The organism is Streptomyces sp. CNZ287, assembly GCF_007827615.1.
This window is the reverse complement of sequence record NZ_VISV01000008.1, coordinates 225789-283333: the sequence shown is the minus strand read 5'-3', so window position 1 is coordinate 283333 and position 57545 is coordinate 225789. Positions and strand designations below refer to the sequence as shown.

48 protein-coding genes and 2 pseudogenes (2 of these 50 cut by a window edge) are annotated in these 57545 nt (G+C 74.7%); 21 read left to right on the top strand and 29 right to left on the bottom strand.

The features are described 5' to 3' along the window. Positions 1–904: the 3' portion of a tryptophan--tRNA ligase gene (gene trpS / locus FB457_RS17540; RefSeq protein WP_145782348.1), read on the top strand. It extends 158 nt beyond the left edge of the window; the window shows 904 of its 1062 coding nt (coding positions 159–1062); its start codon lies off the left edge, out of view; it ends in the stop codon at positions 902–904. Here the strand turns inward: trpS and FB457_RS17535 are convergent. Both FB457_RS17535 and FB457_RS17530 read right to left on the bottom strand, forming a co-directional pair. Continuing rightward, on the bottom strand, positions 882–1700 hold the full coding sequence (locus FB457_RS17535) for a DUF4097 family beta strand repeat-containing protein (RefSeq protein WP_145782347.1): 819 nt from the start codon (positions 1698–1700) through the stop codon (positions 882–884). The two genes, trpS and FB457_RS17535, sit on opposite strands and share 23 nt — an antisense overlap. Positions 1701–1786: 86 nt before the next feature. Further along, positions 1787–3535: a histidine kinase gene (locus tag FB457_RS17530; protein ID WP_145782346.1), complete on the bottom strand. Its 1749-nt coding sequence runs from the start codon at positions 3533–3535 to the stop codon at positions 1787–1789. 109 nt (positions 3536–3644) lie between these two features. On the opposite strand from FB457_RS17530, the gene FB457_RS17525 reads away from it, so the two are divergent. Beyond that, positions 3645–4349, top strand: a complete 705-nt coding sequence (locus FB457_RS17525; protein ID WP_145782345.1) for a VTT domain-containing protein — start codon at positions 3645–3647, stop codon at positions 4347–4349. Here FB457_RS17525 and FB457_RS17520 read toward each other — a convergent pair. The 8 genes and pseudogenes from FB457_RS17520 to FB457_RS17485 form a co-directional block, all read right to left on the bottom strand. Beyond that, positions 4292–4942: a response regulator transcription factor gene (locus tag FB457_RS17520; protein ID WP_240662722.1), complete on the bottom strand. Its 651-nt coding sequence runs from the start codon at positions 4940–4942 to the stop codon at positions 4292–4294. The genes FB457_RS17525 and FB457_RS17520 overlap by 58 nt on opposite strands. Positions 4943–5067: 125 nt before the next feature. Further along, complete coding sequence (proC, locus tag FB457_RS17515) at positions 5068–5895, bottom strand: pyrroline-5-carboxylate reductase (protein WP_047017077.1); 828 nt, start codon at positions 5893–5895, stop codon at positions 5068–5070. A gap of 93 nt (positions 5896–5988) precedes the next feature. Beyond that, positions 5989–6583: pseudogene (locus FB457_RS17510) on the bottom strand (ABC transporter permease). After that, positions 6580–7380, bottom strand: coding sequence for an ABC transporter ATP-binding protein (locus FB457_RS17505; protein ID WP_145782343.1), 801 nt, complete (start codon positions 7378–7380; stop codon positions 6580–6582). The pseudogene FB457_RS17510 and the gene FB457_RS17505 overlap by 4 nt, the downstream one beginning before the upstream one ends. 92 nt (positions 7381–7472) lie before the next feature. Then, complete coding sequence (locus FB457_RS17500; protein ID WP_047017075.1) at positions 7473–9605, bottom strand: MMPL family transporter; 2133 nt, start codon at positions 9603–9605, stop codon at positions 7473–7475. Positions 9606–9765: 160 nt separating this feature from the next. Further along, positions 9766–10059, bottom strand: a complete 294-nt coding sequence (locus tag FB457_RS17495) for a hypothetical protein (RefSeq protein ID WP_047017074.1) — start codon at positions 10057–10059, stop codon at positions 9766–9768. Continuing rightward, the gene (locus tag FB457_RS17490; RefSeq protein WP_047017073.1) at positions 10056–10460 is read right to left on the bottom strand and encodes an ArsR/SmtB family transcription factor; all 405 of its coding nucleotides are present in this window, start codon (positions 10458–10460) and stop codon (positions 10056–10058) included. Before FB457_RS17490 ends, FB457_RS17495 begins: the two co-directional genes overlap by 4 nt. Positions 10461–10572: 112 nt before the next feature. Next, complete coding sequence (locus tag FB457_RS17485) at positions 10573–11787, bottom strand: MFS transporter (RefSeq protein ID WP_145782342.1); 1215 nt, start codon at positions 11785–11787, stop codon at positions 10573–10575. 116 nt (positions 11788–11903) lie between these two features. Between FB457_RS17485 and FB457_RS17480 the strand changes: the two genes are divergently transcribed. Further along, positions 11904–12503: a TetR/AcrR family transcriptional regulator gene (locus FB457_RS17480; RefSeq protein ID WP_047017071.1), complete on the top strand. Its 600-nt coding sequence runs from the start codon at positions 11904–11906 to the stop codon at positions 12501–12503. A 50-nt stretch (positions 12504–12553) separates the two neighbouring features. On the opposite strand, the gene FB457_RS17470 is transcribed toward FB457_RS17480, so the two are convergent. Then, positions 12554–13057 carry a hypothetical protein gene (locus FB457_RS17470; protein ID WP_047017070.1) on the bottom strand — a complete coding sequence of 168 codons (504 nt, stop codon included), beginning with the start codon at positions 13055–13057 and terminating at the stop codon, positions 12554–12556. Between the two features lie 119 nt (positions 13058–13176). Further along, complete coding sequence (gene ilvD, locus FB457_RS17465; protein WP_145782341.1) at positions 13177–15030, bottom strand: dihydroxy-acid dehydratase; 1854 nt, start codon at positions 15028–15030, stop codon at positions 13177–13179. Positions 15031–15190: 160 nt separating this feature from the next. On the opposite strand from ilvD, the gene radA reads away from it, so the two are divergent. Both radA and disA read left to right on the top strand, forming a co-directional pair. Continuing rightward, positions 15191–16645, top strand: coding sequence for a DNA repair protein RadA (gene radA, locus FB457_RS17460; protein WP_145782340.1), 1455 nt, complete (start codon positions 15191–15193; stop codon positions 16643–16645). 110 nt (positions 16646–16755) lie between these two features. Continuing rightward, positions 16756–17880 (top strand): DNA integrity scanning diadenylate cyclase DisA, encoded by a 1125-nt coding sequence (gene disA, locus FB457_RS17455; protein WP_047017067.1) that lies wholly within the window; start codon positions 16756–16758, stop codon positions 17878–17880. Positions 17881–18066: 186 nt separating this feature from the next. Here disA and FB457_RS17450 read toward each other — a convergent pair whose 3' ends face one another. Continuing rightward, positions 18067–18939 (bottom strand): hypothetical protein, encoded by an 873-nt coding sequence (locus tag FB457_RS17450; RefSeq protein WP_145782339.1) that lies wholly within the window; start codon positions 18937–18939, stop codon positions 18067–18069. 127 nt (positions 18940–19066) lie between these two features. On the opposite strand from FB457_RS17450, the gene FB457_RS17445 reads away from it, so the two are divergent. Both FB457_RS17445 and FB457_RS17440 read left to right on the top strand, forming a co-directional pair. Next, positions 19067–19645: a phosphatase PAP2 family protein gene (locus FB457_RS17445; RefSeq protein ID WP_047017065.1), complete on the top strand. Its 579-nt coding sequence runs from the start codon at positions 19067–19069 to the stop codon at positions 19643–19645. A gap of 73 nt (positions 19646–19718) precedes the next feature. After that, positions 19719–21590: a BACON domain-containing protein gene (locus FB457_RS17440; RefSeq protein ID WP_047017064.1), complete on the top strand. Its 1872-nt coding sequence runs from the start codon at positions 19719–19721 to the stop codon at positions 21588–21590. An 85-nt stretch (positions 21591–21675) separates the two neighbouring features. Here FB457_RS17440 and FB457_RS17435 read toward each other — a convergent pair whose 3' ends face one another. Continuing rightward, positions 21676–22389, bottom strand: a complete 714-nt coding sequence (locus tag FB457_RS17435; protein ID WP_240662721.1) for a DUF3109 family protein — start codon at positions 22387–22389, stop codon at positions 21676–21678. A 151-nt stretch (positions 22390–22540) separates the two neighbouring features. On the opposite strand from FB457_RS17435, the gene FB457_RS17430 reads away from it, so the two are divergent. The 3 genes from FB457_RS17430 (at position 22541) to FB457_RS17420 (ending at position 25195) form a co-directional block, all read left to right on the top strand. Continuing rightward, on the top strand, positions 22541–23467 hold the full coding sequence (locus FB457_RS17430) for a Ppx/GppA family phosphatase (RefSeq protein WP_078898361.1): 927 nt from the start codon (positions 22541–22543) through the stop codon (positions 23465–23467). A gap of 185 nt (positions 23468–23652) precedes the next feature. After that, complete coding sequence (locus FB457_RS17425; RefSeq protein ID WP_047020180.1) at positions 23653–24459, top strand: sugar phosphate isomerase/epimerase family protein; 807 nt, start codon at positions 23653–23655, stop codon at positions 24457–24459. Positions 24460–24511: 52 nt separating this feature from the next. Then, positions 24512–25195, top strand: a complete 684-nt coding sequence (locus tag FB457_RS17420; protein WP_145782337.1) for a TetR/AcrR family transcriptional regulator — start codon at positions 24512–24514, stop codon at positions 25193–25195. 5 nt (positions 25196–25200) lie between these two features. On the opposite strand, the gene FB457_RS17415 is transcribed toward FB457_RS17420, so the two are convergent. Both FB457_RS17415 and FB457_RS17410 read right to left on the bottom strand, forming a co-directional pair. Further along, the gene (locus FB457_RS17415) at positions 25201–26118 is read right to left on the bottom strand and encodes a phosphoribosylaminoimidazolesuccinocarboxamide synthase (protein ID WP_047017060.1); all 918 of its coding nucleotides are present in this window, start codon (positions 26116–26118) and stop codon (positions 25201–25203) included. A 74-nt stretch (positions 26119–26192) separates the two neighbouring features. Then, positions 26193–27296 carry an alkene reductase gene (locus FB457_RS17410; RefSeq protein ID WP_047017059.1) on the bottom strand — a complete coding sequence of 368 codons (1104 nt, stop codon included), beginning with the start codon at positions 27294–27296 and terminating at the stop codon, positions 26193–26195. Positions 27297–27395: 99 nt separating this feature from the next. Between FB457_RS17410 and FB457_RS17405 the strand changes: the two genes are divergently transcribed. Next, positions 27396–30137, top strand: coding sequence for a helix-turn-helix transcriptional regulator (locus tag FB457_RS17405; protein ID WP_145782336.1), 2742 nt, complete (start codon positions 27396–27398; stop codon positions 30135–30137). 105 nt (positions 30138–30242) lie between these two features. On the opposite strand, the gene FB457_RS36225 is transcribed toward FB457_RS17405, so the two are convergent. The 7 genes from FB457_RS36225 to purD form a co-directional block, all read right to left on the bottom strand. Then, positions 30243–31427: a GNAT family N-acetyltransferase gene (locus FB457_RS36225; protein WP_145782335.1), complete on the bottom strand. Its 1185-nt coding sequence runs from the start codon at positions 31425–31427 to the stop codon at positions 30243–30245. Between the two features lie 55 nt (positions 31428–31482). Further along, positions 31483–31776 carry a hypothetical protein gene (locus FB457_RS17395; RefSeq protein ID WP_145782334.1) on the bottom strand — a complete coding sequence of 98 codons (294 nt, stop codon included), beginning with the start codon at positions 31774–31776 and terminating at the stop codon, positions 31483–31485. A 309-nt stretch (positions 31777–32085) separates the two neighbouring features. Next, positions 32086–32820, bottom strand: a complete 735-nt coding sequence (locus FB457_RS17390) for a hypothetical protein (protein WP_047017057.1) — start codon at positions 32818–32820, stop codon at positions 32086–32088. A gap of 589 nt (positions 32821–33409) precedes the next feature. Further along, the gene (locus FB457_RS17380; RefSeq protein WP_486589047.1) at positions 33410–33850 is read right to left on the bottom strand and encodes a hypothetical protein; all 441 of its coding nucleotides are present in this window, start codon (positions 33848–33850) and stop codon (positions 33410–33412) included. Positions 33851–33957: 107 nt separating this feature from the next. After that, positions 33958–35409: a N,N-dimethylformamidase beta subunit family domain-containing protein gene (locus FB457_RS17375; protein WP_145782333.1), complete on the bottom strand. Its 1452-nt coding sequence runs from the start codon at positions 35407–35409 to the stop codon at positions 33958–33960. A 136-nt stretch (positions 35410–35545) separates the two neighbouring features. Then, entirely contained in the window at positions 35546–37552 is a 2007-nt protein-coding gene (locus FB457_RS17370) for a hypothetical protein (protein WP_145782331.1), read from the bottom strand. A gap of 274 nt (positions 37553–37826) precedes the next feature. Then, a complete protein-coding gene (gene purD, locus FB457_RS17365) occupies positions 37827–39098 on the bottom strand; it encodes a phosphoribosylamine--glycine ligase (protein WP_047017054.1) in 1272 nt (423 codons plus the stop codon). A 270-nt stretch (positions 39099–39368) separates the two neighbouring features. Here purD and FB457_RS17360 point away from each other — a divergent pair, with 270 nt between their 5' ends. Beyond that, positions 39369–40211: an SLATT domain-containing protein gene (locus tag FB457_RS17360; RefSeq protein WP_047017053.1), complete on the top strand. Its 843-nt coding sequence runs from the start codon at positions 39369–39371 to the stop codon at positions 40209–40211. A gap of 120 nt (positions 40212–40331) precedes the next feature. Then, the gene (locus FB457_RS17355; protein ID WP_047017052.1) at positions 40332–41351 is read left to right on the top strand and encodes a M23 family metallopeptidase; all 1020 of its coding nucleotides are present in this window, start codon (positions 40332–40334) and stop codon (positions 41349–41351) included. On the opposite strand, the gene FB457_RS17350 is transcribed toward FB457_RS17355, so the two are convergent. Both FB457_RS17350 and FB457_RS17345 read right to left on the bottom strand, forming a co-directional pair. Then, entirely contained in the window at positions 41344–41994 is a 651-nt protein-coding gene (locus FB457_RS17350; protein WP_047017051.1) for a hypothetical protein, read from the bottom strand. The genes FB457_RS17355 and FB457_RS17350 overlap by 8 nt on opposite strands. 127 nt (positions 41995–42121) lie before the next feature. Further along, positions 42122–42802: a GntR family transcriptional regulator gene (locus tag FB457_RS17345; RefSeq protein WP_047017050.1), complete on the bottom strand. Its 681-nt coding sequence runs from the start codon at positions 42800–42802 to the stop codon at positions 42122–42124. Positions 42803–42991: 189 nt separating this feature from the next. Here FB457_RS17345 and FB457_RS17340 point away from each other — a divergent pair. The 3 genes and pseudogenes from FB457_RS17340 to FB457_RS17325 all read left to right on the top strand — a co-directional run. Continuing rightward, positions 42992–43548, top strand: a pseudogene (locus FB457_RS17340) (MarR family winged helix-turn-helix transcriptional regulator); the annotation flags it as partial. 312 nt (positions 43549–43860) lie between these two features. Next, positions 43861–46686 carry a serine/threonine-protein kinase gene (locus FB457_RS36220; RefSeq protein ID WP_186461997.1) on the top strand — a complete coding sequence of 942 codons (2826 nt, stop codon included), beginning with the start codon at positions 43861–43863 and terminating at the stop codon, positions 46684–46686. 30 nt (positions 46687–46716) lie between these two features. After that, positions 46717–48537 (top strand): protein kinase domain-containing protein, encoded by a 1821-nt coding sequence (locus tag FB457_RS17325; RefSeq protein WP_047017049.1) that lies wholly within the window; start codon positions 46717–46719, stop codon positions 48535–48537. 24 nt (positions 48538–48561) lie between these two features. On the opposite strand, the gene FB457_RS17320 is transcribed toward FB457_RS17325, so the two are convergent. After that, entirely contained in the window at positions 48562–49845 is a 1284-nt protein-coding gene (locus FB457_RS17320; protein WP_145782330.1) for an adenylosuccinate synthase, read from the bottom strand. Between the two features lie 145 nt (positions 49846–49990). Between FB457_RS17320 and FB457_RS17315 the strand changes: the two genes are divergently transcribed. Both FB457_RS17315 and FB457_RS17310 read left to right on the top strand, forming a co-directional pair. After that, positions 49991–51160: a diacylglycerol kinase family protein gene (locus tag FB457_RS17315; protein WP_145782358.1), complete on the top strand. Its 1170-nt coding sequence runs from the start codon at positions 49991–49993 to the stop codon at positions 51158–51160. Between the two features lie 167 nt (positions 51161–51327). After that, a complete protein-coding gene (locus FB457_RS17310; protein WP_101423106.1) occupies positions 51328–51528 on the top strand; it encodes a hypothetical protein in 201 nt (66 codons plus the stop codon). 9 nt (positions 51529–51537) lie between these two features. Here FB457_RS17310 and FB457_RS17305 read toward each other — a convergent pair whose 3' ends face one another. After that, the gene (locus FB457_RS17305) at positions 51538–52098 is read right to left on the bottom strand and encodes a GbsR/MarR family transcriptional regulator (protein WP_047017046.1); all 561 of its coding nucleotides are present in this window, start codon (positions 52096–52098) and stop codon (positions 51538–51540) included. Positions 52099–52191: 93 nt separating this feature from the next. On the opposite strand from FB457_RS17305, the gene FB457_RS17300 reads away from it, so the two are divergent. The 3 genes from FB457_RS17300 (at position 52192) to FB457_RS17290 (ending at position 55698) form a co-directional block, all read left to right on the top strand. Beyond that, entirely contained in the window at positions 52192–53115 is a 924-nt protein-coding gene (locus tag FB457_RS17300) for an ABC transporter ATP-binding protein (RefSeq protein WP_047017045.1), read from the top strand. After that, entirely contained in the window at positions 53115–54800 is a 1686-nt protein-coding gene (locus FB457_RS17295) for an ABC transporter permease (protein WP_047017044.1), read from the top strand. The genes FB457_RS17300 and FB457_RS17295 overlap by 1 nt, the downstream gene beginning before the upstream one ends. Positions 54801–54966: 166 nt before the next feature. Next, the gene (locus FB457_RS17290) at positions 54967–55698 is read left to right on the top strand and encodes a class I SAM-dependent methyltransferase (protein WP_047017043.1); all 732 of its coding nucleotides are present in this window, start codon (positions 54967–54969) and stop codon (positions 55696–55698) included. Here the strand turns inward: FB457_RS17290 and FB457_RS17285 are convergent, their stop codons facing one another. Next, complete coding sequence (locus tag FB457_RS17285; protein WP_047017042.1) at positions 55699–56715, bottom strand: 2-hydroxyacid dehydrogenase; 1017 nt, start codon at positions 56713–56715, stop codon at positions 55699–55701. An 80-nt stretch (positions 56716–56795) separates the two neighbouring features. After that, a protein-coding gene (locus tag FB457_RS17280; RefSeq protein ID WP_047017041.1) for a pyridoxal phosphate-dependent aminotransferase crosses the window boundary here: on the bottom strand, positions 56796–57545 show its 3' portion. 441 nt of this gene lie beyond the right edge of the window; 750 of the gene's 1191 nt are visible here — the last part of the coding sequence; its start codon lies beyond the right edge, outside the window; the stop codon is at positions 56796–56798.

Here is a 57545-nt window from a genome sequence, read left to right as displayed (position 1 = left end):
TGCCATGACCGTGTCGTACGAGCCCGCGCGGCTGCGGCGGCTGAGCCGGCAGGCCGCGCAACTGCTGCTGGCCGCGGGGCTCGATCCCGGCCTGTGCACGGTGTACGTGCAGAGTCACGTGGACGAGCACGTGCGGCTGTCGTACCTGCTGGAGTGCACCGCCGCGGACGGGGAGATGCGGCGGATGATCCAGTACAAGGAGAAGGCCGCGCGGGAGCGGGCCAAGGGCGGGAGCGTGCGGCTGTCGCTGCTGACGTATCCGGTGCTCATGGCCGCCGACATCCTCGCCTTCGACGCCGACGAGGTGCCCGTCGGCGACGACCAGAGGCAGCACGTGGAGCTGGCGCGGGATCTGGCGCAGCGGTTCAACCAGCGGTACGGGCGGGTCTTCAGCGTGCCGCGGGTCACCCGGCCGTCCGTCGCCGCGCGCGTGATGAACCTCCAGGATCCGGCGTCGAAGATGGGCAAGTCCGACGACGGGCCCGCGGCGCGGGCCGGCATCGTGCATCTCCTCGACGAGCCGGACGCCGTGCGGCGGAAGGTCATGCGGGCCGTGACCGACAGCGGTGCCGAGGTGACGTACGACCGGGAGGCGCAGCCGGGGGTGGCGAATCTGCTGGAGATCCTGGCCGGGTGCAGCGGGCGGAAGCCGGCGGAGCTGGCGGGTGAGTACACGTCGTACGGGCAGCTCAAGCGGGATACCGCCGAGGCCGTGGTGGAGGCGCTGCGGCCGGTGCGGGAGCGGCACGCGGAGCTGAGTGCCGATCCCGCGTACGTCGAGGGCGTACTGGCGCGCGGGGCGGAGCGGGCGCGGGGGATGGCGCGGCCGCGGGTGGACGCGGCGTACGACGCCGCCGGGCTGCTGCCCGCCTTCGGCGCCGTCAGCTCGCCGGGCGGATCGTGACGCTGCCGTCGCCGGTGGTGGCCTTGATGCGGTGCGGGCTGGCGGGGTCGCGCGGGACGGTGACGTCGGTGCTGCCGTCGCGTACGTCGGTGCTCACCCGGTACGGCGCCTTCGGCACCTCCAGCGTCAGGCCGCCGTCGCGGGTCTCCGCGGTGACCTGGTCCGGGGTTTCGGTGAAGCCCAGGTGCAGGCTGCCGTCGCCGAGCGCGGCGGTGACGCGGGTGGTGGTGAGGCCGGTGGCGCGGACGGAGCCGTCGCGGGCGTCGAGGTCGACCGGGCCGGCTGCGCCGGCGATGCGTACGGAGCCGTCGCGGGCCTCGATGTTCAGAGGGCCGCCGGCGTCCGCGACCTCCACCGCGCCGTCGCCGCTCCTGATGTCGAGGCGGGTGTCGAAGCCGTTCGCCTCGATGCGGCCGTCGCTGCCGTCGATCTCGACGTCGAGGTTCCGCGGTACCTCGACGCGGTAGCGGGAGTCGCAGCTCACGACGACGCCGCTGCACTTGGTGCGGAAGTGCAGGGTGTCGCCGTCGACGGACCACGTGGTGCCGACGTCGCCGTTCCACTTCTCGGCCTTGAACCAGCGGGTGACGTCGATCTCGCCGTCCTCGCGGTCGACGGGCACCAGCTCCACGGCGGTGTCGTCGGCGTCGATCGTGAGGGTGGTGGCGTCGGCGCCGATACGGAAGGTGCGGTGCTCGGCTTTGCCGTCGCCGACCGCCTGGGTGCAGGCGGTCGCGACGGCGGCGAGGGCCAGTGCGAGCGCGGGGGCGGCGAGGGCTGCGGGCTTCGGCTTCATGTCGTACGACGCTACGGAGGGGCGCGCCCGCGCCCCATCCTGCGGGCCACCGGGCGCGGGTGGGGGTAACCCCCGGGTGGGCGGGGCTACGGATCGGCGTCGACCTTGTCCTTGTGGGAGAGGCGGCCGTCGGTGAAGCAGAGGCGGTAGGACGGATCGAGGGTGAAGGGGGTGGTGCGGTAGAGGACGCAGTCGTCGGTGCCCGGTGGGTCGGCGGGGGCGGCGGCGGGGCGGGTGTTGACGTCGGCCTCGTAGGCGGGGAGGCGTCGCTCGACGGCGTCGCGCGGCTGGCCGATGCGGAACGAGTCGTACGTGCCGGCGTCGAGGACGGAGCGGTACGAGGTGTAGAGGTCGACGCCGAAGAGGAGTGCGCCGAGGACGATCGTGCCGACGACCGGGATCCAGATCGCGTCGAGGATGCCGCGGCGTACGCGGCGGCGCGCGGCGGCCAGTTCGCGCCGGGCGGCGTACTCGCGCGGCGGGGCGGGGGCGGCGCCGGGGGTGAGGGGGAGGCGGGCGGTGACGGAGAATCCGCCGTCCACAGGCTGTGCACGGAGGATGCCGCCGGCGAGGCGGACGCGTTCGTCGAGGCCGACGAGTCCGTAGCCGCCGGGGGTTTCTGAGGCTTTCAGAGCTTTTGCCGTACGCGGGGGCGGCGGGCCGTTGACGACGGTGACCTCGGCGTGGTCGCCGTCGCGGCGGAGCCGGACGGTCACGGGGGCGCCCGGGGCGTGCTTGGCGGCGTTGGTCAGCGCCTCCTGGACGACACGGTGGATCGCCCGGTCGGCGACCGGCGGGAGGGGGGCGGGAGGTTCGCCGTCCGGGGACGGGTCGTGGGAGGCGGTCCGGTCTCCGCCTTCGTCGCGTACGAGCTCCACCTCCATCCCCGACGCGGCCGCCCGCTTGACCAGCTCCTCCACCCTGCCGTCCGCCGGGTGCGCGGGCGCGCCCTCGTCGTCCTCGCGGAGCACGCCGATGACTTCGCGCAGCCGCTCGGTGGCCGCCGCCGCGGCCTCGCGGAGTTCGGCGGCCTCCTTGCGGGCGGGCTCGTCGAGGCCGGGGGAGACCTGGAGGGCCGCGGCCCGTACGGCGATGAGGGTCAGTTCGTGGCCGAGGGAGTCGTGCATGTCGCCGGCGATACGGGAGCGCTCGCGCAGCCGGGTGCGGTCGGCGGTCAGCTCCTGCTCGCGCTCCAGCCGCTCCGCCAGCTCCCAGCCGGTGCTGACGAGCGCGGCGTGCTGGCGCGCGTACCGGCCGAGGAGCCACGGGAGCACCATCGCGAAGAGCACGGTGAGCACGAGCGTCGCCCAGCCGGCGAACGTCGCGTCGGGAACGGCGCGGACGAGGACGAGGCCGGCCGCGGCGACGGCGCAGAAGAGCGCGAGTACCCGGCGCGGGCGGTCGGCGCGGCGGCCGAGGAGGAAGGAGAGGGCGACCTGGGCGAGGACGAACTGGTTGGTGAAGAGCTCGGGCGTCGCGGCCAGCGCGAGGCCGGCGGGGATCGCGGCGGCGAGCAGGGGGCGGGAGCGGCCGACGGCCACCGCGAGGGCGAGGAGGGGGACGGCGGCGATGCGTATCCAGCGCAGGTCGACGCCGGCGGCCTGCTCGGCGCCGGGGAGGCCGGCGGCGTAGACGGCGGGGAGGGTGAGGACGAGCCAGAGGAGCAGGTCCGCGGCGCGTTCGCTGCGCAGGAGGCGGCGGAGGGCGGCGGCCGGGGCGGGGCGGTCGCCGTCCCGGGGGTCCCTCTCCGGGGGGTCGCTTGCGGGGCGGCTCGGGCGGAGGCGGTCGGGCAGCGTGCGACGCGGGGTGCCGGGCAGCCGGTCGGTGCCGGTCATGCGGCCACGGTACGGGGGGCGGGGGCCGCCGGGCACCTGACGAAAGTCATGGGGAGGTCCTGACTTCCGTGCGCGGTGGCGCACGGGCCGCGTTCCTAGCGTGAACCGCATGAATGACGCGATCATCCACGCCGTCGAGGGCGTGGTCAGCACCCCGTGGGTGTACCTGGCGCTCTTCGGCATCGCCGCGCTGGACGGCTTCTTCCCGGTGGTGCCGAGCGAGACGCTGGTGATCACCCTGGGGGTGTTCGCCGCGGCCGGCGGGCAGCCGGACGCGGTCCTGGTGGCCGCGGTGGCGGCGCTGGGGGCGCTGACCGGGGACCACATCTCGTACGCCATCGGGCGGCGGGCCGGGCCGCGGGTCTTCGACCGGCTGCGGCCGGGCAGCCGGGCGCAGCGGGCGTACGAGCGGGTGGGGCGGATGCTGGCGGAGCGGGGCGGGCTGGTGCTCGTCGTGGCGCGCTACATCCCGGGCGGCCGGACGGCGGCCACGCTCACGACGGGGGCGACGGGCTTTCCGCGCCGGACCTTCACGCGCTACGCGGTCGTCGCGGCGGTGACCTGGGCGGCGTACGGGACGACGCTCGGCTACGCCGGCGGCGCGGCCTTCGAGGACGAGCCGCTGCGCGGGGTGGCGCTGGGGCTGGGGCTCGCGTTCGGCATCACGCTGCTGCACGAGGGCGTACGGGCCCTCCGGCTGCGGCGGCGCACGGACGGGGGCACCGGCGGCGGTGCCCGCGCGGCGGACGCCGCGGGTTACGGCGAGCCCTGCGCCGGGGGCCCTGCGTCCTCGCCGACGAGCCCGGCTTCGTAGGCGAGGATCGCGGCCTGGACCCGGTTCCTCAGCTCCAGGCGGGCCAGCACCTGGCTGACGTACGCCTTCACCGTGCCCTCCACCAGGTGCAGGCGGCCGGCTATCTCCGCGTTCGACAGACCGGCGCCGACGAGGGCCAGCACCTCGCGCTCCCGCGGGGTGAGCGCCGCGGCGCGCTCGCGCGCCTCCTTCTCCCGGGTCAGCCGGCCGCCGCTGACCCGCTGGATGACGCGGCGGGCGACGTGCGGCGAGAGGTACGAGGCGCCGCCCGCGGCGGCGCGGACGGCGGCCATCAGCTCGTACGGATCACCGGACTTGAGCAGGAAGCCGGCGGCGCCGCTGTCGAGGGCGCCCGCGATGTACTCGTCCTCGGAGAAGGTCGTGAGCATCACCACCGCCGTCCCGGGCGCGGCCCGGCGCAGCTCGGCGGCGGCGCCCAGGCCGTCGAGCACGGGCATGCGGATGTCGAGCAGCGCGACGTCGGGGCGGTGCCGCCGGGTCAGCTCGACGGCCTCGCGGCCGTCGCCGGCCTCGGCGACGACCTCGATGTCCGCCGCGGCGGCGAGGATGGCCCGCACCCCGCCGCGGACCATGGCCTCATCGTCCGCGAGCAGGACCCGGATCGGCTCCCGCCCGGACAGGTCCGGTCCGGACGCGGCCGGTCCGGACGTGCCCGGTCCGGCAGGCGGGGGCGGCTGCGCTGTCATCTCCGGCTTCCCTACGACCGCTTGGCGTCCGGCGCCGGGCCCGTGCCCAGCTCTCGGCTGCGGTCGCGAGCGGCTTCGATCGCCGCGATCAGCGCGGCCCGTACGCCGTGGTTCTCCAGCTCGCGGATCGCGTTGATCGTCGTGCCCGCGGGGGACGTGACCGCCTCGCGGAGCTTGACCGGGTGCTCGCCGCTGTCGCGCAGCATGACCGCGGCGCCGATCGCGGCCTGCACGATGAGGTCGTGGGCCTTCTCGCGCGGCAGGCCCAGGAGGATCCCGGCGTCGGTCATGGCCTCCACGAGGAAGTAGAAGTACGCCGGTCCCGAGCCGGACAGGGCGGTGGCGGCGTCCTGCTGCGCCTCGGGGACGCGCAGCGTCTTGCCGACGGGCTTGAAGATCTCCTCGGTCCGCGCCAGGTGCTGCTCCACGGCGTGCTTCCCCGCGGAGATGACGCACATCCCCTCGTCCACGAGCACCGGCGTGTTCGGCATGACGCGGACGACCGGGGCGCCCTCCGGCAGCCGCTCCTCGAAGAAGTCCGTGGGGATGCCGGCCGCGGCGGAGACGACGAGCCGGTCCGCCGGCACGTGCGGCGCGAGGTCGTCCAGCAGCGTGCCCATGTCCTGCGGCTTGACGGTGAGGATGAGGGTGTCGGCGCGCTTGGCGGCGTCCCCGTTCGAGACGGGCTCGACACCGTAGCGATGGCGCAGCTCCTCCGCGCGGTCCTGGCGGCGGGCGGTCACGAGCAGGTCGCCGGGCGACCACCCGGCGCGGATCATGCCGGAGAGCAGCGCCTCGCCGATCTTTCCGGCGCCGAGTACGGCGACTTTCTGGGTCATGCGGTCCATCCTCGCACCGCGGCCCGGCACCCCGCGAAGTTATCCACAGCCCGGACGGGTCCGCAGGTCACGTCGCCAGGACATGCCGGCAGGTCACGCCGTACGGCGCCGGAGCGTCACCGCACCGAGGCCGAGCACCAGCACCGCGCTGCCGCCGACGACGGCGACGTCGCGGAGGAAGTCGCCGGTCACCTCCTCGTGGTCCAGGATCTGGTTCATGCCGTTCACGGCGTACGACATCGGCATCGCGTCGGAGATCGCCTCCAGCGTCGAGCAGCGCGACGACGAGCAGCAGCCAGGGCGACCCGGCGAAGCCCAGGTCCAGGACCCAGACGGCGAGCCCCGCGGCGAGCGACGCCTGGACCGCGGCCAGGGTGCCGAAGGCGAGCGCGTAGCCGAGGATCATGTCGCCCTTGCCCAGCGGCATGGCGAGCAGCCGTTCCAGCGTGCCGGAGGTGCGTTCGCGCAGGGTGGCGATGGAGGTCACCAGGAACATGGTGATCAGCGGGAAGATGCCGAGCAGGGAGGCGCCGATGGAGTCGAAGGTGCGCTTGTCGCCGTCGAAGACCCCGTAGAGCAGCGTCATCATGACCAGCGGCACGCCCAGGATGAGGCCGACGGTGCGGCGGTCGTGGCCGAGTTGCCGCAGGACGCGGCGCGCGGTGGCGAGGGTGCGGGTGGCGTTCACGGGGCGCCGTCCCCGCGGTCCCCGTCCCCGTCCGTGCCTTCGCGCCGCTCCCGCTGCTCGGCCGCCGCCACGAGCCGCAGGAACGCCTCCTCCACGGTCTCGCTGCCGACCCGCTCGCGCAGCCCGTCCGGGGTGTCGTCGGCGAGGATCCGGCCCGCGCGCATGAGCATCAGCCGCTGGCAGCGCTCCGCCTCGTCCATCACGTGCGACGAGACGAGCAGCGTGGCGCCGCGCTCCGCGGCGATCTCGTGGAACAGCGCCCACAGGTCGCGCCGGAGTACGGGGTCGAGGCCGACGGTCGGCTCGTCGAGCACCAGCAGTTCCGGGCGGCCGAGGAGCGCGACGGCGAGGGAGACGCGGGCGAGCTGGCCGCCGGAGAGGCGGCCTGCGAGCCGGTCGCCCTCGCCGGTGAGGTCGACGTCGGCGAGGGCGCGGGCGACCTGGGTGCGGCGTTCGGCGCGGGAGGTGCCGGGTTCGAGGATGGCGGCGAAGTAGTCGAGGTTCTGCCGGGCGGTCAGGTCGCGGTAGACGGACGGCTCCTGGGTGACGTAGCCGATGCGGTGGCGCAGGCGGGCGGCGCCGGCCGGCGCGCCGAGCACGTCGAGGGTGCCGGTGACGCGGGCCTGGGTGCCGACGATGGCGCGCATGAGGGTGGTCTTGCCGCACCCGGAGGGGCCGAGGAGGCCGGTGACCTGGCCGCGCGGGACGTCGAAGCCGAGGTCGTGGAGGACGGTGGCCCCGCCGCGGACCACGGACAGCCCGCGGGCGTGGACGGCCCCCGGTCCGATATTCACCATGCGTGGAACATCGTGGGGACCCGGAGCGCTGTCAAGGAGCGCGGGGGCACCCGGCGAGCCGGGTGCCCCTGTCGCCGTACGGACCGGAGCCCTCAGGCCCGTACGCGATCCGCCTCCGGCAGCCCGGCCGCCGTGTCCGCGGCCGCCGGCGGGCGCCGCGTCTCCTGCCGGAAGAGGGCGCCCGGCCACCACGTCCACTTCCCCAGGTCGAGCGCCAGCGCCGGCACCATGACCGTGCGGATCAGGAAGGTGTCCAGCAGCACGCCCACCCCGACCAGCACGCCCAACTGCGCCATCGTCACCAGCGGCAGCCCGGCGAAGACCGAGAACGTGGCGGCCAGCACGATGCCCGCCGACGTGATCACGCCACCGGTCGACGTCAGGCCGGTGAGGACCCCCTTCGCGTGGCCGTGCAGCGCGACCTCCTCCCTCACCCGGGTCATGAGGAAGATGTTGTAGTCGATGCCGAGCGCGGTCAGGAAGACGAAGCCCATCAGCGGGATGGACCAGTCGACCGCGGCGAAGTCGAAGACGTGGTCGAAGAGGAGGTACGACGCCCCCAGCGCGGCCACGTTCGACAGCACGGCGGTGGCGAGCAGGACGAGGGGCGCCACCAGCGCGCGGAGGAGCCCGATCAGCACCAGGAAGACCACCAGCAGCACGATCGGCACGACCACCCGCAGGTCGCGGTCCGCCGCCCGCTGGGTGTCCAGCGCCTCCGCCGTCGTGCCGCCGACGAGGGCGTCCGCACCGTCGACGGCGCCCACGGCGGCGCGCAGGTCGTCGATGGTGTCCTTGGCGGCGTCCGAGTCGGGTTCGTCGTCGAGGGTGACACGCAGGGCGGCCAGGTCGCCGGTGGTGCCGCCGTCCGCGACTCCCGCCACGCCGTCGACCTTCCCGGCCGCGGCCCGTACGGCGTCCTTCGCGTCGGCGTTGGTGACGATGTCGGCCGGGTCGGAGGCGCCGGAGGGGTAGTGCGCGGAGATGCGCTCCTGCGCGACGACCGACTCGGGCTTGTCCTGGAACAGTTCCGACTGCTTCAGACCGAAGTCCATGCCGACGACGCCGAACACGAGCAGGGCGGTCACGCCCAGCGACATCAGCCACGACCAGCGCGGGCGGCGCGCGACCGCGGCGCCGATCCGGGACCACACCGTGCGGTGCCCGTGCACGGGGGTGCCGTGGCGCGGCACGAACGGCCAGAAGACCCACCGGCCGACGATCACCAGCAGCGTCGGCAGCACCGTGACCAGCGCGAGGAACGCGCACACCGCGCCGACCGCGCCGACCAGGCCGAGGGAGCGGGAGGAGCTGATGTCGGCGAAGTACAGGCAGGAGAGGCCGACCGCGATGGTCGCCGCGGAGGCGAGGATCGCGGGGAAGCAGCGGCGCAGCGCCAGTTGCATGGCCTCGTGGCGGTTCTCGTGGCGGTGCAGCTCCTCGCGGTAGCGGGCGATGAGCAGCAGCGCGTAGTCCGTACCGACGCCGAAGACGAGGACCATCAGGATCCCCGCCGCCTGCGGGTCGACGGGCAGGGAGGCGTGCTTGGCGAGGAGGTACGTGGCGGCCTGGGTGAGGACGGCGGCGAAGCCGACGGCCAGCACGGGGAAGAGCCACAGGACGGGGCTGCGATACGTGATCAGCAGGAGGACGGTGACGACGGCCAGGGTAGCCAGCATCAGCGTCGCGTCCAGGGAGTCGAAGACGGCGACGGAGTCGGCGAGGGAGGCCGCCGGGCCGCCCACCTCCACGTCGACGCCCGGCGGGGCGCCGTCGGCGGCCACCTCGCGTACGTCCTCGACGGTGTCGGTGAGGTCGTCCTCGTCGGTGATCGGCACGATGGTCATCAGCGCGCCGCCGTCGTCGGAGGGCATGGGCGGGGTGACGCGCTCGCCCGCGGCGACGTACGGCGCGAAGGCCCTTACGTCCGCCTCCGCCTTCAGCCGGCCGGCGTCCGTCATCGCGCCCTCCGGCACGCTGTAGACGGCGACCGCGGGCATGACCTCGTCCTCGGGATCGCCGCGGAACTTCTCCAGCTCCGTGTTCAGCTCGGCGGACTCGGCGCTGCGCGGCAGAAAGGCGTTGGGGCCGGTGTCCTCGACGTCGCCGAGCTTGCCGGCCAGCGGGCCGAGCGCGACCAAGAGGAGTATCCAGGCGGCCAGTACCAGCCATTTCGTGCGCTGCCCTCCGGGTGCAGCCACGAGCTGCTTGATCCGAGCGGACATGGGATGGTCTCCTTCTGAAAGAGGTGAGTCGGCGCACGACTGACCCGCACCGCGGCCGCTGTGGTTTGCCGACCTGGCCGTGGCGCGGAAGTGTGCCGGGGATTACTTCGTCCTCGTACGGGCCGGAAGTTGCCGCTTCCGGCCCGTACGCATGCCGGTGCTACTCGATCTCGCGCATCATCTTCTCCATCGAGGTGATGGAGCGCCGCGCCTCGGTGAGTTCGTCAATGCTGCGGCGGTGCAGTTCGAGGTTGTCCTCCAGCAACTGCTGGTATTTGATGGCCAGCTGCCGGTACTGCTCCTCGCGGGCGGCGAGCATCTTGGCCCGCCAGGTGGCGGCGATCTGCCAGACCACCACGATCAGCAGCGCGAAGAACCCGGCGGCACCGACCGCGCCGACCACGGCACCGACCGTGTCGCCGCTGTCGGCGAGGTGCACCGTCTGCTCGTTCATGTGGCTTCCTCTTTCACCGTCTCGGGCTTCCCGGTACGGGCCTTGTCCTTCCCGGGGGGCTCGCCTTCCGGCTCGCCGTCACCGTCGCCGAGGGTGCGGGCGACCTCCGCGATCAGCTCGGGGGTCAGCTCGTACCGGAACGAGACCACCTCGTAGAACTTCATCGCCTTGCCGTCCGCTGACAGCTCCAGCGAGCCGGTGATCAGGCCCGCAGCCTCCAGCCGCTGCAGGTGCATGTGCAGCAGCGGGCGGCTCATGCCGATCTCGCGGGCCAGCCGGCTGACGTAGTTCCGGCCCTGGTGCAGCGCGGCGACGATCCGCAGGCGGTGCGGATTGCCGAGCGCGGCGAGGACCTTGAGCAATTCGTCTCCGGACGGGGCCGGAGCGGGCGTCCGTGCCATCTGCGGCCCCTTCGTGCGTCGGTGTGTCAGTCCAAGCTGACAGGTGGCGCAACCACCTGTCAAAGAGTACTGACACATGTCCGGGTCGTCTGGGGGTGACCCCGGGCGGGCCTCAGGGTTTCCCCTGAGTGGCCCGGCGGGAGGCGAGGCCGAACAGGGCGAGTGCCACGAGCTGCGCCGCCGCCGCGCCGGCCGGGAGCGCGCCGCTGCCGTACGCGTCGAGGAGGACGCCGCCGACCGCGCCGCCTGCGGCGACGCCGAGGTAGACGGCGCTGCTGTTGAGCGCGAGGGCCTGGGCGCCGGCCGGTCCCGCGAGGCGCAGCAGCCGGGCGCTGGCGGCCGGCGGGATCCACCAGGCCGCCGCGGACCACAGCAGGAGCAGCGGCACCACCAGCACCAGCGGCGCGGGGCGCAGCCGCCAGCAGGCGACGAGCCCGAGCATCACCAGCGCGAACGCGCCGCAGCCCATCAGCAGCGCGCGCTCCGCGCCCCACCGGTCGGCGGCGGGGCCGCCGAGCTGGCTGCCGGCGATGCCGGCGGCGCCGGCCAGCACGAAGATCACGCCGAGCCCGGTGGGGCCGACGCCCGCGAGGTCGCGGAGGTAGACGGCGAGGTACGTGACCACCATCAGGTTGCCGAGTACGGCGACGGCGGTGGCGGCGAGGCCGAGGAGCAGCGCGGGGCGGGCCAGCGGGGTCAGCCGGTCGGCCAGCCGCAGGGCCTCGCCGCGGGGCGGCTCGGGCAGGGTCGCGTACAGGGCGGCGAGGGAGGCGACGCCCAGGAGGCCGCCGAGGACGAACGCGCCCTGCCAGCCGGCGACCGCGCCGACCCAGGTGCCGAGCGGGACGCCGAGCAGCAGGGACGTGGTCAGCCCGGCGAAGACGGTGCCCATGTAGCGGCCCTGCCGCTCCGGCGGGGCGAGGGCCGCGGCGGCGCCGAGGGCGCCGGGCACCACGATGGCGGCGGCGAGCGCGGCGGCCACCCGCAGGGCCATGAGGACGGGGAAGGAGGCGACGAGCGGCATGGCGAAGTTCGCGGCGGCGAACACCGCGAGGGCGGCGGTGAACAGCGGGCGGCGGGGCCAGGTCGCGGTGAGCACGGAGGCGACGGGGGCGGCGAGCGCGAGCACCAGGGAGAAGACGGTGACGAGCTGCCCGACCGCGGCCTCGGAGACGTCCAGGTCGTCGGCGATGCCGGGGAGCACGCCCGCGACGAGGTAGTCGTCGGTGGAGAATGTGAAGGTCGTCAGCGTGAGCGCGATCAGCCAGCCCGGCAGGGAGCGGCGGAGAGGTGATGCGGCCTTCTGCAGGGTGGGATTCTCGTCCATGCCATTAAGGTAACAGTCGTTACCCTAATGGCGTCCACCGGTTTCCGGGCCCCTGCGCGTACGTGCGCTCCACGGGTGCGTACGCGGGTGTCCTGGCGGCCCGTACCAGGAGTGCCATGCCCAGACCCGCCGACCCGGCCCGCAAGACCGCCCTGCTCGACTCGGTCGTGGACTACCTCGTGGACCACGGCCTCGCCACCCTGTCGATGCGGCCGCTGGCCAAGGAGCTGGGGCAGAGCACGCGGGTGCTCACGCACCACTTCGCCGACAAGGCCGACCTGCTGGCCGCCACGCTGGCGCGGCTGGACGAGCGGCAGCGGGAGTGGCTGGCCGGGCTGCCCGGCGCCGACGGCGAGATGGGCATGGGCGAGGTCGTACGGGCCACGTGGGAATACCACCTGACGCCCGAGCATCTGCCCCTCACCCGGCTCATCCACGAGATCGAGGGGCTCGCCGCCGGGGACCGGCTGGGCGGGGCGACGTCACGGCTGCTGGCGGACCGGGTGGAGTTCGTCGCGGGCTGGTTCCGCGACCGGGGGGTGCCGGCGGAGGCGGCGACGGGCTACGCGACGCTGCTCAACGCGGCCTTCGCGGGGCTGCAGATCGACATGCTGAACACGGGCGACCGGGAGCGGACCACGGCGGCGGCGCACCGGCTGGCGGACCTGGCGGACGGGTGGGTGGCGGCGTCCGCGGGGGCGCGGGAGGGGGCGTAGGCGGCGCGGGGAGGCGTGGGGGGCGTGGGGGGCGTGGGGCCCGGGGCGGGTCAGCGGCGCTTCTTGCGCTTGCGCTTGGCGGGGTTGCCCGTACGGGACGAGCGGCGGCGCGCGTGCTGCTCCAGCCGGTGCTCGTAGTCCTTGCGCAGCATCCCCTCGCCGGGGGCCTCGGCGAAGCTGCGCACCGTGTACGCGAGCAGCACGCCGACGAAGCCTATGACCCGGATCGGCCGCCACGAGCTGTCCGCGGGCCCGGCCTCGTGCGGGCGGCTGAAGCCGCCGAGGGTGCGGGTGAAGGCGAGCGAACTGCAGACCGCGAAGGCGGCGATCATCAGCAGTTGGATGATGCCGCCGCTGTCGGCGAGCTGCAGGCCGTTGTACGACAGCGCCAGCACGAACGCGCCGGCTGCGGCCAGCACCAGGGCCAGGACGGCGACGCCGACGCGGCGGGCCCAGTAGCCGCGCGAGCGGTCGACCCAGGTGGTGCCGAAGAACCGCAGGGTCTCGGGCAGCGGCGCGCCGTCGTGGCTCTCTGACTGCTGGTTGTCGCTCACGCACCCGATTATCGCGGAGCCCTCCGCGGCGTGTCCCGCCCCCCTGGGGACGGGCCGAAGGCCGCCCCTGGGGGAGCCGGGGTAAGGGCGCGGCCGCGCCGCTGCGGGCCGCGCCGGGCTCAGCCCTCCAGCTTGGTGACGTCCCGCACCGCGCCCTTGTCGGCGCTGGTCGCCATCGCCGCGTACGCCCGCAGGGCCGTGGACACCTTGCGCTCGCGGTTCTCCGGCGCGTACCGCCCGCCGAGGGCCGCGCGGCGCTCGGCCAGGGTCTGCTCGTCGACCAGCAGCTCGATGCCGCGGTTCGGGATGTCGATACGGATCAGGTCGCCGTCCTCGACCAGCGCGATCGCGCCGCCCGCCGCCGCCTCGGGCGAGGCGTGGCCGATGGAGAGCCCCGACGTGCCGCCGGAGAAGCGGCCGTCGGTGACCAGCGCGCACGCCTTGCCCAGGCCGCGGCCCTTCAGGAACGACGTCGGGTACAGCATCTCCTGCATGCCGGGGCCGCCCTTGGGGCCCTCGTAGCGGATGACGACGACATCGCCCTCCTTGACCTGCTTGCCGAGGATCTTGTCGCACGCCTCCTCCTGCGACTCGCAGACGACGGCCGGGCCCTCGAAGGTGAGGATCGAGGCGTCGACGCCCGCGGTCTTCACCACGGCGCCGTCCACCGCGATATTGCCCTTGAGCACCGCGAGACCGCCGTCCTTCGAGTACGCGTGCTCCAGCGAGCGGATGCAGCCGCCCTCCGCGTCGGTGTCCAGGGACTCCCAGCGCTCGGACTGCGAGAACGCCGCCGCCGACCGCACGCAGCCGGGCGCCGCGTGCCACAGTTCGACGGCCTCGGGCGACGGGGAGCCGCCGCGGACGTCCCACCGCTTGAGCCAGTCCGCGAGCGAGTCGGAGTGCACCGCGTGCACGTCCTCGTTGAGCAGTCCCGCGCGGTACAGCTCGCCGAGGATGGCGGGGATGCCGCCCGCGCGGTGCACGTCCTCCATGTAGTACGTCCCGCCGGGGGCGACGTTCGGCGCGACCTTGGCCAGGCACGGCACCCGGCGGGAGACGGCGTCGATGTCCGCCAGCCCGTAGTCGAGGCCGGCCTCCTGGGCGGCGGCCAGCAGGTGCAGGATCGTGTTCGTCGAGCCGCCCATGGCGATGTCGAGGGCCATCGCGTTCTCGAAGGCGCTGCGGCTCGCCACGTTCCGCGGGAGGACCGTCTCATCGTCCTGCTCGTAGTAGCGCGTGGTCAGCTCGACGACCGTGCGGCCCGCGGCCTCGTAGAGCGCCTTGCGCGCGGTGTGGGTGGCGAGCACCGATCCGTTGCCCGGGAGGGAGAGGCCCATGGCCTCGGTCAGGCAGTTCATCGAGTTGGCGGTGAACATGCCGGAACAGGAGCCGCAGGTGGGACAGGCGTTCTCCTCGATGCGCAGCACGTCGGCGTCGGAGACGCCGTCGTTCGCCGCGTCCACCATGGCGTCGATCAGGTCGAGCTTGCGGACCGTGCCGTCCACGAGGGTGGCGCGGCCGGCCTCCATGGGGCCGCCGGAGACGAAGACCGTGGGGATGTTCAGCCGCAGGGCGGCCATGAGCATCCCGGGGGTGATCTTGTCGCAGTTGGAGATGCACACCAGGGCGTCGGCGCAGTGCGCCTCCACCATGTACTCCACGGAGTCGGCGATCAGGTCGCGCGAGGGCAGGCTGTAGAGCATCCCGCCGTGGCCCATCGCGATGCCGTCGTCCACCGCGATCGTGTCGAACTCGCGCGGCACCGCGCCGGCGGCCTTGACCGCCTCGGAGACGATGCGGCCGACGGGCGCCAGGTGCGTATGCCCCGGGACGAACTCGGTGAAGCTGTTGGCGACCGCGACGACGGGCTTGCCGATGTCCTCGTTCGCTACGCCCGAGGCGCGCATGAGGGCGCGGGCGCCCGCCATGTTGCGGCCGTGGGTGACGGTACGGGACCTCAGCGCGGGCATGTTTCCCTCCCGGGGAAGCGGTACATCCGAGTCTTCGAGCCTACGCCCCCTGCCCACGGTCCGGACCGTTTGTCCACAGTCCGGACGGGCCGGTCGTACCGCCGCACCCCGCCTGTGGAGAACTCCGGGCGGTGTCAGCGGGTCCCGCTACGTTATCCGCATGGCTTCCCGAAAGAGCGGCGGCAGGGACCGCCCCGCGTACCGCTGCGCCGAGTGCGGCTGGTCCACCGTGAAGTGGCTCGGCCGCTGCCCCGAGTGCCAGGCGTGGGGGACGATCGAGGAGGTCGGCGCGCCCGCGGTCAAGACCACGGCCGCCGGCCGGGTCACGACGCCGGCGCTGCCCATCGCCCAGGTCGACGCCCGCCGCGTCGAGGCCCGCTCCACCGGCGTGCCGGAGCTGGACCGGGTGCTCGGCGGCGGGCTCGTGCCCGGCGCGGTGGTACTGATGGCCGGCGAGCCCGGCGTGGGGAAGTCGACGCTGCTGCTCGACGTCGCGGCGAAGGCCGCGGTCGGCGGCGAGCGCACGCTGTACGTGACGGGAGAGGAGTCCGCCGGCCAGGTCCGGCTGCGGGCCGACCGCATCGGGGCGCTGAGCGACGGGCTGTATCTGGCCGCCGAGACCGACCTCGCCGCCGTCCTCGCCCACCTCGACGAGGTCAGGCCCGCTCTGCTGGTGCTGGACTCCGTGCAGACCGTCGCCTCCGGCGAGATCGACGGCGCCCCCGGCGGCATGGCCCAGGTGCGGGAGGTCGCCGGCGCGCTGATCCGGGCCTCCAAGGAGCGCGGGATGGCCACGATCCTCGTCGGGCACGTGACGAAGGACGGCGCCATCGCGGGCCCCCGCCTGCTGGAGCACCTGGTGGACGTCGTGCTGCACATCGAGGGCGACCGGCACGCCCGGCTGCGGCTGGTCCGCGGCATGAAGAACAGGTACGGCGCGACCGACGAGGTCGGCTGCTTCGAGCTGCACGACGAGGGCATCATCGGCCTCGCCGACCCCAGCGGCCTCTTCCTCACCCGGCGGGACGAGCCCGTGCCCGGGACCTGCCTGACGGTGACCCTGGAGGGCCGCAGGCCGCTGGTCGCGGAGGTGCAGGCGCTCACCGTCGACTCGCAGATCCCCTCCCCCCGGCGCACCACGTCAGGGCTCGAGACCTCCCGGGTCTCGATGATGCTGGCCGTGCTGGAGCAGCGCGGCGACATCCGCGCCCTCTCCAAGCGGGACATCTACAGCGCCACCGTCGGCGGGGTGAAGCTCTCCGAGCCGGCCGCCGACCTGGCCGTCGCGCTCGCGCTGGCCAGCGCCGCCAGCGACACCCCGCTGCCGAAGAACCTGGTCGCGATCGGCGAGGTGGGGCTCGCCGGCGAGGTGCGGCGGGTGACCGGGGTGGCCAGGCGGCTGGCGGAGGCGGCCCGGCTGGGGTTCACGCAGGCGCTCGTACCGGCGGATCCGGGCAAGGTCCCCGCAGGCATGAAAGTCAGGGAAGTCGCGGACATAGGGGACGCGTTGCGCGCGCTGCCCGCCGGCCGGCGGCGCACCGGCGGCGGGTCCCGGGAGCCGGCCGGAGGGAGGGAGCCGAGGGAGTCCCGGCAGCCCGAGGAGGCGCGCCGGTAGACTTTGCCCCGGTCTCTTCCGTGCGGGGGAGCGCAGGGGGCTCGTGCGTGCGCCGCCCGGCGCACGCGTAGAGCACCGAAACGACGACCGGAGGATTCCGGAGGGTTCCAGTGGCAGCAGGCGACCGGGCGGGCGCCCCGGGCAGAGCCGGCGGCAGTTCCGGCTCCGATGCCGCGGTGAGGGCCGCGCTGAGCGCGGTCGCGCCCGGCACGGCGCTGCGCGACGGCCTGGAGCGGGTCCTCCGCGGCAACACCGGCGGGCTCATCGTGCTGGGCACGGACAAGATCATCGAGTCCATCTGCACCGGCGGCTTCGTGCTGGACGTCGAGTTCACCGCCACCAGGCTGCGGGAGCTGTGCAAGCTCGACGGCGCCGTGGTCCTCGACCAGGACATCACGCGGATCGAGCGCGCGGGCGTGCAGTTGCTGCCCGACGCCTCGATCCCCACCGAGGAGACCGGCACCCGCCACCGCACCGCGCAGCGGGTGTCGATCCAGAGCGGCTTCCCCGTCGTCTCCGTCAGCCAGTCGATGCGGCTCATCGCGCTGTACGTCGACGGCCAGCGGCGCGTGCTGGAGGACTCCGCCGCGATCCTCTCCCGGGCGAACCAGGCGCTGGCCACCCTGGAGCGCTACAAGCTCCGGCTGGACGAGGTCGCCGGCACGCTCTCCGCGCTGGAGATCGAGGACCTGGTGACGGTGCGGGACGTCTCCGCCGTTGCGCAGCGGCTGGAGATGGTGCGCCGGATCGCCACCGAGATCGCGGAGTACGTGGTCGAGCTGGGCACCGACGGCCGGCTGCTCTCCCTCCAGCTCGACGAGCTGATCGCGGGCGTCGAGCCGGAACGCCAGCTCGTGGTCAGGGACTACGTGCCGGAGCGCACCGGACGCCGCCCGCACACCGTGGACCGCGCCCTCACCGAGCTGGACCGGCTCTCCCACGGCGAGCTGCTCGAACTGCCGATCGTGGCCCGCTCGCTGGGCTACTCGGGGGTGCCCGAGACCCTCGACGCCGCGGTCTCGCCGCGGGGTTACCGGCTGCTGGCCAAGGTGCCGCGCATCCCCAGCGCCGTCATCGACCGGCTGGTGGAGCACTTCGGCGGCCTGCAGAAGCTCCTCGCCGCCAGCGTGGACGACCTGCAGACGGTCGACGGCGTGGGCGAGGCGCGGGCCCGCTCGGTGCGCGAGGGGCTGTCGCGGCTGGCGGAGTCGTCGATCCTGGAGCGCTACGTCTGACGCGGACGGCGCCGCGCCGGGACGTCAACGCCCCGTCCGCGGAGCGCCTCATGAGGCGTACGGCGGTCAACGGACCGTATCCGGGGGCCTCAGGGAGACGTACGCGGTCAACGTGGCGTGCCCGAAGGGCGCCGGGGAACCTATGGCCGGTCAGCGCGCCCGCCGCAGCGGGCGCCGGGCCGGCCGCTACGCCTTCTCCAGCACGAACGGCGCCCTCGCCGTCGCCAGGCCGTCCGCGCTGACCTCCGCCTCGTAGCTCCCCGCGCCCGCCGTGCCCGCCTTCGGCGTCGCGCAGCGCGGCTCGCTCGCCCGCATGTCCCACTCGTACGTCCGCGAGACCTCGCTGCCCGCCGGCACCGCCAGCAGGATCGGGTCGGTCGTCCACGGGCAGTCGTCCGACGCCCACCACCGGCTCGCGCCGCCGCCGGCCGCCGAGATCGTGAGCACCGTCGAGGTCGGCGAGAAGTCCAGCTTGCAGTCCCGGTCACCGGAGTTGACCGCGGTCACCTCGAACACCGGCCGCTCCCCCGGCGCGTACGAGCGTTCCTGGCTGCGCAGCGTCAGCTCCACGTCGCCCGCGGCGCACGCGGCCATGGACGAGCCGGCCGGCACACCGTCCGAGCCGGCGTCGAAACCGCCGCCCGCGGAGCCCGCACCGCCCGCCCCTGAGCCGCCGCCGGCGGAACCGCCGTCCTCGCCGTCACCGGAACCGCCGCCGTCACCTGAGCCGTCGGAGCCGCCCGAACCCTCGGAGTCGCCGGAGCCGCCGCCGTCCTCGTCGCCCGAACCCCCGGAGCCTTCGGAGTCGCCCGAGCCGCCGCCGTCCTCGTCGCGGCCCCCCGGCGGGTTGTCGATCACCGACGAGTCGTCGGTCGGCCCCGGGGTGATCGACTCGGCGGGGTTCTTGCCCTCGTTGGCGGCGTTCTCGCTGTCGCCCCCGAGGTTGATGACCAGAATCGCGAAGATCGCGAGCACGGCGAGCAGGCCGAGCAGGACCGCGCGGCGCCGCCAGTAGATGGCGGACGGCAGCGGACCGACAGGACGGCGGAAAGATCCCACGCGGAAACCTTACGAGACTTGGGGCGCAAGGCGGTCCCGTACCCGCCGCGCGGTCTGACTTTCGTCAGGGGAGCGTACTGACTTTCGCCGGAAGTGGTGAACCGAACACGCTTCGTACCGTTCGGACATGAACGACGAGTTGTACCGCGACGTCACGTCCCTCGCCCGCCGCACTCCCGACTGGCTGCACACGCTTGCCGAGTACGGCACGGACGCCGGACTGCTCCTGCTGGCCGCGCTCTTCGCCGCCGCGTGGTGGGCGGCGCCGCGGCGCGCGCCGGTCGTCGCGGGGGCGGCGGGCACGGCCGGGGCGTACGGGCTCAGCGAGTTGCTGAAGGTGTGGGTGGAACGGGAGCGGCCGTGCCGGGCGGTGCACGGGGCGGCGGCGCCGCTGGCGGACTGCCCGCCGCCGGGCGACTGGTCGTTCCCCAGCAACCACGCGACGATCGCCGGCGCCGCGGCCGTCGCGCTGGCGGTGGCGTGGCCGCGGATCGCGGGGTGGGTGCTGCCGTTCGCCGTGGTGCTGGCGGCGTCGCGGGTCTTCGTCGGCGTGCACTACCCGCTCGACGTGGCGGCGGGCCTGGCGCTGGGCGCGGCGGTCGCGGCCCCCTGCGCGGCCCTCGCGCGGGTACGGATCGGGGGTGCCGGGAGCCGTCGCCGGCGCGGGGCGGACACTCTGACGGGTGCCAGGTCCCCCATTGAGTGACAACGTCACCCGTGAGGGCGAAAGTCGCCGAACCACCCCGATCCGTGCGCGATTATGCGCCTACCTTCGCGGGGTGACGAGCAGCCCCGACCCCGAACCCGCCCGGCAGCCGCCGCCACTGCGCCCGCCCGAGCAGTACGAGCCTTATCTGGACGGCCTGTTCACCTACTGCATGTCGGTGCTGTGCGACCACGACGACGCCGTCGCCGCACTCGGCGACGTCCTCGCGATCGCCGAACGGCAGCTCCGGCGGCGGCCCGCGACGCCCGCCGAGTGGCGGCCCTGGCTCTACTCGCTGGCGCGTTGGGCCTGTCTGCGCCGCCTGGACCAGAAGCCCGGGCAGCGAGCGGCGCAGCGCATGCTCCCCAGGCCCGGCCACCGGCCGGCGCAGCGGCGGCCCGCCCCGGCGGCTGAGGAGAAGCGATCCGCCAGTGCGGCGGAGGCGGGCGCGGCGCCGGCGCCGGGGGCGGCTTCCGCGGCGGGGGCGGAGGCCGCCCCTGAGCCCGGGTCCGCAGCCGCTTCAGCAGCCGCGCCGGAAGCCGCCGGGGAGTCAGCGTCGGCAGCCGCCGCCCGGCTGCGCCGCCGCGAACTGGCCGCGCTCGCCTGGCCCGAGGCCGCCGGCACGACGCCCGAGCAGCGCGAGGCGCTGGAGTTGGCCGTACGCCACCGGCTGCCCTCCGAGGAAGTCGCCACCGTGCTCGGCCAGCACCCCGACGCCGCCCGCGTGCTGCTCTCCACCGCCGCCGCCGAGGTCGAACGGACCAGGGCCGCACTCGCCGTCGTCGACCAGCACGGCTGCCCCGCCATCGCCCGGCTCGCCGGCGACAGCCGGCTGTTCCTCAGCGCCGCCCTCAGCCGCGAGCTGGTCCGGCACGTCGACGACTGCGCCGAGTGCCGCCGCGCCGCCGAACGCGCGGGTGCGGGCTGGGCCTGGCCGGGTACGCTGCGCGCCGCGCGGCCCGACGGACCGCTGCCGGTGCTGGAGGCGCCCCGCGCGGCCGCGTACGCGGCGATGCGGCGCGCCCAGCGCACCCGCTTCGTGCACGCCCCGCGCTTCGACCGCCGCGGCTACCCCCGCGACCCCCGGCACCGCGCCGCCCGCCGCGGCCGGCTGCGCTCCCGGGCGGTGACGTCGACGGTCGTGGCGACCGTCATCGCGGCGCCGGTGCTGGCGCTGTGGGCGGCGAACCGCGGTGCGCCCGCGGCCGGCGAGGCGGAGTCCGGCTGGCCGCCGCCGAGCGCGGACGCGGAGGAGCCGGAGTCGCTGGACGGCCGCCCGGTGGAGAAGGCCGGCAGCGCGCACGACGACTCCGTGCCGGCGTCGCGTGACGGCAATCACCCGGACGTGTCGGTGGAGGTCCATGACCGCGGCGGTCCGACCCCGGGCGGGCCGGGGGTGGGCCCGGGCCGGCTGACGGTGGAGGCGTGGCCGGCTGGGGAGACGACGTACCTGCGGCTGCGGGCGTCCGGCGGGACGCCGGTCGACTGGCGGGTGGGGACGGACGCGGGGTGGCTGCGGTTCAGCGCGACGTACGGGACGCTGCGGCCGGGCCAGGCGACGACGGTCGCGGTGACGGTGGCGGAGGTGAGCGAGCCGCGGACGGGCTGGCAGACGCGGGTGTACGTGTCCCCGGGCGGCGCGGCGATCCTGATCACGGGCGCGGGCAGCGGCCGTACGAGCCCGGGCGGCGCCCCCGCCCCGACCCACCCGGAGCCGCCACCGCACTCGCCGCCGGGCACCCCGCGCCCGTCGGACCCGGCTCCCTCCCCCTCGGACCCGGACCCCGGCCCGTCCGACCCCGATCCGTCGCCGTCCGACCCCGACCCCAGCCCGTCGGATCCCGACCCGTCCCCCTCGGACCCGGACCCCACGCCGACCGCGTCCGAGCCGGACCCGAGCCCACCGGACTCGTCCCCGGCGCAGGCGCCGTCGGGGGCGGGCTGACCGGCCCGGCAGCGGCCGGCCGGCGCCTGCCCCGGGCGCACCCACGGCTCGGCGGCCCGGCGCCCCGGCCTCCGGCCGGCGGCCCTCAGTCCGCCGGGTGGGGGGCCGGGAGGGGGGCGTGCCGGGCTGCGGCCAGGCGTTCCTCGCAGAGTTCCGCCAGGCGGGCGTAGCCCCGCTCGCCCATCAGTTCCACCAGCTCCGGGCGGTACGACTCGTACACCGCCTTGCCGCCGCCGTGGGCCGACGGGGCCGAGGTGCACCACCAGTGGAGGTCGTGGCCGCCGGGGCCCCAGCCGCGGCGGTCGTATTCGCCGATCGAGACCATCAGGACCTTGGTGTCGTCCGGGCGCGTGATCCACTCGTAGGAGCGGCGGACCGGCAACTGCCAGCAGACGTCCGGCTTGGTCTCCAGCGGCTCGCGGCCCTCGCGAAGCGCCAGCAGGTGCAGGGCGCAGCCCGTGCCGCCGGGGAAGCCGGCGCGGTTGTGGAAGACGCAGGCGCCGTCCACGCGGCGGGTCTTGCGTTCGCCGTCCTCGTCGGTCTCGGTCCAGCCGTCCGGGCCCAGGCCCTCGGCGTGGTGCTGCCACAGCTCCGGTGTGAGCCGGCGCACATGTCCTGCGACCCGTTTCTCGTCGTCCTTGTCGGAGAAGTGCGCGCCCAGCGTGCAGCAGCCGTCGTCGGGGCCCGCGGCGTCGATGCCCTGGCAGCCGCGGCCGAAGATGCACGACCAGCGTGATGTCAGCCACGTCAGGTCGCAGCGGAAGACCTGTTCGTCGTCCGCGGGGTCCGGAAACTCCACCCAGGCGCGGGCGAAGTCGAGCCCGACCTCCTCCGACCGCGCGGCATTCTCGCGTGCGACGCCCGAACCGGCTTGCGTTTTGCCCTGTTTCTTCCTCTTGCTCACGGAACCCAGCGTACGGCCGCGCGGCAAGGCGCTAGCGTTTCCCGTTATGCGACTCGGCGTTCTGGATGTGGGCTCGAACACGGTGCACCTGCTGGTGGTGGATGCGCACCCCGGTGCCCGGCCGCTGCCTGCCTACTCGCACAAGGCGGAGCTGCGGCTCGCGGAGCTCCTCGACGAGGAGGGTGCCATCGCCGACGACGGGGTCGAGCGGCTGATAGCCACGATTCACGAGGCGCTGCAGGTTTCGGAGGACAAGGGCGCAGAAGACGTGCTCCCGTTCGCCACCTCCGCGGTCCGCGAGGCGGCCAACGCGGAATCCGTCCTCGCGCGCGTCGCCGACGAGACCGGGGTGAAGCTCACCGTGCTCACCGGCGAGGAGGAGGCACGGCTGACGTTCCTGGCCGCCCGCCGCTGGTTCGGCTGGTCGGCCGGGAAGCTGCTGGTCCTGGACATCGGCGGCGGGTCACTGGAGATCGCGTACGGGATCGACGAGGACCCCGACAAGGCGGTGTCGCTGCCGCTCGGCGCCGGCCGGCTGACGACCGGCTGGCTGCCGGGGGACCCGCCGGATCCCGACGACGTACGGGCGCTGCGGCGGCACGTGCGCGCGCAGATCGCCCGGGTCGTCAGCGAGTTCAGCCGGCTCGGTGAGCCGGATCACGTGGTGGCGACGTCCAAGACGTACCGGCAGCTCGCGCGGATCGCGGGCGCGGCCCGGTCCGCGGAGGGGCTGTACACGCACCGGGCGCTCTCGGCGAAGGCGCTGGAGGAGTGGGTGCCGCGGCTGGCGGCGATGCCGGCGGCGGAGCGGGCGGAGCTGCCGGGGGTGTCGGAGGGCAGGGCGCGGCAGTTGCTCGCGGGGGCGCTGGTGGCGGAGGGGGCGATGGACCTGTTCGGGGTGGACACGGTGGAGATCTGCCCGTGGGCGCTGCGCGAGGGGGTCATCCTCAAGCGGCTGGACCAGTTGCCGTGACGGGGCGGGGCGCGGATGAGGCCGCGTACGCTGTCTCCGTGGCAGGAGCATCCCGTTACCGGACCGACGAGCACGGCGAAGCCGGCGAGACCGGCGCATCGGTCGGTCGTGCCGCGACCGGCGCGGCGACCGGGGACGGTGCCGGCGGCGAGGCCGAGCCGCGGAGCGCGGAGCGCGGGGTCGCGGTGCCCGACGCGCGGGTGACCCTCTCCACCGCCTCCGTCTACCCCGAGTCCACCGCCACCGCCTTCGAGACCGCCGCCCGCCTCGGGTACGACGGCCTGGAGGTCATGGTCTGGACGGATCCCGTCAGCCAGGACATCGAGGCGCTGCGCCGCCTCTCCGACCACCACGGCGTGCCGGTCCTCGCCATCCACGCGCCGTGCCTGCTGATCACGCAGCGCGTCTGGTCGCGGGACCCGTGGGAGAAGCTGCGGCGCGCGCAGTCGGCCGCCGAGCGGCTGGGTGCGGAGACGGTCGTGGTGCACCCGCCGTTCCGCTGGCAGCGCGGGTACGCGCGCGAGTTCGTCCGCGGCATCTGGCGCATGGCCGACGAGACGGCGGTGCAGTTCGCGGTGGAGAACATGTACCCCTGGCGCTACCGCGAGAAGGAGATGCTCGCGTACGCGCCCGACTGGGACGTCACGAACGAGGACTACCGGCACCACACGCTGGACCTCTCGCACACGGCCACCGCTCGCAACGACGCGCTGGAGATGGCCGACCGCATGGGCGACCGGCTGTGCCACGTGCACCTGGCCGACGGCTCGGGGTCCGGCAAGGACGAGCACCTGGTGCCCGGGCGGGGCAGCCAGCCGTGCGCCGAGATGCTGGAGCGGCTGGCGGCGCGCGGGTTCGGCGGGCAGGTCGTGGTGGAGATCAACACCCGGCGGGCGATGTCGGCGGCGGAGCGCGAGTCGGACCTCGCGGAGTCGCTGGCGTTCACCCGGTTCAACCTCGCGGCGCCGGTCCCGCGCGGCGCGTCGTCGTGAGGGGCGTCATGGCGGAGCGCGACATCGCGGCGCCCGGCGAAGGTGCCGCCCCGTGACGCCGGAGAACGCCGCCGACCCTCCGAAACGCGGCCGGGGACGCCCCCGCCGCGGCGTCGCCGAGGACGGGCCCGGCACCCGGGACCGGATACTGGCGAAGGCCCGTTCCGAGTTCGCCGCGCGCGGCTTCGAGAAGACGTCCATTCGCGGCATCGCCAAGTCCGCGGGCGTCGACCCGGCGCTGGTCCACCACTACTTCGGCACCAAGGAGCGGGTCTTCGAAGCGGCGCTGGAGATCACGTTCGCGCCCGCGATGGCGATACCCGACATCGTCGTCGACGGCCCGGCGGAGGACGCGGGCGAGCGCATGACCCGCTTCTTCTTCGGCGTCTGGGAGAACCGGCTCTCGCGCGAGCCTTTACTCGCCGTCATCCGCTCCGCCGTGAGCAACGAGACCGCGGCCGCCATCTTCCGCAAGATCGTCACGCGCAACCTGCTGCGCCGGATCACCCCGTCACTGCCGCAGCCCGACGCCGAGATGCGCGCGGAACTGGCGGTGGCGCAGCTCGTCGGGACGGCGATGCTGCGCTACATCGTCCGGCTCGAACCGATGGCCTCGGCGGCACCGGAGGAGCTGATCCGCCGGCTTTCGCCGATCGTGCAGTACCACCTGATGGACGGGCCGCCGTCGCCACCGGCACCCTCGCCGCCGGCACCGCCGCCGGCACCGGGAGGCTGACGGACTCAGCCGTCCCAGCGCTCCCCCGTCAGCCGCTCGTACGCCTCCACGTATTTCTCCCGCGTACGCTCCACCACCTCCGCGGGCAGCTCCGGCGGCGGCGCCTCGCCGTGTCGGTCCCAGCCGGACACGTCCGACGTCAGCCAGTCACGTACGTACTGCTTGTCGAAGGACGGCTGCGGCCGGCCGGGACGCCAGCCGTCGATCGCCCAGTACCGCGAGGAGTCCGGCGTCAGCACCTCGTCGCCGAGGACCAGTTCGCCCTCGCCGATCGCGTCGCCGGTGTAGCCGAACTCGAACTTCGTGTCCGCCAGGATCAGCCCCCGCCCGCGCGCGAGGTCCCGCCCGCGCCCGTACACCTCCAGCGTCACCCGGCGCAGCTCCGCCGCGACGAGCGGGCCGACGCGGCGCACCACCTCGTCGTACGTGACGTTCTCGTCGTGCTCCCCCACCTCCGCCTTCGTCGCCGGCGTGAAGACCGGCGCGGGCAGCGCCGAGGCGTCGGTGAGCCCCGGCGGCAGGTCGACGCCGCAGACCGCGCCCGATTCCGCGTACTCCGCGAGCCCCGAGCCCGTCAGATAGCCCCGGGCCACGCACTCCACCGGCACCATCCGCAGCCGCCGGCACACCAGGGCGCGCCCCGCCCATGCGGCGGGGGCGCCCTCGGGCAGCTCGGTGGAGAGCACGTGGTGCGGCACGATGCCGGCGATCCGCTCGAACCACCACAGCGACAGCCGGGTCAGGATCCGGCCCTTGTCGGGGATCTCGGTGGGGAGCACCCAGTCGTACGCGGAGATCCGGTCGCTGGCGACCATCACCAGGCGGCCCTCGGCGTCCTCGTAGAGGTCGCGGACCTTGCCGGTGTGCAGATGGACGAGGCCGGGGACTTCGACGGGCTGGGGCTTCTCCACGAAACCGGTCACGGATTCCTCCGGGGTTTGCCGATAGGACAGTCGAATTGTCTCCCATCGGCGCGGCGCCTCCCCGGCCAGGCACCTCAGCCCGCGGCGGGCGCCGGCGGCGCGAGCGCCGGGTAGTCGGTGTAGCCGCGGTGGTCGCCGCCGTAGTACGTCGCCTCGTCGGCCTCGTTGTACGGTCCCCCGGCCCGTACCCGCGCCATCAGGTCCGGGTTGGCCAGCCAGCGCGCCCCGAGGGCCACGATGTCCGCCGTGCCCGCGGCGAGCAGTCGCTCCGCGTCCTCGACCGGGTCGCCGCCGCCGTGGTGCATCGAGTTCAGCATCAGAGGGCCCGCCCAGCCGCGGCGTACCTGCTCGGTCACCCCGCGCAGCTCCGGCGTGCCCTCCAGGAGGTGCAGATAGGCCAGCGGATACGGGGCCAGGGCCGCGACCAGCGCCGCGTACACGTCGGCCGCGTCGCTCTCGGTGACGCCGTTGGCGCCGTTGCCGGGCGAGATGCGCAGTGCGGTGCGGTCCGCACCGATCGCCTCGCTGACCGCCCGTACCGTCTCGACCGCGAAGCGGATGCGGTTCTCCACCGGGCCGCCGTAGGCGTCGGTGCGGCGGTTGGCGCCGTCGGCGAGGAACTGGTGGATGAGGTAGCCGTTGGCGCCGTGCAGCTCCACGCCGTCGAAGCCCGCCTCGATCGCGCCCCGCGCGCCGGCCGCGAAGTCCCGGACGATCTCGCCGATGTCGTCGGCGGTCAGCTCGCGCGGCACGGGGTGCGGGAGCAGCCCCTGGTCGTTGGTGAACAGGGACTCGCCGGACGCCAGGGCCGACGGCGCTTCCGGAAGCCCGCCGTCCGGGTAGAGGTAGGGGTGGCCGACGCGGCCGGCGTGCAGGAGCTGCAGGAAGATCCGGCCCCCGGCGGCGTGCACCCGGTCGGTCACCTTCCGCCAGGCGGCGACCTGGGCGGCGGTGTGGATGCCGGGCGTCTGGATGTAGCCCTGGCCGCGCACGCAGGGCTGGGTGCCCTCGGTGATGATCAGCGCGGCGCCGGCCCGCTGCTCGTAGTACTCCGCCGTCAGCTCGGAGACCAGGCCGCCGTCCGCGGAGGCACGGGAGCGGGTCATCGGGGCCATCGCCAGCCGGTGCGGGAGGTCGAGGCGGCCGATCCGTACGGGCTCGAAGATCTTGTTCGTCATGTCTTCGACGTTAGGTACGGGGGAATGCCCGCCGGATCCGTAGCGCTTCGGTACTCGGATACGTGACCTGCCGCCGACCCGCCACGTAGGTGTGACTGGATGACTTTGTACGGGCGTCAGAAGGAGCTGGCCGCGCTCGACGCGCTGCTCGGCGCCGCCGCCGACGGCCGCGGGCAGAGCCTCGTGCTGCGCGGCGAGGCGGGGATCGGCAAGTCGTCGCTGCTCGCGTACGCCGAGGGCGAGGCGCGGCGGCGCGGCTTCACCGTGCTGCGCGCGGTGGGCTGGGAGGCCGAGCGGGGGCTGGCGTTCGCGGCGCTGCACCAGTTGCTGCGGCCCGTGCTCGACCGCGCCGGCACGCTGCCGCGGCCGCAGGCGGACGCGCTGGCCGCCGCGGTCGGCACCGGCGCCGCCGAGGGGCCCGACCGGTTCCTCGTCGGGCTCGCGGTGCTGTCGCTGCTCGCCGAGGCGGCCGACGGCGTGCCGGTGCTGTGCCTGGTGGACGACGCGCAGTGGATCGACGACCCCTCCGCGGACGCGCTGCTGTTCGCCGCCCGCCGGCTCGGCGTCGAGCGCGTCGCGCTGCTCTTCGCCGCCCGCGGCGACACCGGCTTCCCCGCCGCCGGGCTGCCGCAGTCGGTGCTCTCCCGGCTCGGCCGCGAGGACGCACTGGCCCTCCTCGCGGGGCTCGACGTGCCCGCGGCGGTACGGGAGCGGGTGCTGCGCGAGTCCCTCGGCAACCCGCTCGCCCTGCGCGAGTTCGGCGCCTCGGGGGCTGCGGCCGCGGGCCGTCCGCAGGCCGCCGGGCAGCCGCTGCCGGCCGCCGACCGGGTGCTGGCGGCGTACCGCGGCCGGGTGCTGGCACTGCCGGAGCGGACCCGGTTGATGCTCCTCATCGCCGCCGCCGACTCCCGCGGCACCCTGCGGTACCTGGTCGCCGCGGCCGAGCGGCTGGACGTGGAGCTGGCGGACCTGGCGGCGGCGGAGCAGCAGGGGCTCATCGCCGTGGTCGGGGAGTTCGTCGAGTTCCGGCACCCCCTGATCCGTACCGCCGCCTACACCTCCGCCCCGCTAGCCCTCCGCGTCGCCGTGCACGAGGCGCTGGCCACCGGCTCCGGCGATCCGGACTGCCGCGCCCGGCACCTGGCGTCGGCCGCGACGGGGCCCGACGAGGAGGTCGCCGCCGAGTTGGCCGACTGCGCGCAGCGGGCGCTGGCCCGCGGCGGCCCGGCGGCGGCAGCGGAGACGTACGTGGAGGCGGCCCGCCTCACCCCGGACGCGGACCCGCGGGTGCGGCGCCTCACGGCGGCGGCGTGGGCGGCGCAGCAGGCGGGGCACGCGGAGCAGGCGGCGGCGCTGGCGGAGGAGGCGTACGAGCAGACGGCGGACGCGGACCGGCGCGCGGAGCTGGCGTACGTGCGCTCCTTCTGGCTCTTCGAGAAGGACGCCGCGCAGGAGGCCGGCGCGCTGCTCCTCTCGCACGCCGCGGACTCGCGCGCGTACGGGCGGAAGATGCTGCGCGCCGCGGCGACGTACGCGTGGTTCGGCGGGGACCTCGCGGCGCTGCACCGGGCGGCGGACCTGCTGGAGCAGTACGGGGACGCGCCCGGCGCCGACGCCCGGCGCGCGGACCGCGCCGTGCGCGGGCTGGCGCACATGGCGGCCGACGACTTCGCGCGCGGGCTGCCGCTCGTCGCCGACCTGCTCGACGAGGCCGCCGTGGGCAGTCCGACGCGTCTCCAGGCGATCTCCTCCGCCTCGCTACTCCCCGACGACGTCCAACTGCCCGTGATCACCGAGGAGATCGACTTCGCCCGCGGCGACGGCATCATCGGCCGGCTGCCGTACCTGCTGCACGTGCTGGCGCGCCAGCAGCTCTACGCGGGCGACCACCGCGAGGCGGCGCGCACGGTGACGGAAGCCGCCGCGATCGCCCGCGACACGGGGCTGCCGATACGCATCGGCCGGCTGCACAACCTGCTGGCGCGCATCCCGGCGATCGAGGGCGACGAGGAGCGCGTACGGACCCTCGTGACCCCCGGCATGAACGCCGGCGGCAACTACGGCGTCACCGCCCTGGCCCTCCTCGACCTGGGCCGCGGCCGCTACGAGGACGTGCTGAAGCGGCTGGCGGAGGCCCGCGCGGGAGCGGCGCGGTACAGCGCTGCGCTGCTGTTCGCGACGGCGGACGAGGTGGAGGCGGCGGTCCGCCTGGGCGACCCGGCGCGCGCCGAGGCCCCGGCCCGCCGCTTCGCGGCGTGGGCGGCGGCGGGCGGGCAGCCGTGGGCGCGGGCGGTGGCGCTGCGCAACGAGGCATTGCTGGCGGAGACGGCGGGCGGGGCGGAAGCCAGGGGCAGCGCCGAGGAGGCGTACGAGGAAGCCGTACGCCTCCACGCCGAGCCCGCCGGCCGCCCCTTCGAACGGGCCCGCACCGAGCTGCTCTTCGGCGAGCACCTGCGCCGGGAGCGCCGCCGCGCCGAGGCCCGTACCCACCTCCGCACCGCGCTCCGGCTCTTCGACGGCCTCGCCGCCGCACCCTGGTCCGACCGCACCCGCGCCGAACTCCGCGCGGCGGGCGAGGTCCAGGCCACGGCCCGCGCCACCGCCCCGGACCCGGCGGACCGGCTGACCCCGCAGGAACTCCAGGTCGTCCGGCTGGCGGCGGAAGGCACCAGCAGCCGCGAGATCGCGGCCCGGCTCTTCCTCTCCCCCCGCACGGTGGAGTACCACCTCTACAAGGCGTACCCGAAGCTCGGCGTCACCTCCCGCCGCGAACTCCCCGCCGCCCTGGGGGCGGTGGAGGAGCGCCGAGGACCCGCCGCCTCCGCACGGCCCCGCACGTAGCGCGCCCGGCCGTCGCCTCACCCGCCGCCGAGGCCGAGGACACCGCCGGAACGCCGGGCCGGCGGGACGTTCCCTCCAGCGTCCAGGCGGGGGTTCACTCCGGGCTCACTTGAGGAAGACGGCCCGCGCGAACTCGTCCGGGGCGGCGCTCGCCTCCGCGATCAGTTCCCCGTCGGCGGACCAGATGCCCGAACGACCGGACGTGCGGTCGAACGCGCCGCCGGTGGGACCGGCGAAGGCCGCCGTGGCGACCCACACACCGTGGTCGGCCGCGACCCGGCGGGCGCGCTCGCCGTGGACCCCGGCCTCGTCGTCCGTGTGCACGACCCCGGCCACATAGCCGTCGATGCCCAGCGCGGCCACCTTCGCGGCATGCTCGGGAATGCCCGTGTCGCGGCAGACGGCGAGCCCCAGCCGCCACCCGTCCACCTCGATCACGGCGGGCTCCCCCGGGACGAAGCGGGCGGCCTCGGTGCCGTGGAGGTACACCTTCCCGTAGGCCACGCGCGCACCGGCTTCCCCGACGGCCAGGATGCCGATGTGCGGACCCGGTACGGGCGCACCGACCAGGGCGAGTGTCCCCTTCTCGGCGCATGCGGCGATGATCGGAGTCAGCCGTTCGTCGTCCGGGGCGATCGGCTCCGCGTCCAGCTCGTAACCCGTCAGCGACATCTCGGGGAAGACCACCACCCGCGCGTCCGCCGCCAGAACGGCCTCCGCATGGGCCACCGCGTTGGCCGCCACGTCGTGAGCCCTGCACCTTGGCTGCGCGACCGCAATGCTCAGCGGCGGCGCGGCCGGGAAGGAGTACTCCAGCTCGGGCAGCTCGAATCCCTGCTCGAACACGCAGATCCGTTCATCGGTGCGGACCGCGCCGTGGCGCTCGTAGAAGGAGACCGCGCGCGTGTTGCCGCGGAGCACCTCCAGGTAGACGGTCCGCCCGGGGTGCACCTCGGCGGCCCACGCGCGGGCGTGCCGCAGGAGCCGGGTCCCGATGCCGCCGCCGGTGCGGCCGGGCCTGGCGTGCAGGTTGTCCAGGAGGAGACGGCCATCGGAGCGCGGGAGGAGATAGGCGAACCCGAGCAGCTCGGCGCCGTCCACGGCCACGAACAGCCCCGCGCCGCGCGCCGGCTCGTCGAGTCGGCCACGCCAGACGGCCAGCCGCGCGTCGTCCAGCGGCCCGCTCAGGAAGTCGCCGGGCATGATCCCCGCGTACGCCGTACGCCAGCTCTCGGCGTGCAGCGCCGCGATCTCCTCGGCATCGCCCCGTACACCCGTTCTGATCTCCATGACGACCAGTCTCTCGCAGGCGGTGCGCCACCATCACGTCCGGTGGTTCACCGAGTCAGCCCGGGGGTTCGCTGGTGAGGGAGAGGTCGAGACCGTCGAGGAGCCAGGCGTGGGTTTCGCCGGCGGTGGCCACTTCGCCGGTCACGGTGCCGACCAGGCTCCAGTACCGGCGCAGCCGGGAACTGCGGTCGAGTGCGGAGGACGTGAGGAGGCCGCGCCGGAAGGACGGGGTGTCGCGGGTGCCTCGTACCCTGGCGTGGACATCGACGAAGTGGTCGACGGCACGTCCCGGCTCGGGTGGCTGCCGGCGAGAACCAGAGGGTGGGCGATCGATCGACAGCTTGAGCAAGGCGGAATCACGTCCCGAGCTTGACCGAGCCCGTGATGCCTCGCGGACGTTGATCTACGACTTCATCAGTACCGCCAGGCCCCCGGCGGTGGTCGTCGAGAACTCCTGATGGCTTTGTTCACGAGTTCGGGCGGCACTCGAAGCTCCGCAGAAATCACCTCGTTTCACGTCCTCCGACAGAACGGGCCCCTGCCGAGAGTTCAGCAGGGGCCCGCGGTGCAGAGAGCTACGGAGGGCCGGTACCCGTCTTCGCTGAGCGGCGTGCAGCCGACATCAGCTACGGTCTGCTGCCGGTCTGACGGCCCGGCCTCACTTCAGATGGCGGGTGAAGAACTGCGTCGCAGCGTCCCCCGCGAACTGTGGGACGCCGGTGTGCCCGCCCATGTTGGCGTGCAGCGTCTTCTCCCTGGAGCCGAAGGCGTCGAAAAGGTCAAGGGCCGCCTGCCGGTCGTTCCCTTCGTCGTCCCACTGCAGCAGGACGTGCAGCGGAATGGTGACCTGCCGGGCCTCCTCGAACATGGCGCGGGGCACGAAACTCCCGGCGAAGAACCCGGCGGCCACGATGCGCGGCTCGACCACCGCCAGCCGGATGCCGATGGAGATCACTCCCCCCGAGTGCCCGACCGGGCCGCCGATCTCCGGCAGCGACAGGAGGTCGTCCAGGGCGGCCTGCCATTCCGGGACCGCCTTGTCGACCAGCGGGAGGATGAGGGCGCCGACGATCTCGTCGCTGACCGGTCCGCCGGCCTCGATCGCCTGGCGCAGGTCGGCGCGGGCCTGCTCGGCGGCGGGCCAACGGGGCCGGTCGCCGCTTCCGGGGAGCTCGATGGTGGCCGCGGCGAAGCCCTCCGCCGCGGAACTCCGGGCCCGGGCCACCAGTCGGGGGTACATCTTGCGCAGCCCGAGGGGCGGGTGGCCGAGCAGGATCAGCGGCGCGGGTGCGGATGCCGATGCGGGTGTCCACAGGATGCCGGGGATCTCACCGAGGGTGAATTCGCGTTCGAGGACGCCGTCGTCGAGGCGCTGTCCGGAAGTAAAGTGCATGGTCGTGCCTTTCGGGAGTGCACTGGAACGGCGCTCCCGGACGACCTGTCTATCGCCCGACCGCGACCCCGGAGGGGAGCACCCATGTCGATACTGCGTTCACGGGTACCACCTCCTCGATCTCTCGCACGGCCTCCGGCAACGTAACAGTGGTCGCCCTCGTCCGCACACGGTTATCTGTACGCCGAGCTGGAAGCGATGGGCCTGGTAAGCCGGGAACACGCCTTCCATCTCGACCTGGAGCCCATCCCCACCACCGGTGCCTCGCTCGAACGCGCCATCCGGGCAACCACCTGGAACACCCCCGGTCCTACTTCACCTGGCTGCCGCTGCCCGGCGACGCACGCGCCGACCGCCTGACCGCCACCCTCGCGCGCCGGCACATCTCGGTCACCACGGCGGAGCCGTTCACCACCTCGATGCACACACCACAGGCGATCCGCCTCGCCCTGGGCTCGACCGATCCGGGCAGTCTCCGGTCGACGCTGCGCACAGTGCGCCGAGTAGCCGTCGAGGACGCCTGCACCTGAACTCGGGCTCCGTTTCCACAGCGGTGGACAACTGCGCGCCAGCGTCCGCCTCCAGGACCTCAGCCTTCCGCGCGGCGGCCGATCTGCATCCCCGGGCGGCGGCGGTGCACCGTGACGTACGCCAGGCCCTCCGGGCCCGCCGAGAGGCTGCGGGCGGAGCCGTGCGGGAGCCACAGGAGGGCGCCTGCGGCCAGGGGCTGGGGGCCTTCGGGGGTGTCCAGCACACCGGTGCCTGTCACGACGAGGACCAGGACGTCGAGGTCCAGTTCTGCGTGGGTGTCGATGCGGGCGTGCGCGGGCAGGCGGATCAGGTTGGCGTCGAGCTGGCGGCCCGGCTCGGCCAGCTTCCACAGGACGCCGGAGGGGACAGGGGGTTCGTCCGCGAGGGCCCGTACGTCACACAGCACGCGGGCGGCTGCTCCGGCGGCTCCGGCCACCTCGGCGGTTCCGACGGGCTCGGCCGCCTCGTCCTGCCGGCGCGGGGGCGGTGTCTCGGGCATCGGCTGCCTCCATCTCCAATGTACCCGGTCTTCCGTACGCGGGGGGGCCTGCCGCGCGCCTGCCGCGCGGCGGGCATCGGGCGGCGGGCGCAGCGCGGGGGCGCCGCTCACTCCCGCTTGCAGATCCGGTCCAGCAGGTTCGCCGTGGCCCGCTGGATCACGCTGTTCACGTGGTCGGGACGGTCCAGCGCCGGCGACCACGCGAACGTGCCCGCCGCGAAGACCAGCCCGCCCGCCGGCGTCTCGTAGAGCGACGTCTCCTGGTACCGCCGCATGCCGCGCGAGTCCGGGTACGGCGAATGGGCCAGCAGCTTGCGCCCGGTGTGCTGGGGGAGCGGGGCGCGCGGGAAATAGCGGTCCGCCTCGCCCGCGACCAGGCCGGGCAGTTCGTCGCCCTCCAGCGCGCCGGTCGCCTCCCACAGCCAGTGGTCCGCGTTCCGTACGACCAGGGGGCGCGGCTCCGGCACCCGGCCCAGGTACTGCACGCCCAGCAACTCCTGCTCCGGCGCGCCCTGTTCGCGCCAGAGCGCCGGGCGGCCCGGGCCCTGGCGCTTGGTGCAGTGCAGCAGCCGGTCGGGCTCGCCGGCCGCGGAGGGGGCGAGGCCGACCTGCCAGTACATGGTGTTGGCGGAGAGGAACACCAGCGAGGTGCCCGCGGCGCGGGCCTTCTCCGCCGCCTGCCGCATCGGCGCCGACCAGTACTCGTCGTGGCCGGGGAAGACGATGCCGCGGTAGCGCGTCGGGTCGACCCGGCCGGCGTGCAGGTCGCGGGCGTCCGCGTACGCGAGGTCGTAGCCGTAGCGCTCGGCCCAGCGGATGAAGTCGTAGGCGTGGCCGGCGTGCAGCGGCAGCCCGGCGCCCGCGTAGGGGCGGTCGAAGGAGACCGTGGTGGCCGCCTCCGGTTCACCGAGGAGGCAGCCCTCGTCGTCCCAGGCGTGGTAGAGGCTGGCGCCCGTACGGCCGTCCTCGGGATAGAGGTTGTACGCCTGCCACGTGACGTCCGGCAGCAGCAGGAGCAGGTCGGCGGGCTCGGTGGAGCGGACGGTGAACGGCGCGTGCGAGCGGTGGCCGTCGGCGGTGGTGAGCACCGCGACGTACGCGCCCGGGGAGAAGTACGACGGGATCTGCAACCGCCAGGACAGCCACCAGTGGTGGCATGAGACCGTGCGCCCGGCGGCCAGCGGCACCGGCTGCACGATGCCGGCGAGCCGCGGGCTGCTCGTCACCTTCGCGGCGCCGTCGCCCGCGTAGTGGCCGATGCGGTAGATGTCGACGGCGAACTCCTGCGGCGGGTCGACGGAGATGCGGAAGTCGACCGATTCGCCGGGCTCGGCGCAGGAGGGCGCGGCGAAGCCCTTGATCTGCTGGAGTACGTCGTTCGCGAGGCGGACCCCGCCGTCGCCGGTGGTGGCGGCGTCGACGTACCAGGGGACCAGGCGGCCGTCCTCGAAGGACTCCTCCCCGGCGTGCAGCCACGGCAGCGGCCCCGCCGCGAACGGGTCGGAGACCGCATGCGCGAGCGCCCCGGACTCCCATCGCCGGATGCTGTCGTGAACCACGGGCCGATTCCCTCCCTCGCCCCCGCGTGGATCGGCGAGTCCCAGACATCACATAACGCGAACAGGTCTTCACGGAACGCCGACATTTGTTCGACATGACGCCCGTACGAGGGTGGCGGTTCCGGAAACCGTCAGGTCAGACCAGGAGAACCGGCTTCTCGGGCCGTACACCCGCGGCTGTAAGCCAGGAGCGCAACTGGGTGTCGTCGCGGGTCTCGACGAGCGTGCGGACCGCCGCCGCCGGGCTGCCGCCGCGGCGCGTGCGCAGCACCGGACCGTCGAGCCAGTCGAGTCCCGGGGCCGCGCCCGCGGTGTCGACGGCGGCGCAGCAGACCATCGCGAGGACGTGGTCCACGAGGAGTTCGCGGCCGGTACGGGGCGGCGTCAGCGGCGCCGCCCCGCCGGCCGGCACGTTCTGCTGCTGCACCCGGGCGAGGGCGGCGCCGATCCGGTCCACCTCGTCCGGGCCCACGGTGAGCCGGTCCACGACGCGGGCGAGCGTGCCGCGGTCGGGGCGGCCCGCGGGCTCCGGGCAGTCTTCGAGCCGGTCCAGCACGGCGTGCAGCCGGGCGGCCTCCAGCCGCCACTTCCGGTCCACCACCTCGTCGGGGTACTGCTCCCAGCTCACCCCCGCGAACCCGGCCGCCGGCTCGCCGCCGACCACGGCACCGGTGGCCGCGCCGCCGGGGCCGCTGAACAGCTCCGCGGCCAGCAGCGACGCCGCCTCGTCCACCATGCCGGGCTCCTCCAGCAGGTCGCAGGCGGGGCGCTCGCCGAGCCGGGTGGCGAAGCCCTCCGCGAGGCGGTCGCGGCGGGACAGCTCGGTGAGGGCGGAGACGACGCCCGCGTTGAGCCGGGAGGGCCAGCGGCCCATGCGCCAGGCGGGCAGCGCGACCCGGGTCAGCAGCCGGTCCCAGCCCGCGTACGCCAGCCCGACCTGCTCCTGCGCGACGATCCGCAGCCCGTAGTCCACCGCCTGGGCGCGCTCGGCCGCCGCGGCGGCGACGGCGCGCTCCATCTCGACGGGGTGCTCGCCGCAGGCGCGCAGCAGCAGCCGTGCGATGCCGCCGGTGAACCGCCGCCAGAGCAGGCCCGCGCGGGCGCGGGGGCCCCGGCGGGCGGGGCCGGGAGCCGGGTGGGGGCCGGCGGCGTACGGGTCGGGACCGCCGAGCGGGGCGCCCACGCCCGTCTCGTACGGCCCGGGACCCGCGTCGTACGGCCCGGGGGCTGCCTCGTACGTCCCTGGGCCCTCCGCGCTCCCCGGCGCCCGGGACGGCAGCGCCGCCGCCGCGTCCAGGGCCCGTACGAAGCGGCGCGCCGCGGCGATGTCGGGCTGGGCCGAGGCCGCCGTCCCGGCCACGACCGGGGCGAGGACCGCGCGCAGCTCGCCGACGCGCATCCACCACAGGAACGGCGAGCCGATGACGAGCACCGGTCCCTCCGGGTCGGCGGTGGCGCGCTCGACGACTTCGCGCCAGTTCGGCGCGTACGACGCCTCCGCCGACGCCTGCCGCCGGGCCGCGGCCGCGGCGGCGTGGCTCTCCGCGGCGGGGCCGCGCGGCGCGCCCTGCCCGTCGCCGGAGCCGAACACCGCCGCGTCGCCCGCACCGGGCAGGCCCGGGGCCGTACGCGAACCGGGGACGGTGACGGAGCCCGAGCCGCCGGGCCCGCGGGGGCGCAGTTCCCGGGCCGCCCGGCGGCCGAGGCGCCGCAGCCAGCTCCGCACGCCCGCCGGGGCGGGGCCCGGGTCCTCCAGCCAGCTGTCGCAGTCCGGGGTGAGCGCCACCGCCGCCGGCACCGGCACGCCCAGCCGCTCGGCGAGGTCGCCGACGAGGCGGTAGAGGTCGGGGGCGGCCCGGCGCGGCACCGGGACGGTCAGCGTGGCCGCGGGCTCCGCGCGCGAGATGGACCGCGCGACGGCGGCGGCCAGCGCGGGCGCCAGGACGGCGAGCGCGACGACTGGCCAGCGCAGCGCCGCGAGCACCCCGTCGACGCGCCCCACGGCCGAGCCCGCCAGCAGCACGACGGCCACCGCCGCCGGCAGCAGGACGACCCCGAGGGCCGCCCCCCGTACGCGCAGGACGGCGAGAGCGCGGGAGCGGGCGGCTTGCGCACCCGCCTCCGAACCGGTCGCTGTGGACACGTCCGTACCTCACCCCCTCAACCGCCGACGGGTAGGGCGACGGCCGTAACGAGGCGAAACAGCCGTACTCCACCACTGTCGCACCGGCCACGGCCAGTGCAATGCCGGTAGGCCAGTTGGCCTGATCAGGCCCCCACTGCCCGGACGAAGCCGACCGGACGGCCGGTACGTCGGGCAGGTGCACCATAGTTGGGGGGCGCGGCCACGTCAGCAGGACCGCCGCCCGGTCACCCGATGGAATGGCCTTGGGCAAAGGTCGGGACGCCGTGAAAGTTCAGCCGGCGGCGGCCTCCGCGGCGCGCGCGGCGATGTCGCCGCGGTAGTGCGCACCGTCGAGACCGATCCGCCGAATCGCCTCGTAGGCGCGGTCACGGGCGGCGGTGAGGTCGGCGCCCACGGCGGTGACGCACAGCACCCGGCCGCCCGCGCTGACGATGTGGCCGGAGTCATCGAGCTTGGTACCGGCGTGCAGGACGTACGCATCCGGGGCGTCCTCCGCCTCGACCGCGTCCAGTCCGGTGATGACGTCGCCCGTGCGCGGCTTCGCCGGGTAGTCCTTGGCGGCGAGGACGACGGTGACGGCCGCGTCGTCGCTCCACACCAGCGGCGGGAACGCGGCGAGCCGGCCCTGCGCGGCGGCCCGGAGCAGCCCGGCGAGCGGGGTGCGCAGCCGGGCGAGGACGGCCTGGGTCTCGGGGTCGCCGAAGCGGGCGTTGAACTCCACCACCCGTACGCCGCGCGAGGTGAGCGCCAGACCCGCGTAGAGCAGCCCGGCGAAGGGGGTGCCGCGGCGGCGCATCTCGTCGACGGTCGGCTGGAGCACGGTCTCGACGACCTCGTCGACGAGCTTCGGGTCGGCCCACGGCAGCGGCGTGTACGCGCCCATGCCGCCGGTGTTCGGTCCTGCGTCGCCGTCGTACGCGCGCTTGAAGTCCTGTGCGGGGGACAGAGGTACGACGCTCTCACCGTCCGTGACCGCGAAGAGCGACACCTCGGGGCCGTCGAGGAACTCCTCGATCACGACCTGCCCGGCGGCGGTGCAGGCGCGCGCGTGCGCGCGTGCCTCCTCCAGGTCCCCGGTGACCACGACGCCCTTGCCGGCCGCGAGGCCGTCGTCCTTGACGACGTACGGCGGGCCGAAGGCGTCGAGCGCCGTGTCGGCCTCCTCGGGGGTGGTGCACACGTAGGCGCGGGCGGTGGGCACGTCGGCCTCGGCCATCACGTCCTTCGCGAACGCCTTCGACCCCTCCAGCCGGGCCGCCTCCGCGCCCGGTCCGAAGCAGTCGATGCCGCGCGCCCGTACGGCGTCGGCGACACCGGCGACGAGGGGCGCCTCCGGGCCGACGACGACGAGGTCCGCGCCGAGTCCTGCGGCGAGTTCGGCGACGGCGGGGCCGTCGAGCACGTCGACGGCGTGCAGCCGGGCGACGGCGGCGATGCCGGCGTTGCCCGGGGCGCAGTGCAGTTCGCGGACGCCGGGGTCGAGGGAGAGGGCGCGGCACAGGGCGTGTTCGCGGGCGCCGCCGCCGATGACGAGGACCTTCACGGGGTCAGCCTAACGGTCGGCTCCCGGGCCACCGGTCCGGGTGACGGCGCTTTCGCCCCCATACCCGGTCAACCACTCCTTACGAGGGTAAATAACGCCATTTTCGGCTCGTGTCCCCTCGTTCGGCGGTAGGAAGGCCGCCGCGGGCGCACCATCCGATTGCCCAGTCATCACACGTCACGTCCGTCACACAGAGCCCACAGAACCCAGAGGTCAAGCCGGAAACCGGCAGAAGCAGACGAGTTCGAACGACGAGCAGGGAGACCCGTCATGAACCACTCGGAGGAGACCCGGACGACCGGCACCGCGACCGGCGCCACCCGCGAAGGCCGCGGCGGGCGCGGCCTCTTCGGCCGCAGGAGCCGGGCGGGCCGCGGAGGGCGCGGCGCGGACGGTGCCGGGAGCGGCCCCGGCGGCCCCGGCTCCGCGGCGCGGCCCGGTGAGCTGCTGGCCCGGCCGTTCCCGCTCGGCGACTGGGGCGACCCGGCCAAGCGGCTGGACGAGCTGTACCTGTGGGCGGAGGAGGGCGCGCTGCACACCGCGGAGTCGTACCTGGCCGCCCGCCGCGTCAAGCGCCGCGCGGCGCGGGCGCTGCGGGCCTCGGCGGCGGTGTGCGCGGCGGCGGGCGCGGCGCTGCCGGTGCTGGACCTGACGGAGACGGTGCCGGACCGGTTCGCCGGCTGGGCGTTCGTGGCGCTGTTCGCGGCGCTGGCGTGCCTGGCGGCGGACCGCTTCTTCGGGGTGACGGCGGGCTGGATGCGCGACGTGGCCACGGCGCAGGCGGTGCAGCGGCGGCTGGAGGCGCTGCAGTTCGACTGGGCGTCGGAGTCGGTGCGGGAGGTGCTGGGCCCGACGGAGGGCACGGCGAGCGAGGCGGCGGAGCGGTGCCTGGTGGTGCTGCGGCGCTTCACGGAGGACGTGACGGAGCTGGTACGGGCCGAGACGGCGGACTGGATGGTGGCGTTCGGCGGCGGCCGGGCGGCGCTGGCGACGCAGTCGCTGGCGTGGGCCCGCTGCCCCGAGACCCAGCCCCAGGCCCGCGCCCCCCTCCCCCCGGCCGGCCTACGCCCCACCATGCCGCGCCAACGCCCCCCGGAACCCCCGGGGCGTTAGCCGAGCGAACCGCCGCACCGCCGCGCTTCCCCACCCCGGGCCCGCGGGGCGAATCGGCGCCCCACGCCCGTAGGGCACAGTGGTAAGGGGCAGGCGGCAAAGGATGAGCGGGGATTACGCGTGAGGTGGGCACGGGTCGTCGGGGTGGTGCGCTGCGCGCAGGTGGTGGCCACCGTCGCGCTGGTGGGCACGGCGCTGGCCGGCGTCGAGACGGGCGGCGCCGGGCGCGTGGTGCTGTGGGTCGCCGTCGCCGTCTGGGGCACCGTGATGGCGGAGATCGCCGTGCGGCTGGCCCTCGGTGCCGTACGGGCCCTGCGGCGGCGCGGTGCGCAGGACGCACCCGGTGCCGACGGGGCGCTCCCCGGCGCCGTCGTCCTCCACTCCCCCGTCGCCGGGCGCTGGCGCGCGTTCAACAGCCCCGCGGACAAGGTGCCCAGCCACGGCACCCACTTCCTCGCCCAGACCTACGCCATCGACATCATCCGCGCCCCCGGGAACGCCCGCGCGGACGGCGGCGCCCCGGAAGCCGCGTCCGCTCCCGCCCTCCGCTGGTGGCCGCCTTTCCCCGCCAACCGGGACTTCCCCGCGTTCGGCGCCCCCGTCCTCGCCCCCGCCGCCGGCCGCGTCGTCACCGTCGCCGGCTCCGCCCACCGCGACCACCGCGCCCGCAACACCGTCCTCGGACTGGCGTACCTGATGGTCGTCGAGCAGATGGTCCGCTCGGTCGCCGCCGGTGCCGGCATCGGCGCGATCGTGGGCAACCACGTCGTGCTGGAGCTGGAGGACGGTTCGTACGCTCTCTTCGCGCATCTGCGGCGCGGCTCGGCGACCGTCCGCGAAGGCGATGCCGTACGGGCCGGGCAGCAGCTCGCCGAGTGCGGCAACTCCGGCAACTCCAGCGAGCCGCACCTGCACTTCCAGCTCATGGACGGCCCCGATCCGCGGCGGGCCACGGGCCTGCCGTTCGCCTGGCGCGGCGTCGGCGTGCCGGGCAACGGCACGGACTTCACCGCCGCCCCGGCCCGTACCCCGGAAGCCGACGGCCACGAAGCCGACGGCCCGGATGGCGACCGCCCCGGAGCCGGCGGCCCCGGGGCGTCGTCCGGCGACGGCCGCGCCGCCGGCCCGGCCGTCAACTGAAGACGATCATCGACCCCTGCGCCAGGCTCCGCGTCGCCGCCGCGTGCAGTCCCAGCCACACGTGCCGCTCCTGCGCGAACTCCCCGCCGTCCGCCGGCGCCGTCGCCGCCGGCTCCGACAGCTCCGTCGGCCCCGGCGGCGGGGCCGGGGCCGGGGGCGGGTTGTCCGGGTCGATGCCGATCGCCGGGGCGACGGCCATGAGTTCGCGCACGAGTCCCTGCGCGGAGCCCAGCGGCCCGCCGCCGGCCAGCAGTTCCTCCGTCACCAGCGGATGCGGGAAGTCGACGGGGACGTACGCCCCCGCGTGGTCGTAGTGCCAGACCAGGTGCGACTGCTGCGCCGTGGACTCGAACATCTCCAGCAACTGCTCGTAGTCCCCGCCCAGCTCGCCGACCGGCGTGACTTCGAGGCCGCACAACTGCAGCAGGTACGCGCGGCGCAGGAAGTGCAGCGCGTCGTAGTCGAAGCCGGCGACCGGGGCGACGTCCCCGGACAGGCCCGGCATGTAGCTCTGCACGGGCACCGGCGGCAGCCCCGCCTGCGCCAGCGCCGCGTCGTAGGCGGCGATCTCCTCGGCGAAGGGATTGTCGGGGCTGTGGCACAGGACGTCGACGAGGGGCACCAGCCAGAGGTCGCAGGCCAAGCGGTACGCTCCTTAACTGCGCGGTTCGGCTCAGCGTAGCCGCTGACGGCGGCCGCGCAGCACCCCCCGGCCGGCTAGCGCGCCCCGCCTCCGCCGGGTCTCGGCCACCCGGCCCCGGGAGCGGCCTTCAGCCGCCCGCGAGGCGTTCGATCAGCTCGAGCGAGTGCCGGTTGTACGTCCGTACGACCTCCTCGGCGGCGGCCACGTCACGCCGCTCTATCGCCTCCACGAGCTGCATGTGCCCCTGCCAGAACGTGCCGGGCACGCAGTCCTCGCTCGCCGCGCGCAGATAGGGCACGGCGAACACCCAGCAGTGGATGCGCACCCGCTCCAGGAACTCGGTGATGTAGTCGTTGCCGATCAGGCTGGTGATCTCGCGCCAGAAGCGCAGGTCGTAGTGGACGAGCACGTCGAGGTCCCCGGCCTTCGCGGCCCGTTCGGCCTCCTCGCCGCGGCGGCGCATGGCGACGAGCGCGCCCGGCGGGGGGTCGACGATGTGCGGAGGGGTGGCGCGGAAGACGCCCATCTGGACGACGGTGCGGGCGTCGGCCATGGCGCGGAAGTCGTCGAGGGTGAAGGCGTGCACGCGGTAGCCGCGGTGCTGCTCGACATCGAGGAGACCCTGGGCGGAGAGGTCGACCAGGGCTTCGCGTACGGGGGTTGCGGAGACCCCGTACTGCTCCGCTATCTCGCCGACCGTGATGTTCTGCCCGGCCGCGAGCCGGCCGGCCAGGATCTCGTCGCGCAGGGCGTCGGCGATCTGTGCACGCAGCGTGTCGCGCCGGACCACGGCGCCTGCGGGGGTCATGCGGTGGGCCTTCCTGATGGGGGATGCCCCCACACGATAAGCGCACCGGGTGACGGTGATCGACAGCATGCTGTCCTTTTGACAGCATGCTGTCGTGCCGGAAGGCGGGTGCCGGGCCTGCAGAACCGTTTACCTGGCCGTCTGCGCGTAACCGGCCGAAAAGCGACGGAAAGCGGAGGGCGGCGGACCATGCGCGAGAGCACCGGCGACGGCGGGGCGGACGAGGACGGCGTGCCCGCCGTCGGCGCCGCCGCGCTCCTGGACGCCGCCGCGGCGGCGTCGTTCCGGCTCGGCGGTCAGTTCCTCGCGCGCGGCGACCGGTTGGCCGCGCCCGCGGGGCTGACGGCGGCGCGCTGGCAGGTGCTGTACGCGGTCCGCCGCGAGCCGCTGTCCGTCGCCGGGGTCGCGCGCGGTCTGGGCATGGCCAGGCAGAGCGTGCAGCGGATCGCGGACGTGCTGGTGGCGGGCGGGCTCGCGGCGTACGAACCGAACCCCGCGCACCGCCGCGCCAAGCTGCTCCGCCCCACCCCCGCGGGGCGGCGGGCGCTGGCGCGGCTGGGGCCGGGGCACGCGGAGTTCGCCGGCCGGCTCGCGCACCGGCTGGGCGGGGAGGCGCGGTTCGGCGAGACGCTGGCGGCGCTGCGGCGGCTGTCGGCGGCGCTGGAGGCGCTGCGGGCGGAGGACGCCGAAGACGCTGAAGACGCCGAGGCGGCGGAGGAGGAGGCGGCGGAGGAGGCGGAGGCCGGGGAGGCGGGAGAAGCCCTCGGCGGAAGAGGAGGTGCGGCGGACCGGGAGACGGACCGGGACCCCGGCCGCGGCACGGGTCGGCAGCCGGGCCGCGCCCCCGGCGGGAAAAAGGCCGCTGACCTGGCCCGGAGCCCCGCGGCGCCGAGGCCCCGCAAGGCCCGTGACCGCCGCTGATCCACCGCGGGCGGAGATCACCGCCCCACGACGATGGTGTGACAGCACGGCAACGACAATCCCGGCCCCCCTCATCCCCACCCCCGGTCACCGCCTACGCTCTGCGGGTAGACCACGGGGGTAGGGGAATGGAGAGCGTGGAACCGCTGGCGCCGCAGGATCCGCGACAGATCGGGGCGTACCGGCTGCTCGGCAGGCTCGGCGCCGGCGGCATGGGCCGGGTCTACCTCGGCCGGACCGCCGGCGGCAGAACGGTGGCCGTCAAGCTGGTCAAGCCGGAGCTGGCCGCCGAGGAGGAGTTCCGCGCCCGCTTCCGTACAGAGGTGCGCGCCGCGGCGCGCGTCGGCGGCACGTGGACGGCGCCGGTGCTCGACGCCGACACCGAGGCGCCGGTGCCGTGGGTCGCCACGGGGTACGTCGCCGGGCCGACGCTCCAGGAGGTCGTCGAGCGGTACGGGCCGCTGCCGCCGGAGTCGCTCTTCACCCTCGCGTACGGGCTGGCCTCCGCGCTCCGCGACGTCCACGCGGCCGGGCTGGTGCACCGCGACCTCAAGCCGTCCAACGTGCTGGTCACCATCGAGGGCCCGCGCGTCATCGACTTCGGCATCGCCCGCGCGCTGGACTCGCTCTCCGACGGCACGGTCACGCGCACCGGCATCGTCGTCGGCTCGCCGAGCTTCATGTCCCCGGAGCAGATCATCGGGCAGGACGTGTCGGCGGCGAGCGACGTGTTCTGCCTGGGCGGGCTGCTGGCGTACGCGGCGACGGGGCGGGCGCCGTTCGGGTCGAGTTCGTCCGGGATGCACGCGGTGATGTTCCGCGTCGTCCAGGAGGACCCGGACCTGGCGGGCGTGACGGACCCGGCGCTGCACGGCCTCATATCCGGCTGCCTGGCCAAGCTTCCGGGGGACCGGCACGGCACGGAGGCGATCGCCGGGCTCACGGGCCCGCCGGACCCGGAGGCGGCGTGGCTCCCGGCCGCACTCACGGCCGACCTGGGCCGCCAGGCGGCACGCCTCCTGGACACGGACACGCCCCCGGCCGGTGACCGCGACACGAGCCCGCTTCGCACGGTCCCCCCGGCGGACCCGGCCCCGCCGGCACAAAGCCGCCTGGCGGCGGGCACCGGGGCGCGCGAAGCGACCGGCCACGAAACCCCCGCGGGGGCCGGCGCGCCCGGAAACCCCGGCGCGGAGCGCCGGGTCGGGGGTGGCGAGGCGCAGAACGGCGCGGGCGGCGGCTCCACGGGGGCCGAGTGGCCCCACGGCCCGGCAGCGGACCGGGAGCCAGGCGCGCAGCACCGAGTCCCCGGTGCGGGGACGACGGACGGAGCCCGCGGCTTCGCACCAGGGGCCGGAATCCCCCACGGCCCGGCCGGCCCTCACGCACCCGGCGCGGAGCACCGAGGCGCGGGCACCGGCGCCCCGGCGACGGGCCCGGACTCCGGCGCGCAGCGCCCGATCCCGGGTGCCGGGACGGCCAGCGGAGCCGGCGGCCACGCACCCGGCGCCCCGGCCTACCCCGGGCCCGGCGCGGAGCGCCTGGGCAGGGGCACGAGCGAATCAGGCCACACCGCCGGAGGCCCGGCGGAGAACCGGGACTCCGGCGCACAACGCCGGGTCCCCGGTGCCCGAACGACGGACGGAGCCGGCAGCCACGCGACGGGCGCCGCGACGGCCTACGGGCCGGACACAGGCCCCGCGCCGGGTGCGGAACGCCTGGGCGCCGGCGCGGCGGACGAGGCGGGTGGGCACGCGACCCGCGCCGGAGGCGCGGTCGCGGGCGGGGCGTGGCCCCGGGCCGCGGGCTCCGAGGACGTCACCGTCCAGCGCTCCGCGGGCGGCGTCGGCGGCGCGCGGCCGCAGGCCGCGGAGCGGGGTCCCGGGGCGGAGCCCCGGGTTCCGGGAAGGGGCGGGGACGGGGAGAACTCCCGCCCCGGCCCCACCCGCCCGTACGAGACCCCCGCCGGCTACGGCTCCGCAGCCCTCACCGCCGCCGACACCACCGCGGCGGCCACCGCCCCCGCCCCCGGTCCCGGCAATGACGCCCCGCCCCGCCGACGTCGCACCCGCGCCCGGCTGCTCGCCGCGCTCGCCCTCCTCGTCGCCGCCGGCGTCGCCGTGCCCGTCGCCCTCGCCACCCAGCGCGACGGCGGCGCCCCCGCCGCCCGCGGCTCCGACGTCCCCGACGAGTACGTCGGCACCTGGCTCGGCACCCAGCTCAACGGCGGCGAACCCACCGGCACCTACCGCCAGTTCGCCATCCGCCCCGGCGAGAAGGGCGAGGTCGTCGCCACCGGCATCGTGCTCAGCGGCGAGTCGCAGTGCACCAGCGAGGGCGAGCTGACCTCCACCGACAAGGGGCTGCACCTCGACACCGAGGTCGTCGAGGCCGCGCCCGCGGGCGAGTGCAAGGCCGTCGGCGGGCACGTGCTCACGTACGAGGACGGCAGGCTGCTCTGGCGCGCCGGCAACGGCCGTACCGCCGAGCTGACCAAGGTCGAGCCCCGCGACCGCCGCATGCCGCGCGAGCTGCTGGGGAACTGGCAGCGGCCCGCCGGGTCCGGTACCCAGGTGATGAAGGTCGTGCAGGCCGCCCCGGGGCAGATCGCCGTGCACTTCACGACCCGTACCGGCGACGGCGACACCTGCCGGGCGAAGGCCGACTTCGTCGGCGTCGACGAGCGCGACGACCGCGTGCTGCTCGGCCCCTCCGAGATCACCTCGGTCACGGGACCGGACGATCCCGACGACCCGGACGGCACCGGCGCCGGCGAGACCCCCGGCGGCCTCGGCGACGACTCGCGCACCGGCAAGCTCGGCGGCCCCTGCGTCCCCGGCTTCCCGTCCGCGATGCAGGCGACCGCCGACGGCTCCGTGCTGGACCGCCAGTTCCTCGGCGGCGAGCAGCGCACCCGGCACTACACAAGGGCGGACGGCTCGCCTGCCGACCCGACACAATAGGCTCCCCCGACGAGGGGGGAAGGGGGCAGCATGGACAGCCTCGGACCGGACGATCCACGCCGCGTCGGCTCGTACCAACTGCTGGGACGGCTCGGCGAGGGCGGCATGGGACGCGTCTACCTCGCCCGCTCCGAGCGCGGCAGGACCGCCGCGGTGAAGCTGGTCAAGGCCGAGCTGGCGCGCGAGCCGGAGTTCCGGCGGCGCTTCACACAGGAGATCACCGCCGCGCGCCGGGTCGGCGGCGAGTGGACCGCGCCCGTGCTCGACGCCGACACGCACGCCGCGACCCCCTGGGTGGCCACCGGGTACGTCGCGGGACCCTCGCTGCACGAGGTCGTCGCCAAGGACCACGGCCCGCTGCCCGACGCCTCCGTGCGCGCGCTCGCGGGCGGGCTGGCGCGCGCGTTGCAGGCGATCCACGCCGCCGGGCTCGTCCACCGCGACCTCAAGCCGTCCAACATCCTCGTCACCATCGACGGACCGCGCGTCATCGACTTCGGCATCGCCCGCGCGCTGGACTCGGTCACCGCCGCGGGCGACGGGCTCACCCGCACCGGCGCGGTCATCGGCTCGCCCGGCTTCATGTCGCCCGAGCAGGTGCGCGGCGAGCGGGTCACGGCGGCGAGCGACGTGTTCTGCCTGGGTACGGTGCTGGCGTTCGCGGCGACCGGGCGGATGCCGTTCGGTACGGAGGACAGCGGCGCGCACGCGCTGATGTTCCGGATCGCCGCTGAGGAGCCGGAACTGTCGGGCATCGAGGGCGAGTTGCGCACGGTGATCGAGCGCTGTCTCGCCAAGGAGCCGGACGCACGGCCGCAGGTCGCGGAGCTGGTGGCACTGACGGAGGAGGCGGCCCGGCTCAAGCCGTGGCTGCCGGGGGCGCTGCTGGAGCTGCTGGCGCGGCGGGCGGTGGAGCTGCTGGACGCGGAGACGCCGCAGGCGGCGGGCGGGATGACGGGGACGGCCGGGGCGGCGCCCGCGTACGGGCCGCCGCTCACCGGCGCCGGCCCCGGCCCGTACGGACACACCGGCATGCAGCCCCAGCACCACCAGCCGTACGGCGCCCCGCCCCACGCCCAGCAGCACCGCCCCGCCGCGTACGGCACCGCGCCCACCGCGCACCCGCCGCCCTACCGCACCCCGCCGCCCTACGGCCAGACCGGCTGGCAGACCCCGCACCCGCCGCTGCCGCTCCGGCCGCGCGCGGTGCGGCCGGTCGCCACCGCGCTCCAGGTGCTGCTGGGGATCTACGCGGCGTTCGTCTGCCTCCAGGTCATCCAGGAGATCAACCTCCTGGTGCTGCTGGGCGAGGACGGGGCCGACACCTGGTACATGGCCGAGGACCTCGACCGGATGGAGAACTTCACCGCCGGCAACGTGCTCCTCTTCATGGTGTGCGCCGTGCTGTGGTCGGTCTGGTTCTACCGGCTGCGGACGAACTCGGAGGCGTTCGCCCCCGGTCAGGTGCGCTACTCCACCGGGCTGGCCGTCGGCTCCTGGTTCATCCCGGTCGCCCAGTTCTGGTTCCCCCTGCAGATCGCGAACGACATCTTCCGGATATCGAGCCCCTTCCCGCACCACGCGCGCCCGCCCGCCGGCTACGGGCCGCGGCCCGTGACGTACGGGAAGGGCGTCCTGAACTTCTGGTGGGCCACCTGGGTCGCCACCATGGTGCTCGCCCTGGTCACGGCGGAGGACTGGGAGGTCGGCAGCTCGATCGACTCGGCGATCCAGATCGTGCTGCTCGACCTGCTGTTCTCGTTCGTGCTGATCGTGACGAGCATCATGGCGCTGCTGGCCGTGCAGCAACTGACGACGCTGCAGGACCAGCGCCTCAAGGGAACGGTCTGACGGCTGACTGACTTAGGGGCAGGCTCAGAGGAACGAGTTGATCTGGATCGTCTCGTTTCGCCCGGGGCCGACGCCGATCGCCGACACGGGGGCGCCGGACATCTCCTCCAGCGCCTTGACGTAGCCCTGCGCGTTCTTCGGCAAATCCTTGAAGGACGTGGCCTTCGAGATGTCCTCGGACCAGCCGGGCAGCATCTCGTACACGGGCGTGGCGTGGTGGAAGTCGGTCTGGCTGTACGGCAGTTCCGTGACCCGGCGGCCGTCGATGTCGTACGCGACGCAGACGGGGATGCGCTCCCAGCCGGTGAGCACGTCGAGCTTGGTGAGGAAGAAGTCCGTCAGGCCGTTGACGCGGGTCGCGTAGCGGGCGATCACCGCGTCGAACCAGCCGCAGCGCCGGTCCCGGCCGGTGGTCACGCCGCGCTCGCCGCCGATGGTGCGCAGCCGGTCGCCGTCCTCGTCGAGGAGTTCGGTCGGGAACGGTCCGGCACCGACGCGCGTTGTGTACGCCTTGAGGATGCCGATGACCCGGCTGATCCGAGTGGGGCCGACGCCGGTTCCCGTACAGGCGCCCCCCGCGGTCGGGTTGGACGAGGTGACGAAGGGGTACGTGCCGTGGTCGACGTCGAGGAGCGTGCCCTGCCCGCCCTCGAAGAGGACGACCTTCCCGTCGTCGATGGCCTCGTTGAGCACGAGGGTGGTGTCGGCGACGTACGGGCGCAACTGCTCCGCGTAGCCGAGGAGCTGCTCGACGACGGCGTCGGGGCGGATGGCGCGGCGGTTGTAGAGCTTGGCGAGGATCTGGTTCTTCTGGTCCAGCGCCGCGTCGACCTTCTGCCGCAGGATCGACTCGTCGAAGAGGTCCTGCACCCGGATCCCGACGCGGTTGATCTTGTCGGCGTAGGCCGGGCCGATGCCGCGGCCCGTGGTGCCGATCTTCCGCTTGCCGAGGAACCGTTCCGTCACCTTGTCGAGATCGGTGTGGTACGCGGTGATGAGGTGCGCGTTGCCGCTGAGGAGCAGCTTGGACGTGTCCACGCCGCGCTGCTGGAGCGCGCTCAGCTCGCCGAGCAGCACCTCGGGGTCGACGACCACGCCGTTGCCGATCACCGGCGTGCAGCTCGGCGACAGGATGCCCGACGGCAGCAGGTGCAGCGCGTACTTCTGATCGCCGACCACCACCGTGTGCCCGGCGTTGTTCCCGCCCTGGAAGCGCACCACGTAGTCCACCGAGCCGCCGAGCAGATCGGTGGCCTTCCCCTTGCCTTCGTCACCCCACTGAGCACCGAGCAGCACAAGTGCGGGCACAGGCGTACACCCCTTCCGGGCGGGGCATGTCCAACGTGCGGTGCGCCGTGCACCGGGGATCGGACCGGGCCCCGGATAGACGAAGCCCCTGGCACAAGTGCGACAGGGGCTCTTGCACCGAGAGATTACCTGAGGAAGGACCGTGGTGTCGGCTCTAGACCCCACCGGGCGCTCACTGCTCGTGCTCATCGACCCCGCTGCACGGCGGGCGGACGGGGAAGCCGTACGAATCGCGAGGGACGTGCTCTCCGCGGCGGCGGCCACGAAGATCTGCCTGCCGGAGACCGCGCCGGAACTGGCGCGCGCCCTGGCCCGCCGGGGGGCCCGCCGGCCGGTGGTCATCGGTGACGACCGGGCGTTCCTGCGGGTGGTGAGCGAGCTGCGCCGCCAGGAGACGCTGGCGGACGCGCCGCTGGCGCTGGTCCCGGTGGGCACGGCGAGAACGCTGGCGGCGACGCTGGGCGTCCCCACGGGCACGGTGGCCGCGGCCCGGACGGTGCTGGACGGCGAGGAGCGCCGGCTGGGGCTGCTGGTGGACGACGGGGGCGGGGTGGTGCTGGACGCGCTGCGCCTGCCGGCGGCGGGGGCGGACGGCGCGGACGGCGCAGAGGAGGCGGACGGCGCAGAGGAGGCGGACGGCGGCCGTCCCGGGACCCGCGCCCGGAGGCCGGAGGACGCCGGAGGGCCGGGCCGCCGCACGCCGCGCGTCGGCCCGGGCGGCGGGCTGGGCGGCGGCCTGGCGGGGCTGACCCAGCGGGTGGGCGCCGGAGCGGCCGGCGCCGGCCGGCGGTGGACCCCGGCGGCCCGCCTGCGGGCACTTGCGGCACGGGCGGCGGGGGCGCGAGCGACGGGCCAACGAAACGGTGACGGTCCGGAACCGGGCCCGCCACCGGTGGTCACGCAGTGGGGCGCGGAGGACGCGACGGGCGGCTGGGAGTCAGGCGGCGCGGAGGGCTGGTCGCCGACCGGCACCGACGACGAGGCGGCCGCGGACGCCCCGCCCGAGTCACCGGCACCGACCCCCGGCTTCCGACTGCGCGTAGAGGCGGACGGCGTGCTGCTGGCCGACCTGGACGGCCCGACGGCGCAGGTCAGGGTCGTCACGGACCCGACGAGCGGACTCGCCCAGGTGGTGATCCGCCCCGGCGGTCCCGGCGGCCCCGGCGGCCCGCTGCACGCCGAGGCCCGTAGCGTACGCGTCTGGGGCAGCGACTTCCGCTACCGCGCCGACGCCCTCCTCAGCCCTCCGGTGAGCCAGCGCACCTGGACCGCCCACCCCAACGCCTGGCGCCTCATCACCGCCGCGACTCGCTGACCGCGGGAGCACTCCGCACGCGTGAAATCCTGAATCCGGAAGTAGATCTCCCACGCCCGGAGGGTGACGCCCCTCGCGCCGCCGCGGGGGCCGGAGGGGTCGTGCGTGGTGGACCCGGTTGCTGCGTCGGAGAGGCGGGGGGACGCGGGGCGGGGGAGGGTCGGGGGGTGAGTGAGTTCGATCCGCCGCCGGGGGTGCCCGTTCGGTATCGCGGTGCCCGCGGGCGGCGGGTCGAGGTGGTGACCGGGCTCGTGGTCGCCGCGACGCTGTTCGGGGGTGGCGCCGCGTTCGGGGAGTGGCTGGCCGTGGGGGAGGATGCCGGTGCCGCTACCGGGGTTTCTCTGGAGCGCTGCGCCGCGGACGACTGAGGGGAAGGGTCACTCCGCCGCCGTCGCCTCCTGGCGCCGTTTGACGTAGTCCCACCAGCGCTGTTCCAGCCGGCCGTTCTCCTCCCGCAGGAACGCGAAGAACTCCGTCGTCTCCTCGATCCGCTGGCCCGCCGGGGTGTCCGCGCCCAGGATGCCGACGCCCGAGTCCAGGGTCTGCTCGAAGCGCCGGATGATCTGCTCCCGCTGGGCGAAGATCTGGTACCAGCGGTCGCTCTCGATCCGGTACCGCTCGCGCCGCGAGCCCGGCTCGCGTTCCCGGCTGATGAAGCCGACCAGCCCGAGATAGCGCACCGCGCCCGAGACCGCCGCGGGACTCACGTGCAGCCGCTCGCTCACCTCCGCGGCGGTGAGGGCGCCCGCGTCGTCCGCCAGGAGGCAGGCGAAGACCCGGGAGGCCATGCGCTGCATACCCATCCCGGTCAGCTCGCCGGCCACCCGTTCCACGTATCTCGCCACGGCCTCCGTATCACGGCCCGCGCCTGCTCTGCGCTCCGCGCCGTCGCCGCGCTCTTCGCGCCCACCGCGCTCGTCACGCTGCTGATCTGCCACTTCGCTACGTTCTCCCCGTCCGGCCCCGTCAGGGTCGACCCTAACGGTTTCTTAACTTCACAAATTTGTGAATGTTCGTGTAGTTTACATGCTATGACCAAGGCAATCACCGTCTCCGGCCTGACCAAGACATTCGGCCGGACCCGTGCACTCGACGGCCTCGACCTCGACGTGGAGACGGGCGAGGTGCACGGCTTCCTCGGCCCCAACGGCGCCGGCAAGTCCACCACCATCCGCGTGCTGCTCGGCCTGCTGCGCGCCGACACGGGCACCGCCCAGGTGCTCGGCGGCGACCCGTGGGCCGACGCCGTCACGCTCCACCGCCGACTGGCCTACGTGCCGGGGGACGTCGAGCTGTGGCCCAACCTCACCGGCGGTGAGGCCATCGACCTGCTCGCGCGGCTCCGCGGCGGCATCGACAAGCAGCGTCGCGACGACCTCATCGAGCGCTTCGACCTCGACCCGACCAAGAAGGGCCGGAGCTACTCCAAGGGGAACCGGCAGAAGGTGGCCATCGTCGCCGCCCTCGCCTCCGACGCCGAGCTGCTCCTGCTCGACGAGCCCACCGCGGGCCTCGACCCGCTCATGGAGGTCATCTTCCAGGACGTCATCACCCAGGCGAAGGCCGAGGGCAAGACCGTCCTGCTCTCCAGCCACATCCTCGCGCAGGTGGAGAAGCTCGCCGACCGGGTGAGCATCATCCGGCTGGGGAAGATCGTGCAGTCCGGCACGCTCAGCGAGATGCGCCACCTGACCCGTACGACCATCGAGGCCGAGACCGAGCAGCCCGCCACCGGCATCGACCAACTTCCCGGCATCCACCAGCTCCGTACCGACGACGGCCGGGTGCACTTCGCCGTCGACGGCGAGCACCTCGACGCCGCCGTGCGGCGGCTCGGCGAGTTCGGCATCCGCAGCCTGGTGAGCCATCCCCCCACCCTGGAGGAGCTGATGCTCCGACACTACGGCGACGAGCTGGAGCACAACGGCCACCACTCGGAGGCGGGAGCGGCCTGATGTCTGCCACCCCCTCCACCACCGACGACACCGCCCAGGGCACGAAGTCCCGGCCGGTCGCGCCCCCGCGCGCCGCCGACGGCGGCGCTGCGCTCGCCGGCGCCGGGACGCTCTTCCGGTTCGCGCTGCGCCGGGACCGCGTACGGCTGCCCGTGTGGGTGCTCGCGCTGTTCCTCGGCACCGCCTCCAGCGTCAGCAGCTTCGACACGTCGTACGACACGGCCAAGAAGCGCGCCGACATCGCCGAGACCATGGACAGCCCCGCCGGCCTGGCCATGACCGGCCCGCGGCACTACCTCGACGACTACAACATCGGCTCGATGACCGGCCACCAGATGCTCGGCTTCACGGCCGTGCTCGTCGGCATCATGAGCGTGCTCATCATCTCCCGGCACACCAGGACCGAGGAGGAGACCAACCGCGCCGAGCTGGTGCGCTCCGGCGTCGTCGGCCGGCACTCCTACCTCGCCGCCGCGCTCGGCGTCGCCGTCGTCGCCAATGTGGCGCTCGGGCTGCTGCTTGCCGCCGGCCTGTCCGGCATGGGCGTCGACGGCGTCGACGGCCAGGGCGCGCTGCTCTACGGCCTCGCGCACACGGCGGTCGGCATCTTCTTCGCCGCCGTCGCCGCGATCACCGTGCAGGTCACCGCGTACGCGCGCGGGGCGTCCGGCATGGCGATGGCCGTCATCGGCGCGGCGTACGCGCTGCGCGCCGCAGGCGACGTCGGCAGCGACTGGGTGTCCTGGCTCTCGCCGATCGGCTGGGTCCAGCGCACGTACGTCTTCGTCGACAACCGCTGGTGGCCGCTGCTGCTCGTGCTCGCCGCGGCCGTGGTCTGCGCGGCGGCCGGCTTCTTCCTCAGCACCCGTCGCGACGTCGGCGCGGGCCTGCGGGCCGCCCGCCTGGGCAGCCCCGCCGGCTCGGAAGGGCTCACCACCCCGCTCGGCTTCGCGCTCCGGCTGCACCGCGGCCTGCTCGCCGGCTTCGGCGCGGGCGCGCTGCTCCTCGGCGTGATGTACGGATCGATCCTCGGCGACGCCGAGGAGATGATCGAGGGCATCGACGAGCTGGAGGAGCAGCTCGCCGAGATCGGCGGCGCCAACGTGGCGGAGTCGTTCGCCTCGGTGGTGATGATCGTGCTCGCGGTCGTCTGCTCGATCTACGTCGTGATGGCAGCCCTGCGTCCGCGTGCGGAGGAGTCCGCGGGCCGCGCCGAGCCGCTGCTGTCCACCGCGCTGTCGCGCGACCGGTGGGTGCTCAGCCACGCGTTCGTCGGCGCGGCCGGCGGCACGGCGCTGATCCTGCTCGCCGGCATCGGCTTCGGCGCCTCGGGCGCGGCCTCCACGGGCGACGGCGGGCTCTTCCTCAAGCTCGTCGGCGCGGCCCTGGCCTTCGCCCCGGCCCTGTGGGTCACGATCGGCCTGGCGGTCGCCCTCTTCGGCTGGTTCCCGCGGGCCGTGGCGGTCGCCTGGGTGGTCCCGGTGTACGGCTTCGTCGTGGACTACCTCGGCGAGATCCTCAAGTTCCCGGACGTCCTGAGCGATCTGTCCCCCTTCGGGCACATCCCGCAGCTCCCGGCGCAGGACATGTCCTGGCCGCCGCTGCTGGTGCTCACGGCGATCGCCGTGGGGCTGGTCTGGCTGGGCCTGCTGGGCTTCCGGCGGCGGGATCTGGAGACGAAGTAGCGGTACGGGGGCGGGCGTCCGGCCGAAAGCGCGGCGCCCGCCCCGACGCGTGCGCCGCACGGCCCGCAGGCGCACCCGAGTACGACCGCAGGCCCGCGCCCGTACGCCCGCGCCCCGCGTTAATTCGCTCGCCCCGCCCCCGCCCGCGCTGCTTGACTCACGCCCCGTGACCGTCTTCCACGATCCCGCGTTCTTCGACCGCTACGCCCACGAGTACGACACCGCCGACCTCTACGAGCCCACCCCCACCGTCGACTTCCTCGCCGGTCTCGTCCCGCCCGGCGCCCGCACCCTCGAACTCGCCATCGGCACCGGCCGCGTGGCCCTCCCCCTCGCCGCCCGCGGCGTCGCCGTCGAGGGCGTCGACGGGTCCACGGCCATGGTCGAGCAACTGCGCGCGAAGCCCGGCGGCGCCGACATCCCGGTGACCATCGGCGACATGGCCGACGTGCCGGTGGACGGCCCCTTCCACACCGCGTACCTGGTCTTCAACACCCTCTTCAACCTGCCCGACCAGGACCGGCAGGTCGACTGCTTCCGCAACGTCGCCGCGGTCCTGGAGCCCGGCGGGCTGTTCGTCGTCGAGTGCTTCGTCCAGGACCTCAAGGAGTTCGACCGCAACCAGCGCGTCGCCACCCGGTCGCTGACCGAGGACACGGTGAAGATGGAGTTCCTCGTCCACGACCCGGTCGCCCAGGCGGTCACGTACCAGCGCGTGACCTTCGACGCGAACGGGACCGCGCTGCGCCCGCTGCGGCTGCGCTACTGCTGGCCGAGCGAGCTGGACCTGATGGCGCGGCTCGCCGGGATGCGGCTGCGGGAGCGCTACGCCGGATGGGACCGCCGGCCGTTCGGCGCCGCGAGCCGGTCGCACGTCTCGGTCTACGAGAAGGTCTGATCAGCCGGAACCGGCGGGCGGGAGCAGGAAGTTCTCGCCCGTGCGGCCCGCCAGCCAGTCGCGTACGTTGCCGAGCGTCGCCTCGGTGATCTGGCCGACCGCGTCGGCGGTGAAGTACGCCTGGTGCGAGGTGACCAGGACGTTGCCGAAGGTGATCAGGCGGGCCAGCCGGTCGTCCGTCATCACCTCCATCGACCGGTCGTGGTGGAAGAGTCCGGCCTCCTCCTCGTACACGTCCAGGCCCACGCCGCCCAGACGCCCGGCGCGCAGCGTCTCGACCAGGGCATCGGTGTCGACGAGGCCGCCGCGGCTGGAGTTGACGAGGATCGCGTCGTCCTTCATGGCCGCCAGCGCCGCCGCGTCGACCGTGTGGTGCGTCTCGGGCAGCAGCGGCGCGTGCAGGCTGATCAGGTCGGACTCGGCGAACAGCCGGTCCGTGCCGACGTACTCCATGCCCAGCGCCAGGCAGTCCGGGTTCTCCACGACGTCGCTGCCGAGCAGCCGCATGCCGAAGCCGTGCGCGATGCGGGCGAAGACCTCGCCGATCTTCCCGGTGCCGAGGATGCCGGCCGTACGGCCGTGGAAGTCGCGGCCCATGAGCCCGTCGAGGCGGAAGTCGAACTCGCGGGAGCGGGTGGCGGCGCGGACGAGGCGGCGGTTGACGGCCAGCGCCAGGGCCCAGGCGAACTCCGCGACGGAGTACGGGGAGTAGTGCGAGACGCGGGCCACGGCCAGGCCGGCGTCCCGGGCGGCGTCGAGGTCGATGTTGTTGTAGCCGGTGGAGCGCTGGGCGAGGAACCGGGTGCCGCCGGCGGCGAGGCGGTGCAGGGCGGTGCCGTCCAGCTCGTCGTTGGCGCCGGTGAGGACGATCTCGTAGCCGGCGGCGGTGGGCACGGTGTCGCGGTTGAGGAACAGGTCGAGGCAGCGCAGCGTGTGCTCGCCGCCGAACGCCGCCGCGAAGGCGGGCTCGATCACCGGCCGCTCGTCCGCCTGCACGCCGTACGCGACGATCTCCATGGCCGGCGCCTCCTCTGCCGCTCGTCGTCCGGGCCCGCTGCCCCCATGCTCGGGGCCCGGCGCCCCGGCGGCCTCCCGGCTTACGCCGAACGGCCCTCCTTCAGCCGCCGCACCGCCTCCTTCAGCACCTCGTCCTTCTTGCAGAAAGCGAACCGCACGATGCTGCGCCCGGCGTCCGGATCGTCGTAGAACACCTGCGTCGGCACCGCGACGACCCCGCAGCGCTCGGGCAGCGACATGCAGTACGCGACGCCGTCCTTCTCGCCGAGGGGGGTGATGTCGGCGGTGATGAAGTACGTCCCGGACGGGCGGAAGACGCGCAGGCCGGCCTCCGTGAGCCCGGCGGCGAGGAGGTCGCGCTTGCGCAGCAGGTCGGCGCGGAGCCCGGTGAGGTAGGCGTCCGGCAGCGCGAGCGCCTCGGCGACGGCGTACTGGAAGGGGCCGGCGCTGACGTACGTCAGGTACTGCTTGGCGGTGCGCACGGCGGCGACCAGCGGCGCGGGGGCGGTCACCCAGCCGACCTTCCAGCCGGTGAAGGAGTAGCTCTTGCCGGCCGACGAGATGGACACCGTGCGCTCGCGCATGCCGGGGAGGGTGGCGAGCGGGATGTGCGCCCCGTCGAAGACGAGGTGCTCGTAGACCTCGTCGGTGACGACGAGGAGGTCCCGCTCGCGGGCGAGGGCGGCGACGGCCTCCAGCTCGGTGCGGTCGAGGACGGTGCCGGTGGGGTTGTGGGGGGAGTTGAGGAGGATGAGACGGGTGGCTGGGGTGACGGCGGCGCGCAGCTCATCGAGGTCGAGCCGGTACGCGGGCGCGCCGGCGCCTGCCCC

Excerpts from the sequence above, each read along its gene's own strand:
- FB457_RS17535 (WP_145782347.1), bottom strand. The coding sequence starts at position 1,700 with ATGAAGCCGAAGCCCGCAGCCCTCGCCGCCCCCGCGCTCGCACTGGCC.
- FB457_RS17530 (WP_145782346.1), bottom strand. The coding sequence starts at position 3,535 with ATGACCGGCACCGACCGGCTGCCCGGCACCCCGCGTCGCACGCTGCCC.
- FB457_RS17525 (WP_145782345.1), top strand. The coding sequence starts at position 3,645 with ATGAATGACGCGATCATCCACGCCGTCGAGGGCGTGGTCAGCACCCCG.
- FB457_RS17520 (WP_240662722.1), bottom strand. The coding sequence starts at position 4,942 with ATGGTCCGCGGCGGGGTGCGGGCCATCCTCGCCGCCGCGGCGGACATC.
- proC (WP_047017077.1), bottom strand. The coding sequence starts at position 5,895 with ATGACCCAGAAAGTCGCCGTACTCGGCGCCGGAAAGATCGGCGAGGCG.
- FB457_RS17505 (WP_145782343.1), bottom strand. The coding sequence starts at position 7,380 with ATGGTGAATATCGGACCGGGGGCCGTCCACGCCCGCGGGCTGTCCGTG.
- FB457_RS17500 (WP_047017075.1), bottom strand. The coding sequence starts at position 9,605 with ATGTCCGCTCGGATCAAGCAGCTCGTGGCTGCACCCGGAGGGCAGCGC.
- FB457_RS17495 (WP_047017074.1), bottom strand. The coding sequence starts at position 10,059 with ATGAACGAGCAGACGGTGCACCTCGCCGACAGCGGCGACACGGTCGGT.
- FB457_RS17490 (WP_047017073.1), bottom strand. The coding sequence starts at position 10,460 with ATGGCACGGACGCCCGCTCCGGCCCCGTCCGGAGACGAATTGCTCAAG.
- FB457_RS17485 (WP_145782342.1), bottom strand. The coding sequence starts at position 11,787 with ATGGACGAGAATCCCACCCTGCAGAAGGCCGCATCACCTCTCCGCCGC.
- FB457_RS17480 (WP_047017071.1), top strand. The coding sequence starts at position 11,904 with ATGCCCAGACCCGCCGACCCGGCCCGCAAGACCGCCCTGCTCGACTCG.
- ilvD (WP_145782341.1), bottom strand. The coding sequence starts at position 15,030 with ATGCCCGCGCTGAGGTCCCGTACCGTCACCCACGGCCGCAACATGGCG.
- radA (WP_145782340.1), top strand. The coding sequence starts at position 15,191 with ATGGCTTCCCGAAAGAGCGGCGGCAGGGACCGCCCCGCGTACCGCTGC.
- FB457_RS17445 (WP_047017065.1), top strand. The coding sequence starts at position 19,067 with ATGAACGACGAGTTGTACCGCGACGTCACGTCCCTCGCCCGCCGCACT.
- FB457_RS17430 (WP_078898361.1), top strand. The coding sequence starts at position 22,541 with ATGCGACTCGGCGTTCTGGATGTGGGCTCGAACACGGTGCACCTGCTG.
- FB457_RS17410 (WP_047017059.1), bottom strand. The coding sequence starts at position 27,296 with ATGACGAACAAGATCTTCGAGCCCGTACGGATCGGCCGCCTCGACCTC.
- FB457_RS17405 (WP_145782336.1), top strand. The coding sequence starts at position 27,396 with ATGACTTTGTACGGGCGTCAGAAGGAGCTGGCCGCGCTCGACGCGCTG.
- FB457_RS36225 (WP_145782335.1), bottom strand. The coding sequence starts at position 31,427 with ATGGAGATCAGAACGGGTGTACGGGGCGATGCCGAGGAGATCGCGGCG.
- FB457_RS17390 (WP_047017057.1), bottom strand. The coding sequence starts at position 32,820 with ATGCACTTTACTTCCGGACAGCGCCTCGACGACGGCGTCCTCGAACGC.
- FB457_RS17380 (WP_486589047.1), bottom strand. The coding sequence starts at position 33,850 with ATGCCCGAGACACCGCCCCCGCGCCGGCAGGACGAGGCGGCCGAGCCC.
- FB457_RS17360 (WP_047017053.1), top strand. The coding sequence starts at position 39,369 with ATGAACCACTCGGAGGAGACCCGGACGACCGGCACCGCGACCGGCGCC.
- FB457_RS17345 (WP_047017050.1), bottom strand. The coding sequence starts at position 42,802 with ATGACCCCCGCAGGCGCCGTGGTCCGGCGCGACACGCTGCGTGCACAG.
- FB457_RS17325 (WP_047017049.1), top strand. The coding sequence starts at position 46,717 with ATGGACAGCCTCGGACCGGACGATCCACGCCGCGTCGGCTCGTACCAA.
- FB457_RS17300 (WP_047017045.1), top strand. The coding sequence starts at position 52,192 with ATGACCAAGGCAATCACCGTCTCCGGCCTGACCAAGACATTCGGCCGG.
- FB457_RS17295 (WP_047017044.1), top strand. The coding sequence starts at position 53,115 with ATGTCTGCCACCCCCTCCACCACCGACGACACCGCCCAGGGCACGAAG.
- FB457_RS17285 (WP_047017042.1), bottom strand. The coding sequence starts at position 56,715 with ATGGAGATCGTCGCGTACGGCGTGCAGGCGGACGAGCGGCCGGTGATC.